Origin of the sequence: Thiomonas intermedia, from assembly GCF_002028405.1 — a bacterium.
GTDB lineage: Bacteria > Pseudomonadota > Gammaproteobacteria > Burkholderiales > Burkholderiaceae_C > Thiomonas > Thiomonas intermedia.
Genome location: NZ_CP020046.1, coordinates 2,998,039 through 3,054,746, shown reverse-complemented (window position 1 = coordinate 3,054,746; position 56,708 = coordinate 2,998,039). Strand labels below are relative to the sequence as shown.

The window sequence follows — 56,708 nt, the reverse complement described above, 5'->3', positions numbered from 1 at the left end:
GCCCGCCCTTTCTTTCCAATTCCCGTTCATGGCCGTTTTCACACCGCTCGATGAAGCAGAGGTCGACGCCTGGCTGGCACGCTTCGATCTGGGCACACGCACCGACCTGCAGGGTATCGCCAGCGGGATCGAAAATACCAACTACTTCCTGACGACCACGCAGGGACGGTTCGTGCTCACGCTGTTCGAGCGGCTGCGGCCCGGGCAGTTGCCGTTCTACCTCGGACTGATGCACCACCTCGCCGCGCATGGCATTCCCGTGCCCGACCCCATGCCCGACCGGACGGGGCAGACGCTGCATGCGCTCAAAGGCAAACCGGCCGCGCTGGTCACGCGACTGAAAGGCCGCAGCCAGTTGCAGCCTCAGCCGGCGCATTGCGCGCAGGTGGGCCACTGGCTGGCGCGCATGCATCTGGCCGCGCGCAACTACGCGGGCACGCAGCCCAATCTGCGCGGGCTCGCCTGGCAAAGCCGCACCATCCCCGAGATCCTGCCCTATCTCTCGGCGGATCAGCGCGACCTCATCAGTGCCGAGCTGGCGCACCAGACCGCCACGGCCGCCTCGGCCGCGTATGCCTCGCTGCCCCGCAGTGCCGTGCACGCCGATCTGTTCCGTGACAACGTGCTGTTCGAGGGCGACACCCTTTCCGGCGTGTTCGATTTCTACTTCGCCGGGGTCGACACCTGGCTGTTCGATCTGGCCGTGGCCCTCAACGACTGGTGCATTCATCTGGAGACCGGCGCGTTTGATGCCTCCCGCCGAGACGCGCTGATGCAAGCCTATCTGGCCGTGCGGCCCCTGAGCGACGCCGAGCGCAGCCTGCTGCCCGACGCCCTGCGCGCCGCCGCGCTGCGCTTCTGGACCTCGCGCCTGGCCGACTATCACCTGCCCCGCGACGCCCATCTGCTCACCCCTCACGATCCGACGCATTTCGAGCGTGTCCTGCGCCAGCGTCTCGTGTCCGACTGAAACCGGATCCTCAAGGCTGCCGATACCATGGCAGCTCATCCGACCTCCATCTCCTGCTCTTCTTTCTGCCATGCAACTGCGCACCGTGACTGCCCGCGAAGGCCTGCTTTGGGTAAAAAGCGGCTTTCGCCGCCTGGCCATGCAGCCCTGGGCCGCGCTGCTGATGATCGTGGCCTATATCGTCGTGACGGGTTTCATTTCGGCGCTTCCCTACATCGGCCTGGTGTTTCCCCTGCTCGTGGTGCAGTTCGGCACCCTCGGTTTTCTGCAGGCCAGCCGTCAGATGGCGCAGCAACAACCCGTCTGGCCGACGGTGCTGCTCACCGGGTTTCGCGCTGGCCCTGTGGCGCTGCGCCACATGGTGATTCTGGCGGTGCTCTACACCCTTGCCGTGCTGCTGGTGCTGGGGGTGGGGTCGCTGTTCGACGGAGGGGCCATGCTTCGCCTGCTGCTCCTGGGCGACAAACCACCTGCAAGCACGATTGCCGACGGAGGCCTGCGCATGGGGGCCATTGCGGCGACACTGGCTTATGTCCCGGTGTCGCTGGCCTTCTGGCTGGCCCCGCCGCTCGTGGTCTGGCATGGCATGCCGCCCGTCAAGGCGCTGTTCTACAGCTTTGTACTGTGCGTGCGCAACATCAAGGCCTTCGCGCTTTATGCGGTGCAGTGGCTGCTGCTGTTCCTCAGCCTGCCCACACTCATCGTGTTGGTCGCCAGCCTGCTGGGGGCCAGCGAGACGCTGGCGGCCACCTTGAGCATGCCCGTGGTCATCGCCCTGTTCCTGGCCTACATCCTGTCTTACTACGCCAGCTATGAATCGCTGGTCGGCGCCCAGGCGGCTGGGCCCGACGCCTGATCGCGCACGTCGGCATCTTCGGGCGGCGGGCTGCCGCTATCGTCTGGATTCGTTGCCCTGCATGCGGATCAGGGTATCAAGCACACGAAGATTTTCGGGCCGCAGTTGCCGCGCCACATCGACCCAGTCTTCCACCACCGCGGTCATCTCTTCGCGATCCAGAGGCATCATGCGGCGTTTGGCGCGTTGCAGAGCGTGGCGGGCGGGGCGGACCCTGGCATGCGACGCGATGAAGTCGCGTGTGAACCGCTCGCCCTCACCGCTTGGACAGACATGGTCGATGACGCCCATCTCGTGCAGCGCAGCCGCTGAATACACCTGCCCGCCCTGCATCATTTTCTCGGCCGCCGACAGCCCGATACGACGCGTCAACAGGCTCATCGCACCGGTGCAGGGAAAGAGCCCGAACAGCACCTCCGGCAGACCGAACTCGGCCCTCTCCTCGGCAATCACATAGTCGGAAGCCAGCGCCGTCTCGAACCCGCCTCCCAAGGCACGCCCCTGGACCAGGGCAATGGTGGTGGCACGCTGCGTCACGGCGCCAAACCAGCGGTACGTCATGTCCAGGCAACGCATGGAATAGGCGCGCAGCGCCGCGAAATCGCCTCGTTCGATGCACGACTGGAAGTAGCCGAGATCGCCGCCGACATTGAAATACGTCGGATGGTCCGATCGCAGCACGGCATAGTGAATCGGCAGCCCTTCGAGATCGTCTTCCTGCCAGACCCCCCCATTGCTTTCGTAGGCTGAAAACGCCTGCTCGAAAGCATCCAGCAGTTCGCGGGAGAAATTCAGCGGGCGATGTTCGCGGGCTCGCATGGTGATCCACATGCTGCTCTGCGACGCATCGAACTCCAGATCGACTCGACCGAGACTGCGTACGGGCATCGGGCCCGCACTGTCCGTGGCACGCTGCATTCTGCGCAGGGGAAGTGAGACGACAGAAGTATTCAAACGCATTGGGGCTCCGAATCTTGTCTGCAAAGCGGGAAAAACGGCCAGCCATCACCCGGCGAAGGTTCGATGACCCAAAACCCTCGCCTCACGCCACGACGCGCCGGAAGGTGAATCTCATGAACAAAACAGGTCGGCGCAGTCAACCTGGCATTCCGGACAACGGCGACACGCCTCGTGCACACCGCCCTCTCCGTGCCTGTGGCTGCTGCGACGCATCAAGGATAACGGAGGCCTGTTCGAAACTTGATGGAAATGCGAACTTTTTCTCATAAACGGCCTTTCAAAGCGGAAACCCGCCGCCATTCCCTGGCGCCGGTCCTTACGATCTTTTCACCTTCATCCGCCCCGGTGCGGCCGCCCGCCAGGGCGCGCGCCGGCGAGGACTGCGGCGGAGTCCGGTGAGATCCACGCCGTATCGCACGATGTCTGTTCAAACACACCCGCGGGAATCGAGAACCGCAGTACGCACAGTGAAAACGTCCTTCACGTTCGACTTCGGCAAAGCCCTCCAGAGTCAGGCGCAGCTTCGACTCTGGATGGTGACCGCACTCGTCCTGACGTTCTGCACCCTCGGCGCGCTCTACGGCTGGCTGAGCGCGCCGCAGATCGCAGTGGCGGTGCTGCATGTCGTGTACGCCCTGGTCGTTTACCGTATTCAGCGCAAAACCACGCAGATGTCCGAAGGCCTGCTTTTCACCACGGCCATCCTCGATGCCGCCTGGGTGTTCGGCTGGGTCATGGTCACAGGCCCCTTCGGCATTCTGTTCACGCCCCTGTTCAATTTCTCGACCATCGGCTACGGGATGCGCACCGGGAGTCGCAAAGTGTTGCGCGTGTCGCAGGGCGCTTCGTTCTTGTTCGCCTGTCTGGTGCCCGTGATGTCCCCCTACTGGGCTTCACACATGATCGGTTGGGGCTCGGCGATTTTGGCCGTCGTCATCGTCCCCTGGTATGCCGGCGAATTGACACGCCAGTTCAAGGCTGCCATCGAATTTGCGGAACAGGAAAGCCGTGCCAAGAGCGAGTTGCTGGCGCGGGTCAGCCACGAACTCCGCACGCCGCTGGGCGGGATTACCCACGCGGCCGAACTGCTGCGTGTCGAAGCCCCGTCGGTACGCAGCGCAGATCTGTCCAAGACCATTCTCAACCTCAGCGAACACCTGCTAGCCGACATCAACGACCTGCTCGACCAGAGCAAGCTGACCGCAGGCAAGATGGCGCTTTCCCCCGCGTCTCATGCGCTGGAAGGCATGCTGGAGATCGTGCGGGCCTCGATCGAAGCGCGTGCCCAGGCCAAGGGGCTCCTGTTTCAGGCCAGCATCGATCCGCGGCTTGCCTCTCAGGTTCTGGTCGACGAGCGTTGGCTGTCGCGCGTGCTGATCAATCTGGCGGGCAATGCCGTCAAGTTCACCGAGGTCGGCAGTGTCAGCCTGAATCTCATTCTGCTGTCGGAAACCCAGACCGAGTACGTCATACGGTTCGGTGTGCACGATACGGGAATCGGGATTTCTGCCACGGATCAGGCGAAGATTTTCAGCCCCTTCGTCCAGGCCGAGGACGGAAAACGCCATGCCTCGGAAGGAACAGGTCTGGGCCTGGCCATCAGCCAGGAGGCTGTCCGACTGATGGGCGGAGCCCTCCGCGTGGCGAGCACCCCGGGGAGCGGAAGCCACTTCTGGTTCGATCTCCACCTCGAAAAAGCAAGCAGCGCCCCCGCGCTCACGCCCTCTGCCGCACCGCTCGCGCCCCAGTCGATCGAGTCTGCGCCCGTCGCCACGGGCAGACGCATTCTGCTCGCGGACGACAACGCGACCAATCTGTTCCTGCTGAAGGAGTTGCTGCAACAGGACGGCCATTCGGTTGTCACCTCGACGAGCGGAGCCGGCGCCCTGGCAACCCTGTCGCACGGCGACCGCTTCGACCTGCTTCTGCTCGATTACAACCTGGGCGACATGGATGGAACCCAGGTGCTGCAGATCTATCGCATGGGGTGCGCCCAGCCCGCGCCTGCCTTCTTCCTCACCGCGGACGCCACCCTGGTGACGGAACGCAAGCTGTCGGAAACCGGAGCACGGGGTGTGCTCACCAAGCCGATCCGTATTGCCGATCTTCGGCGGGCGATTTCGAGCGAAACGCCGCCCGCCGCACGCCAGGCAGAGTCCGAAGCCCAGGCTCGCGCAACGCCTCCGAGTTCCTCGCGACACGCCGAGGACGGCGTCAACACCGGAAAACATCTTCGTGCCGTTTCGGTGATGTATATCGACCCGACCGTGATCCAGAAGCTGCAATCACTCGGACGCTCCAAGAACTTTCTGGTCGAGATGCTCAGTCGCGCCAAGGCCGACATCAGCCGCTCGACAGAGGCCATTACCGCCGCGCTGCAACACCAGGATGCCGGCGCCGCGCGCGACGCCGCGCATGCCTTGAAAGGCGTCTGTCTGGAGATTGGTGCCCTGCGCCTGGCCAATGTCGGCCTCGCGATCATGCGGGGCGACGACGCGCAACTTGAATCTCAGTCGGCCAGGATGCGGGCCGACCTGCGGACCGAGGCGGCGAACACCCTGGCCGCGATCGACCGCATTCTGACCGAGCAAACCCAGATCGCCGCGAGCTTCTGAACCGCCGCGCGCGGCCGAAGCCCGCCCCATTCAAACACCGGAGACTGGTTTTCAGTCTTGGTCAGATCGATCAGGGCCGCCCCAGAACCAGCGCAACATTCGTCCCCCCGAAGCCTGCGGACAGCGTGAGCGCATGTCGCACCTCACGGCCCATGAGGGTCTGCTGCAGATGATGGAGCCCCTCGCACTCAGGATCGAGGTCGTCGAGGTGGGCCGTGCCGGGGAGAAAGCCGTGCTCGATAGCCAGCATGCAGACCAGCGCCTCCATGGCACTGGCTGCACCGAGCAGATGCCCATGCAAGGCCTTGGTGCCACTGATGGGAACCGTCATGGCGGCGTCGCCCAAGACCTCTTTCATGGCCGAGACCTCGACCGGATCGCCACCGCGCGTGGCTGTGGCATGCGCATTGATGTAGTCGAGTTCCGCCGGTGCGAGGCCGGCCTTGCGCAGGGCCGCGCGCATGGCCCCAATCTGCCCACGCGCATGCGGTGAGCCAATGTGATAGGCATCCGAGGCCACGCCCCACCCCTCGATCACCGCGTGGATGCGCGCGCCGCGACGTTGCGCATGCTCGCGCGACTCCAGTACGAAGAACACGCTGCCTTCCCCCAGAACCAGCCCCGTGCGCGCGGTGGAAAAGGGTTTGCAGCTGCGCGACGGATCGTCCTCATCCACCGCGGCCAAGGCGCGCAGACCGTCCCAGGCCCAGAGAAACCCGGGCTCCAGGGTAGCCTCCGCCCCGCCGACCAAGGCGATGTCGAGTTCGCCGCACTGAAGATGGCGACAAGCATCTGCGATGGCATTGCCCGATGACGAACAGGCCGAGGTGTGACTTGCCGTCGGACCCGTGACTTGCTGGCGGATCGAGATCTGTGCCGTGGGTGCATTGGCCATGACGTTCATGATGACGTAGGGCCGCGCACTCGGTTTGCGCTCGACGTAGAACTGGCGGGCCGCCTCCCACTCGGTGGCCCCCCCTCCCCTCACCGTGCCGTAGAACACCCCGGCCCGCTCGCCATAGGCTGCAAAATGCTCGACACCAGCGTCCTTCGACGCGTTTTCCGCCGCGACGATCGCGAGCTGGGTGGTTCGATCCAGAAAGGGTCGTTCGATGCGTGTGAAGCGCTCGCTGAAATCCTCCAGCACCCGCCCGACCGCGAAGCGTTTGTCGAGCATGGGCGATTCGAACAAACCAATACCCGAACGCAGATTCTGCAGACTTTCAACAACCGCCGACGGGGAATTTCCGATCGGAGAGATAACCCCGACGCCGGTTATCACAATATCCGTCATTTCAGACGCTTTCGACATTGCGCAGCACCATTTGGGCGACGTCCTGCAAAGTCGGCGCCCTGGGGAGTGACACATCGTTAAATTTATGTCCAACCGCGTCCTCGAGACCTATGATGACGTCAAGCATGGCCATCGAATCCAGACCCGCATCGGCAATGGGTGCGTCAGAGGGCACTTTCGAAAGATCCATATCGAAGGTCGAAAGAACGATTTCCTTGATCTTTTCAATAACGTCGTGTTCGGTCCGCAAGGTAGTCATGGCAGAAATCAGAATTGAGTAGTCACGAAGAATGATGGAATCCAACTGGGAAAAAACACCGCAGATCCTGATCGTTGATGATCAGCAAGCGAATTGCCTTTTGCTGGCTGAAATCATGGCGGGCGTTTGCCCAGGCGCCGACGTCAAGACGTTTTCCAACCCTCTTGATGCATTGCAGCATGCCTCGGTCTGCGATGTTGATCTTCTGATTACAGATTATCACATGCGCGAACTCGACGGCATCTCACTCATTCGCCGAATTCGTGCACTGCAGCATCTGCATGACTCTCCGATCATCTGCGTCACCTCGTCGGACGATATCGACGTGCGGTACGCCGCACTCGACGCCGGGGCCAACGATTATTTGAGCCGTCCCCTGGATTATCGTGAATGTGCAGCGCGCTGCCGTAATCTGCTGAATATGCGGCGGCTCCAATTGGCGATGCGTTCCTATTCGCAAAATCTATCCAAGAAAATCTATAAAATCACCATAGAACTCGAAACAAAAAACATGGAAACCCTGTTTCGACTGGCGAAAGTCGCAGAGCAGAGGGATACGGACACGGGTGCGCATTTACAACGTATCGGAAAATTTTCAGCCTATTTGGCGCGTCAATTAGGCTGTGACGAGAATTTCTGCAACATCATCGAACTCGCCGCCCCCTTGCACGACCTTGGCAAAGTCGCCATTCCCGACAGCATCCTTCTGGCCAAACGCCCATTGACGCCTGAGGAATGGGCCATCATGAAGACGCACACCACGATCGGCCATGCCATGCTGGCCGGCAGTGACTCGATGCCCATGCAATTGGCGGCCGACATCGCGCGATCACACCATGAGCGATACGACGGTTCGGGCTATCCCGATGGCCTTGCGGGCGAACAGATTCCGCTGGCCGCGCGCATTCTTGCGGTAGCCGATGTCTACGATGCGCTGACGTCCAAACGTCCCTACAAAGAGGCTTGGCCTCACGACAGGGCGCGGGCGTATCTGACGGAGCAGGCGGGAAGGCACCTCGATCCCAAGCTGGTTGCCGTGTTCCTCGCGTCGCCCGAAGACATCTTGCAGATCTCCGGTATTCGGCTTCAATGATCCGCGCAGGCGCGAATCCTGAGCGAGCTTATCTGGTGTTGCACGCCGAGCATCCACTGCTGCATCGATGCCGGCGCGAACTGACCCGGATAGTTCCCATACAGCGCCAGAACCGCCCACACTTCGCCCGCTGAATTCATCAGGGGAATGGCCGCACTGCAGCGGATGTCCAGGCCGAGGGCGAGCGTACGGGCATAGCTGTCCGCCTCGTCCACCGACCAGACATCGACCCGGGCCAAGCGGCGCGTTCGCCATGCCGAGACGCTTGCACCGTCAGGCTGCCGCCGCTCGGTCTCGCCACCGGCCGCGCCCAAGGCATCGAAGAACCGGGCGAACGCATCAGGCTGATGTGCGCTGGCCGTTCGCTCCAGTCCAAGCGTCGCATCGGCGCGCACGGCATACCAGGCGACACCCGCAACGCCGGGCAATCCGGCCATCGCATCCAGGCGTTCCTGCAACGCGTCATTCCATCGCTCGTCCCGCGCCAGGAGTGGCATGGCCAACACGTCCAGATAGGACTGAGCGACGGCGTCTGATGCCGCGAACTGGGCCTGCAGTGCATCGTCGAGGCGGGCCTCCACCAGGGAAAGCAGGGGATGACGACGTATCAGAGGCCATCCCACGAGATCCAGATGTTGATCAATCAGCGTGCGATACCGGACCGAAGCCCTCGCCAACAAGGCGGGCGAAACACCGCTCAGGCTATGCACCTCACCGATTTGCCATGCGCGCTGAACCAGTGCTTCGCGCGAAGCCTGGGGGTCGATCAGCATGGCCAGATAGGCGCTTTGGTGCTGTTTCAGGTGGGCCCATTGCGGCGCATCCAGCCCAGCCAGCAAGGCTCTTGAACGGGGGTCCGCTTCGAGTTCGGCATAGAACGCCTCGATGAAGTGCGGATTCGCTCGGCCCAGGAGTTCCACGGCATCGGCGAGAATACCTTTGGCGCTGTCGCCATAGGGATCCGTCGTCTGCGTCTGGGCTGGTTCCGCGGCGCTGGACTGCACGCCCAGTTGCCACCAGGATGTTCGCGTGGCCTTGCGCAACTTGAGCTGATACATGGCCGCATCTGCCGCACGCAGCAGCAGATCGGGCTCCGAGCCGTCCTGGGGGTAGCGGGACACCCCCATCGTCATGCCGATGACGGCGGTCTGATGCGCGGAGACAAACACGGGCTCCGTCATCACCGTCTCCAGACGACCGAAGACCGTGGATAACTGATCGACCGCCTCGCGCGGGTCGACCTCTTCGATCAGAATGGCGAATTCGTCGCCTCCCAAGCGCGCGATCAGCTCGGTCTCCCGCAGGGCATGCCGCCAGCGACGCGTGACTTCGCGCAACAGTCGATCCCCGGCTTCGTGGCCATGGGTGTCGTTGACCTCTTTGAATCCGTCGAGATCGATATAGCCCACGGCCACCTCGGTGCCCCGCCTGCGGGCACGAGCAATCGCCTCCTGCAGGCGCTGGTGAAACGCGGTGCGATTGGGCAGGCCGGTGAGCGCGTCGTGCAATGACTGACGCTTGGCCTGGGCATGCAGCAGCGAGAGTTCCCGGAACGAGGCGTGAATCCGGCGCGCCGCCAGTCCAAGGAACACAAAGTAGAGCAAGGAAAGAATGCCGACGGTCTGCAGCGTCGCATCCGACGACCCGAGCAGCCGGACGCTCAAACTGACGGCCGGGGGCCCCATGAACAGCAAGGCCGAAGGGGCGTCGGAAGATTGCTGCGCCACGCCCGCCCCGCACACCGCGGCGATCACCGTGGCCACGAGCAGTTCATCGAATGGCGTGACCGGCGAAAGCAGCACCGGCAGCGCCGCCCACGACAGTCCGAGCACGAGGACGCCCAGGCGCAACCGAATCAGCCAATGCGCCGCGTGCTCCGTGAAGGCAAGATCGCGGCGTGCGGCGATCCACAGCGCCACGCGCAGGCCGTGCGCCATCACCATCCAGGCAAACCAGAGCCACAGACTCATCGTGCCCGCGCCTGCCGGATGAATCAACCAGACCATCACGCCCGCAGGAACGACCCCGCCGGCGAATCCAACGGGAATGGTCTTGAGCACGGCGCGCGCCTGATCGGCGGACACCTCGCCCGCCGGATTCAATCCGGCCGAAAGCCTTCCCTGCGAAGAGAAATCTGGGTAGCCCGGCGCCTGTTCGTTCTGCGTCTCTGGTGTGCTCATGGCCAATGCCGTTGGCGAGTGCCTAGTGAAAAAGCGTCTGCACCCTCATGGCTGCGAATCGGTGCGTCGATCAGACGGCAGAAAGCCATCACTTCAGGGAAGTTCTTCTATCGCAGGATTATCCTGCGAACCGACCTCACCCCGTGTACGCGCACAGCCTGTCCTGGCCTCCTGCCCACGTATGCTGGAACCCCTGTTGAGAATCGGCACGTTGAAGAATGAAGCCGCCCCCTGGGTTTCGTGAGGTTGAGCGCAGAGGTCACTAGGCCCGGCGTTGCCCATGAGTCTTCAGCCTTCGCCATTCACGATCAATCATCCCCAACAAGAGCTAACGACATGGGCAAGACTGTCTTGGTACTCGGCGCCGGCATGGTGGGCACCTGCACCGCCCTGCACCTGCAGCAGCGGGGCGTTGATGTCACGTTGATCGATCGCCGCGGGCCCGGCGAAGAGACCTCCTACGGCAATGCCGGCCTCATCCAGCGTGAGGCCGTCGAGCCCTATGCCTTCCCCCGCGAGCTGAACTTCGTGCTGCGGGCCGCCCTGGGACGCGGCGCCGAGGTGCATTGGCACGCGCGGGGCCTGCGCCACATGGCGATTCCCCTGATCCAATACTTCCACCAATCGCGCCCCGCCGCGCATGCCCATGCCACCCAGAGTTACAGCCGCCTGATCGCTTACGCCCTCGAAGAGCATGCACCACTGATTGCTGCTGCGCAGGCCGAGCAACTGGTCCAGCGCGATGGGTTCCGCTTCGTCTTCCGCACACCGCGCGCATTCGCTCGGGCCGTGGAACGCGCACAGCGTCTGCAAGACCAGTTCGGCGTGCGATTTACTGCCGAGGACAAAGCAGCGCTGTCTCGCTCCGAGCCGACATTGCGCCAGGAACTGGCCGGTGCGGTGCACTGGCTCGATCCGTGGGCTGTCCAAGACCCCGGAGCGCTGGTGCAGCGTTACGCGGCGCTGTTCGCTGCGCGTGGCGGTCGCCTCCTGCGTGGCGATGCAAAGACATTGCGGGCGAGTGGCGCGGGATGGTCGATTCAGGGCGAAGGCGGCCACATTGAAGCCGAGCAGGCCGTGATCGCCCTTGGGCCGTGGTCGCAACAGTGCCTCCGTGATCTGGGCTATCGCTACCCCCTGTTCATCAAGCGCGGCTACCACCAGCACTATCCCCAATCCCTAGGATTGCGCCAGCCCCTGCTCGACGCCGAACGCGGCTACGTGCTCGCGCCCATGCGCCTCGGGCTGAGGTTGACCACCGGTGCCGAGTTCGCCCCCATCGATGCGCCACCAACGCCGATACAGCTCCGCAAAACCGAAGCCATGGCGAGCGAACTGCTCGACCTCGGTCCTCCCCGCCCTGATCCGGCCTGGGTCGGGTCGCGTCCATGCACAGCCGACATGCTGCCCGTCATCGGCCCCGCGCCTCGCCACCCCGGACTGTGGCTCAACTTCGGCCATGCCCATCAGGGTTTCACCCTTGGCCCTATCAGCGGGCGACTGCTGGCCGAGATGATTTGCGGCGAGACGCCACGGGTCGACCCCTCGCCCTATCTGCCGCAACGGTGGCCAGGGTGAACATGCCCGGCACGGCCGCGCCTACTGGGCCGAACTAGGGGGAAACCTCGCCGTCGACATAGAACCAGTCGCCGTTTTCTCGCACAAATCGGCTCGACTCCTGCATGCGATGCGCCCGACCACCCACCTTGTAGCGCGCCACGAACTCCACAACGGCTCGATCCTCACCGTGCAAGTCGTGACGCTTGATCGAAAGCCCGATCCATCTGGGCCTGGGCTCCGTCCCGAGTTCCAGACTGTCGGGCCGCGTCGACACATGCCAGGTCGCCAGCACGTAATCTCCATACCCCAATGCATACGCCACATAGCGGGAGCGCATCAATGCTTCAGCCGTGGGTGCGGCTTCCAGGCCAGCGAGAAGATGTCCGCAGCAGTTATCCAGCGACCTGCCGCTCCCACAGGGGCAGTGGCTCATCGGGTCAAGCGGCTTCATAGTCTGAGCCCATAAAAAAGCCCAAGTGAATCAGTCACTTGGGCTATGTTTTGGCGGAAAGGGAGTCTGTCTAGCCTTTGTTCCGCCTCGTTCCGAGAAGTTCATTTTCTCTTTTATTTTCAATAACTTGTATCACATCCGCGTTTCCCCATGTTTCCCAAAGGGGGTGACAGTGCCGCTGTTTTTGATGACAATTTTGTGGACATTCGAACTCGGCGGAGACTGTGATGACCAAGGGACAACTGACGGCGCAGGAGGTGCGCAAGCTCTCCAGGGTGGACGGTCTGCACCGGGTTGCGACTGGGTTGTATCTGCGCGTGCGCGGCGGGTCGAGTCTGTGGACGTTCCGCTCGATGGTCAATGGCCGGGCGAGCGAATATTCACTCGGTGGGCTGGGGGACCTGACGCTGGCTGATGCGGTGGCCCGAGCAGCGGAGTTGCGCGCCAAGGTCAAACGGGGTGAGCCGGTGGCGGTGCGCGTGAAGGCGGCTCCCGCGGGTGACATCAAGGTCGAGACGTTTGAATCGGTGGCCCTGCAGTTGTGGGAGTCGATGAAGCCGGGGTGGAAGAATCCCAAGCATGGGGATCAGTGGATCAACACGCTGCGCACCTATGCGTTTCCGCAGTTCGGCCGCCAGCCGGTGGGAGAGGTGGGCACCGATGCGGTGCTGGCCGCACTGTCGCCGATCTGGCAGACCAAGCATGAGACGGCCACGCGGCTGCGGCAACGCATCGAAGCCGTGCTGTCGGCGGCCAAGGCGCGGGGCTTGCGCACGGGGGAGAATCCGGCGGCGTGGCGGGGCCATCTGGACGCGTTGTTGCCGAGGATCAGCAAGAAGCGCCGGGTGAAGCATTTCGAGGCGATGGACTGGCGGGGGGTGCCCGCCTTCCTGGCGGCGTTGCGGCAGCGCTCCAGCATGAGTGCCTGGGCGTTGCAGTTCACCCTCCTGACGGCGATGCGCACGGGCACGGTGATTGGGACGCGCTGGGAGGAGATCGACCTGGCACGGGCGTTGTGGGTCATTCCGGCCGCGCGCATGAAGACGCAGGTGGAGCACCGGGTGCCGCTATCGCAGCAAGCCGTGGCCTTACTGTCCGCCTTGCCCCGTCAGGAGGGCTCGGATGCGGTGTTCTGGGGAGCCCGCAAGCCGACGATCAGCAATATGGCGATGCTGGAGTTGTTGCGCGGCATGCGCCCGGGACTGACGGTGCATGGCTTCCGGTCGAGCTTCAGCGATTGGGCGGCGGAGAGCACGCACTTTCCGCAGCAGGTGATTGAGATGGCGCTGGCGCATGCCATCGGCAATGCGGTGGAGGCGGCGTACCGCCGCGGGGATCTGTTCGACAAGCGCCGGGCGTTGATGCAGGCGTGGGGGGACTACTTGGAAGGGTCGGCGGATGCCGGAGAGGCCGCCGCGTTGGACGGACGGGACGCTGCAAGCTGACGGCGGCCAGGCCGGCGGACTGCCGACTGCGATGCCCGGTTGCGCAGATCGAGCGAGGGGCGCGTATTCGGCCAAAGCAGCCATTAGCGGACGATCACCGCAAAGTCAGCAACGCAGCCCAGATCGGTCCTTCACCCCAATCAGCAACTCAGGTGTGCAGGGAAAATATCCGCTGCATCGAGGACCAGCTCATTGGCTTCCTGCGTGAGGCCCATGCTGGATTGCCGGTCAAGTTTCTGTGCCGCAATCATGGTTTCTGTGCGCCAAGCGACGATACATTGAAGGTCAAGATTGGCGGCACGAAGGTGTGGGACGCGCAGCGGCGCAAGGGGTTGGAGGCGGAGAACACCAAGCTCAAGAAGCTGCTGTCGAACTCGGTACTCGAGATCGACGCCATGCGGAAGGTGTTCAAAGGAAACTGAGAACCGTAGCGACGCCGCGTACGGCTATCCAAGGCCAAGCATGCATCGACGATTGCCCGATTGTTTGCGCCATGACACGTTGCCTGCGCAATTACATTGCGCGCGAAGCCGAGGCTGTCGCGTCCAAGAAGCGAGTGTTCCTTCGCGCGTCGCACGACATGCACTTGCGCTCCGGCGCGAAGGGAAACTTGGCGCCGGAGCTAATACATGTCAATGGTCGTTGACCGCGCCTACCTGTGTCTGGAAGCGCGGACTGCGCGGATCGACATACCTGTCGAGCCAGCCCGGGGCCTTCGCAAAAGCGGTTTGCATTGGCCGCTCAGAACACATGGCGCATGCCAACGGAAAATCCGTCCGCGTTCGTCCCTAGGAGGCCAGTGTCTGTGTTTGACGCATCGTGTACGCCATAGAAGGATTGTGCTCCATTGGAGATGCGGCTCACATCGGTGTAAATGGAGGTCTGCTTAGACAGTCTGTAGATATAACCCACTGCGTACATGTGCGCGTCGCTGTTCGCCACATTCGTGTCTTTGGCGTCGGAGTAAGAGGCAGCAATGGTGCCAGGCCCAACTGGCACGGAAACCCCGAGCATCCAAAATCGAGTGTCGAGACCCGCGGTGCTGGTCGACACTGGCTCAAACAGCGCAGCCGGCAAATTACTACGGAACGTCTGAAACATTCCGCCGAGCTTGAAATGGCCGAAGTCGTAAGAGCCGAAGGCTTGGACAACCTTCACAGCCTCCACAGAACCGACGGGCAGAGCAGCGCTGGCTTGGGTTGCACTCACCAATTGGTTGTGCCGTAGATAGGCGGCACCAACCATCAGCGGGCCGCTCGCATAACGAACGCTTAGGTTATAGAGTTGATTGGCCGACGTCGACCCAGGTTGTGCGCCAAAGCCGTAGACGGCATTGGCGGTAACGCCGTGCAGATTGGGCGTGGTGTATTCAACCAGTTGCGATGCGCGCAGGAAATTAAAAGCCGATGCCGCACGGTTCAGGTTGGTGATGGCGCCGGTGGTGCCATTGTGGAAGGGGTCGACCGCCCCAGCGTTAAGGTAAACAGGCAGGAGAAACCGGCCCGCCGCAATGCGGCCGAAGTCACCTTGCAGACCTAGCATGGAGGTTCGCCCCATGAAGCTGCCGCCGGTACAGTATGGGTTGCTCGCCGAGCTAGCGCCGGCGGAGCAAAAACCTGTGGCGATGTCGAAGAAGGAGGAAAGCCCTCCGCCCAGATCTTCACGCCCTTTTATGCCGACCTGGCTGGGGAAGTCAGTGCCGCTGGCCATTTTGGTTACGCTGCCCCCTTTTACGCCTGTGGCACGCGTGATCGCGACGTCAATGTTGCCGTACAACTGCACGGACGATTGCGCGCTGGCCGGCGCATATGCGGCGGCGCATGCAGCCGCGACGGCAGCGCTACGCAGCGCGGTCTTAAGGACTTTTGAAACGATCGGGCGAGCCAATGTGGTGGGATAGTTTTTCATGGGTGGTGTGATGGGGACTGTGAGAAACCGAAAGCGAAGCGCTTCAGCGCATGTCGCCGACGAGAAAATGCTCTACAACCGGGAGGCAAGCGCCTCACGGTGAAATGTCTTCAAGCTGGCGATCTGTTGTCTCGACCATCCGTGTCGCGGCAACAAAGCCCACGAGAGTGGTCACGGCAAACATGAGGAAAATCGCAGCGATACCTCGCCGGGGAAGCACGAACCCGACGATTGCGGGAGCCGTCGCTGAGGCAAGTCGCAGCCAAGACGTTGCCAACCCCGTTCCCATCGCACGCATGCGCGTCGGATAGATCTCCGGCGTATAGAGATACAAGAGCACGGTGGTGGTCCCCATGACGGCATAGGCACTCGAAGCCAGCACCACGACTGACCACGGGGTTTGCGCGCCAATCACGGCGAGCGCCGCGAGGAGTGCGCCGCTGATTAGGAAGCTCGCCATTGCCCAGCGGCGCCGGCCAATCCGATCGACGAGCAGTGCGCATACAACGACCGCGCAGGCGCTCAACACATTGGTCAAGGAGGCCAGATGGAGTGATTCCTTCAATGGCAGGTGATAGATCGTCCGGTAAAACGTCGGCAACCAATTGTTGATCCCGTTCGCCACAAAGTAGGCAGCGGCCCAGAGGACCCATACGGTCAATGTTCGTGCGCGGTAAAGCGGTGAGAAGAGTTCACGCCAAGATGCCTTCCTCTGCCCGCTCAATTCCGCGGTGAGGTTTGCAATACGCACTTCGATCTCATCCCTGTGCACTTGCGTGTCCAGAGTTCGGGTCGAGGTGCTGGCTTCAATCTTTTCGATTACCCCTTCTGCCGCCTTAAATTGCCCTTTGGCAATCAGCCATCGCGGAGATTCGGGCAACCGCACCATGAGGAAAAGAATCACCAGTCCAGGGATTCCACCTGCGATGAAGATTGATTCCCACCCCAGCCGAGGCACGATAAATGCGCCGATTTGCGCGGCTGCCAGTAGCCCCAGCGGAAAGATGAGTTCGTACAAGATGAAGAACCTGCCCCGCCCCTTTGCGCACGACAACTCGTTGATGTAAGCCGCTGCAATGGGGACCTCACCCCCCAGTCCAATGCCTTGGACGAAGCGAACGGCCATCAGTGCGGCCGCACTTCCCGTGAACGCACAAGCAATGCTCATGACCGACGCGATGCCGACGGTCGTCGTAATGCTGGGCACGCGCCCAATCCGCTCGGCGAGCCAACCGAAGAAGATCGCGCCAATCACTTGGCCCGCATAGCCGGCCGCAATCAGCAGGCCGATTTTCCCGGGCGTCAGGTGCCACAATCTGACCAGAACGGGCAATGCGAACGCTAGCGACAATGCGTCGAATGCATCAAAGAAAGTGGCACTTCCCATGATGACCCGCGCCTTGGTGTGCCATCGAGTGAATGGCACGTTCTCTATTCTGAACAGCAACTGCGCCGCTTTCGACGAATCTGGCCGTCCGCCGAGTATTCCAATGTGTTCAGCTTTCACGGTGTCTCCTGTTGTCTATTTATTGGGGTCGCATCGCGGTCCGGGGAAACCCCGGCCGCGAATCCGCCCTGCAGCCGCCGTCAACGGCGGCGTTTACGCTGCTACCGTGGTCTGCACATTGGCCCGCCCGACTTTTCCGATCGGGCCAAGGCCCGCCGCGCGCATCGCGTCGATAATTGCCTGATCCGCACCGGGCTCTAGCGGCAACAAAGGGGAGCGAATCGCTGCATGCTCGAGGACACCTCGGGCGACAAGGGCATGCTTGAGTGCCACGGTGCCTTCCATGTGCGAACCACGGTGATAAACGTTGCGAGTGACCGGCAGCAGGCGATCGTGGATTGCGCGCGCCTTGGCGTAGTCCTTGGACTTGCCTGCTGCGATGAGCTCGATCAGGGGCTCGGGAGCAATGCCACCGTAACCGACCAGTGCACCATCCACATCAAACATTGTGTGCAGCAGATATTCGTCGTGGCAGGTCAGAATCTGCAATTCCGGGCGCTCTTTGCGGATCACTGGAATTTCCGTGTCCCAACGGCGCATATTCCGCACACCATTCTTCATCGCGAACACACCCGGCTGGGCGGCGATTTCCAGTTGCGTCTCAAGGTTGTAAGTTGCCTTGGTGGCGTCTGGGTACTGGAAGAGGATAAGTGGCAGACCGCTCTCTTCGTAGATCGCACGGTAGCGATCCTGCGGAGCGCCCTTTTGGTAGCCGAATCTCAGCCAACCATGGGAGGGGTACACAAGTCCCGCAGCAGCGCCCGCCTTCATAGCCCGCTTGGCTTCTGCGGCCGCGACCGTCGTGCCTTCCAGCGTGATGCCGGCGATGACCGGGATCTTGCCATCGACGGACTTGATAAAGCTTTCTATGACGGCGAGCTGCTCGTCTGGTGAAAGGAAAGTCCCTTCGCCAGCGTGGCCGAGAACGACCAATCCCTTGACTCCATCGATCGCGCCTAACCATGAGCCAAGCCTCTGGATTGCTGCGTGATCGACAGCGCCGTCGCGGTCGAAGGGAGTAACAGGTGCGGGCACCAACCCGCGGAGATCAAGCGTTTTCATGTCATGTCCTAGAAAGAGTTGTGGCAATTCTGGATTGAGGCATGACCGAGAGTGATTTAGCTCCTCCAAGATTCACCCTCAAGCCCAGATGCATCCAATTTAGGCGCGTCGCGCTATGCATGAAAGACGCATTGGCGTATTTCAGATATTCTTCCTGTGCAACTCTCAGTCCCGGGAAAATACTGTGAACTATGCGGCATGGAAACTATTCATTGATGCGGCCGAATTGGGCAGTCTCAGTAAGGCGGCGATGGCTTATGGCAAGAGCCAGCCGCAGATCAGTCGCCAGATTGCCGAGCTTGAGCGCGAATGCGGCGCTAGGCTGTTTCAGCGAAACGGCAGGGGTGTTGCGCTAACCGAGGCGGGACAACGGATCGCCCCAAAGGTGCGTGCCTGGCTTGCAAGCACCGAGCAGTTGGCTAACGACCTACAAGCAACGGCTGGCAAGCCCGTCGGGACGGTGCGAATCGGAATCCTTCCGTCTGCCGCGCGTCCATTGGTGAGCACGCTGTATTACCGCCTTCAGCAGCGGTATCCGCTAGTTCAACTCTCCGTTCGTGAGGGCCAAGGCGCCCAACTTGAGACTTGGTTGGAAAACGGCAATGTTGATCTGGCCATCTTGTATCGGCACAGTCCCGTGCCCAAGAACGGCGACGTTTATTTGGCAGAGACCTCTACATACTTGGTCGGAGCACAAGGCGATCCGCTGCTGGCAAAGCCAACCGTCCATTTCGCCGCGCTAAACAATCTTCCCCTCGTCACGTTTTGTCGCCCCAATAGTTGGCGCGATCGATTGGACCAGTTAAGTGCACAGCATGGCATTTCGTTGAACATCGAAGCCGAGGCCGATTCGCTGAGCTTACAAATGCACATCGTCGCCAATGGCGGCATCTACGGCATTTTGGGCCCCTATGCGATCGACAGCGCTCCGCAAGAATGCAAACTCAAGGCTTCAAGATTAGTTGGCCCGGAAATTCCGCGATATGTTGCTCTGGCGATGTCGCGGTTAGGGGAGTTGACGCTGGCTTGCAAAGCGGTCATGCGTCTGACTGAGGAAATCGCGCACTCGGACCCGACGTTGTCGAACTCGCGCAGGTAATGACTGCGACTAGGACCCGATACGAAAACGAGCGGACTGAGTTGTCGTTGATGTCGTATTGAGGCATTTAAGGGCAATGTGCCGACTGGTGTGGGCCCCGATGCCGATTTGAGCCACATGCCAACCGGCGAGATTGAACCGTGGCAAATGAGCTGCGCGCGGCGTCAGACTCAAATTTCGACGCGTTCCAAACGGCTCACCGCAAACCCAGCGAATGGCTCAAATCGGCATCGGCGCCCACATCCGACTGAGAGCCTAACAGCAGTCCGCTCCTGCCAATGTCAGCAACCGACCGCATTGCTGACATTGCGATGAACCAACCCAAATCGCGGCAAAGGCCGAGATCCCGACCGTGGATCGAATCCCCCTACCCCGCCAACTACACCGATCGCACCAGAGCGCAACGGGTGGAGCCGTGCCGCTGCGTCGCACCCGCAAGAAACAGCCCTTTCTTTGGGGCCATTTCTCTAAACGACCCATTCTTTGGGTCCATTCTTTCGGACATGGACCATTGTTTTGGGTCGCGTCCCTTCCCGACGTGCCGTGCAGTCGAGGGTGGGAAGGGTTCGCTTCCTCTGCACCACACCTCAATCGGTGTCCGCAGTCGGTGATTGCCACATGCTCGCCCCGCGTTGTTCCACCAGCCCGATCGGCTCCCCGACAGCCGCTTGCTGAGCCGCGCTTCGGACCTCCTTCCCGCCCCGCTCGCTGCCAGGTTTGGGCGCCAGTTGCTTCTCCGCCTGCGCGATCAACCGCGAGAGCGTCGCCGACAGGGGCGCGTCGATTTCGATCTGCAATCCGGCTTGTTTGGCCGTCTGTTCCAGCGCGGTCAGGCGCTCGGCCAGGTCAGGGTCACATTGGAAGCTCAACTTCACCGGCTGTGTTGCACGGGGTTTGAGAATGCTGGGGCCTCGGGTTGTCATGGGGTTCTCCTGTTCCTTGGGGGCGTTGATCAAGCGGGCTGTTCATCGCTGCCCGCGGTGGATGACGGAGGTGCGCCGTCCGGTGTGTGCGCCCTATCGGACGCAGAGGTCTTTGTCGGTCCTGGCCGCGCCTCCAGCACCGGCGCGATGTCGCTGCTCTCAGCCTGCTGTTGATGCCACTCGGCGATGTCCTTGAATGCTGCAGGCGGATGCCACAAGCGAGTGTCGGCGGTCGGGGCGATCTCTCTGACCCGCTCGGCTTGTTGCTGGTGCTGGGCATCGGTGCGGGCCTGGATGTCGCGGTCGGCCTCGTTGTCGCAGGCGATCACGATCCGTTGGGCCTGACGCAGTAACGCATGAATGGCCGGCTGGTGAAGGAAACTGCGCACCCCGGCTCCGCCGCTGACCAGCACGGTCGGCGGAGTCTTGCCGCGGCTGCGCGCTGCGTCCTGCACGGCCAGCGCATCGACTCCGCCTTCCACAATCCAGACTGCGCTCGGGTTGCCCGGCAGGATCGGACAGAACGCCTTCACCGATCCGCGCAGATCACGTTTGACCGGTTTGGCATCGTCCTGGATGTGCCGCACGGTGGCACTGCGCGGCCGCTGCTGGTCGTCATATCCGACGAACAGCACACCGCCGGGCACATAGCGCAACATGCCGGACTGCTCGGCATGCAGGATGGTTTGTGTGCTGATGCCGCGCTCGTTGAGGTAGGCCCTCCCGTCGGCTTGTTGAAACCGTGTTGCGGTCGGCAGTTTCAGCGGCTCCGCAGGCGCGGGAGACGGCGCAGGCGCTTGGGGTTGCAGGCGGGCCGCGCCACGGCTCAGTGCGAACACGGCATCGGGGAACGACGTGCCTGGCATGATGTCCTGCACCAGGGCGATGAGGTCACCGCCCTGCTGGCCTAGGTGGTCACACCACAGCCATGTGCCGTCCGACTGCTGGGTCAAGCGATAGATTTCATCGCCTGCCGAGTCGCGCACGCTGCGATGCCGGCCCTCGGTCTGAACCGTGAACCCTTGCCCTTGTAGGTAGTCGGTCGGATCGACTTGCCGGGCATCTCGCCGAGCGCTGGCATCGACTCGGGGGCTTACTGCTACGTCTGCTGCTGCGCGCCTCGCGGCACGGGCCTGTCGGAAACGTGCATCCCAAGGAGTGTGAGGACTGCGGCCAGCAGGGCTCCCAATAGGGTCAACGCGATCGCTCGCGGCAGGGTCAGCGGCGGGGCTTGACGGATCATTTGCTGCATCTGCCGCGCGGCCTGCGCGGTCTGTACCACTGCGGCCTTGGTGTGTTTGTGCAACGTCTGCGATGCGTTCATCTGCTGCTCGATCTTGGTCAGACTGTCGATCAGTGCCTGTTGGCTCGCCTGTTGTTGCGCCTGGATCGTCCGCAGTGCCTGAGCCTGGGTCTGGGCGATGTGCTGCGTCGCCTGCTGGGTCAGGATCTCGATCACCTCGCGCTGCGCTTGCAGCGTCTGCTCGATGTTCGGCAGCAGCGGTGCCAACTGCTCGACGATCGCCTGCGGCAAGTGGTGCAGGTCCTGTGCTGCGGCTTGCAGTTGCGCGGAGCTCGGCAAGTGCTTGATGGTCTCGAGTTTGGTCATAGTGCACGATGGTTTGGAGATGGGACCACTTGTAGGCATCGCCCAATTGGCTGGCTTTGAAGCCGATGCCGTCGATTGCGAAAGAGAAGCCATTGAGCCGGCCGGTGCTGGCAATGTTTGGGATGACAGTCACACCCTGCGCTTGCAAGCTCTGCACAAACTGCAGCACGGGCTGCGGGCCGGCGGCCAGGGTGGCGTCCAGGATGCGTTGCAACTGCACGCGCGGAGGGAGCGTCCCCACCCGCTGCGCGGCCTCGATCTCGCCTTTCTTTGGAGTGCGGCGGGCGGGTCGAACGAGGCTGCCGTCCTCCTTGTAAGGGGGACCGGGGGTGATGGTGAGGTGATGGATGCGCTCCAGGCGCTGGATGGTTCGGGTGCTCCGTAGGTTCTCGTTCTGCCCGAGGTACACGGTGCCGGAGGCACTGACGCGGCAGGCGACCAGGTGCACATGCTGGCCTTCGGCGTCGTCATGTAGAACGTAGACGCGCGGGTGATCCAGGGTGAATCCCATCCGGTTCATGTAGTCGTCGCACACAACGCGCCAGATCTCCGGCCTGATCTTGTCGCCCGCGGGCAGACGCAGACTGTTGTGCCACACCGGCTTGCCGATGTCGGGACGCAGGGCGCGTACGGCAGAGAACTCGCGGGTGAGTTGACGCACGTCGGCACCGGTCATGTTGCCGCCGATGAGCACTCCAGGGCTGTCTTTGTGGTCCTGGTCGCGACCGAAGACGTAGCGCAACACCCCACCGAATCCGGTGCCGCGTTTGATGCGTTGCATGCCTTTCATGCGGTGTCCTCAAGGTCGTTGCGCGCAGTGATCAAGGCGCTGCGCAGCTCCACCAGTGCTCCCCGGATGTCGGCCAGATCGGGGAGCATTGCTCCCGACAATCGAGCGGCGTTGACGGCTGCGGCAATCTGGTTCAAGTTGGCGCCGACCCGGGCCAACTGCTGCCACTGCTCCCGCGCAATGGGGTTGGGCGGGGCCGGGGGCAGGTGGTGCAACGCGGCGGCGCGCATCCATTCGCCGCGGGCCAGACGGCCGCGCTTGGCGTCGAGCAGCGCGAGCTCAGCAGGGTTGAGGCGCACGCTGACGCAGTGCGACCGAAGGTCTGACGCGGGCAGCGGTTCGGGGCCGTGCCGACGACGGCGAGCGATCAGCGAGCGAGGGTGTTGGGGCATGGCGAGCGCAGCGAGACGTGTGCAGTTCCCCCAACAGAGCGCAGCGACGGCGGGGGCAAGGGCAACCCAAGCGAAGCGCGGGTTAGCCCTTGCTCCCAAGCCTGCTGAGCCACGCGGGCGCATAAACAGTCGGAGAGACGACGGGTGGAAGGACGCGGGTGCCAACGGGCACCCTTCGGGCAGGCAGGCGGGGGCGGAAACGGCAGGGCCAACACCCCCACACCACCCGGCCGTTCGCTGCGCTCGCGCCCGACCCCGCCCTTCGGGCGCGGTGGTCGGCCAGCGGGGGAAGGGGGCTGGGGACAGCAGGCGCGCGGGTCCCCGCTGGCGCGGTGCACCCCTGGGGGGGTCGGCCCGCTGCGCGGGCCGGGGGGGCGGTGGCGGCGCGATGCGCAGTGGCTGCACGGCGCGGGCGGGTGGCTGGCCCAACATCGCTCAGCGCCGAGCCGGACGGTCGGTGCTGGAGACGCCGACTTGCATGAAGGCGGTGATCTCGACGCTGCTGAAACGCAACGACCGGCCGATGTGTATCGGGTGCAGGTGGCCAGCGCGGCAGAGGCGGTGCAGGGTGGTACGGGAAAGCTGGGTGAGATCCTGTACGGCGCGGACGGTGAGCAGGCTGTCGTGTTGGGGTTGTGTCATCTGAGACTCCTCGGGGGATTGAGGAGGAGTGTCAGATCAGCCTCATTTACATGCAAACGGGGCTGGCGTTGACGGATTGGGGTGCATCAACGTCTGATTGGCAGTCGAAATGGGGGATTTCCTGCAAAAGGCGCGTGGCAGGGACTGGCGCGGCGAGAGCATGATCTTTGGCTATCCATCGAAAGACATCATTCGTCTATATCTATGGACAGAGCGCTGGGGGGCTTTTCCGCAGGATGAGGTGTCCTTCCGTCGGGTGCGGGCCGGCGGGCGTCATCCAGGTGTTCGGACGGGGAATGGCCCGAACGCGCATCGCCCGTCTTTGATGACAGTTTTGATGACACGCGGCCCCTGAAAAGAAAAATCCCAAGTCAAATCAATGACTTGGGATTGTGTTTTGGCGGAAAGGGAGGGATTCGAACCCTCGGTAGGCTTGCGCCTACGCCTGATTTCGAGTCAGGTACATTCGACCACTCTGCCACCTTTCCTGGGGTTTAGTTTGTGGTGATCGCAAAAAACGAAAGAGTATATCAGGCGCCTGGCAGCAGGCAGGACTGCCCGCCGACATAGGGTCGAAGCACTTCGGGGACGTCGATGCCGCCGTCTGCACGCTGGTAGTTTTCGAGAATGGCCACAAGCGTGCGGCCCACGGCCAGGCCGGAACCGTTGAGCGTGTGGGCCAGTTCCGTTTTTCCATTGTCTGCGCGGTAACGTGCTTGCATGCGACGCGCCTGGAAGGCTTCCATGTTGGAGCAGGACGAGATCTCGCGATAGGTGTTCTGCGCCGGGAGCCACACCTCGATGTCGTGGGTGCGCGCACTGCCGAATCCCATGTCTCCCGTGCAGAGCACGATCGTTCGATGGGGCAATTGCAGTCGCTGCAAAATGCTTTCGGCATGGGCCGTGAGCTTGTCCAGGGCTGCGGCCGATTCTTCCGCGCGCGTCACCCAGACGAGCTCGACTTTGTCGAACTGGTGCTGGCGAATGAGGCCGCGCACATCTCGGCCGCCCGAGCCTGCCTCTGAGCGAAAGCACGGTGTATGGGCAACGTAGCGCAGCGGCAATTGCGACGCATCGACGATCTGGTCCCGCACCAGATTGGTCAACGGCACTTCGGCCGTGGGAATGAGGTAGTGACTCTCGCCCTCACCATGCTTCACGGGGAACAGGTCTTCCTCGAATTTGGGGAGTTGGCCGGTACCGCGCAGCGCCTGCGCCGAGACGACATAAGGGACATAGGTCTCGGTGTAGCCATGTTCGGTCGTGTGGACATCGAGCATGAATTGAGCCAGCGCGCGGTGCAGTCGGGCGATCTGCCCGCGGAGCACGGCAAATCGCGAACCGGAGATCCGCGCTGCAGCTTCGAAGTCGAGGCCGAGGGCGGCACCCACGTCGACATGGTCACGGACCGGAAAATCAAAGGCACGCGGCGCGCCCCATCGGCGCAATTCGACGTTCTGGGTTTCGTCGCGACCAACGGGCACGTCGGCTGCGGGCAGATTGGGGACGGCCATGAGTAGTTCGAGCAATTCGCCCTGGAGCGCGTCCAGTCGACTCGCGTCGGTCTCCAGCGTGATCTTGATCTGGCCGACCTCGTCCATGACGGCGGTGACATCCCCCCCTTTCGCCTTGGCCTGGCCGATCTGCTTGGACAATTGGTTGCGCCGGGCCTGCAGATCTTCGGTGCGCTTTTGCAGGGTCTTGCGCTCGGATTCGAGCGTTTCGAATCGGGCAACGTCGAGGTAAGGCTGGGGCGACGTCCGGGTTTCGAGCCGCGCGACGACATTCGACAGATCTTTACGCAATAGGGTGATGTCAAGCATGATGTCCGGGGGATCAAGAATAGGGAGGCCACCGGGTTGCGATGGCCGGGCAAGCTGGGGTCAGGTCTCGGCCTTGACCAGAAGTCCACGTGGCAAAGGAAATTGCACCGACTCGGTCACGCCGTCGAGTTGGCGAACAGCCACCGCGCCGAATCCCTTGAGTCTGGCAATGACCTGTTCGACCAGGGCTTCCGGGGCCGATGCGCCCGCGGTCAGGCCGATCTGGCGAGCACCCTGCAGCCATTCTGCCCGCACGTCGTCGGCGCTATCGACCATGTAGGCGGGCCTGCCCATGCGCAGGGCGACCTCGCGCAGCCGGTTGGAATTTGAGCTGGTGGGGCTGCCCACCACGATGACGACATCGACCTGCGGCGAGAGCACCTTGACGGCGTCCTGCCGGTTCTGCGTGGCGTAACAGATGTCTTGTTTTTTCGGTTCACGCACCTGGGGAAACCGCGCACGCAAGGTGGCCACGATCTCGGCCGCGTCATCCACGGAGAGCGTCGTCTGCGTGACATAGGCCAGAGGCGCGCCAGAGGCGATGGCCAGCCGCCCCACGTCATCGACGGTCTGCACCAGATGGATGCCATCGGCCTGCCCCATCGTGCCTTCGACTTCGGGATGGCCAGCATGCCCAATCATCACAATCTCCAGCCCCTCGCGCCGCATCTTGGCCACTTCGACATGCACCTTGGTCACCAGCGGGCAAGTGGCATCGAACACCTGCAGCCCCAGCGCCTGGGCCTGCGCACGAACCGCCTGGGAGACCCCATGGGCGGAGAACACGACCGTGCCCCCTTGAGGAACATCCTCCAGGGCCTCGACAAAGACCGCCCCCTTGGTTTTCAGGTCATTGACCACATAGGTGTTGTGCACGATTTCATGGCGCACGTAGATGGGCGCGCCAAAACGCGTCAAGGCGTGTTCGACGATGTCGATGGCCCGGTCCACGCCGGCGCAGAATCCGCGTGGATTGGCCAGCAAAACCTCGGGAACGGCAACTGAATCGGTGTGATGCGACATAGATGGCTCTCGCGGCCTCAAAGCACGGCCAGGATCTGGACCTCGAAGGTCGTGGGGCAATCCGCCAGGGGATGGTTGAAATCGAGCAGCACCGCATCGCCCTCGACATCGATCTCGCGCACCAGTGCGGTCAGCAGACCCACTTCGCCATCGGCACGGATGGGCAGGCGAAGGCGCATCACATCTCCAAGCTGCGGCTCAGGACCGGGATACTCCCGCGCACGATCCACGCCCTCGCTGGACACCCAGCGCAACAAGCCCGGAATGCGCGCACCGAAGGCTGCGCCTGGAGGCAGATCGAACGTGCGGTGCGCGTCCTCGTCGAGCCCGACGAGCAGGGCTTCGAGCGCTGGGCTGAGTTGCCCCTGACCGAGTGTCAAGGTAGCGGGCGTGCCGCCAAAGGTGTTGACCGCATCCACACCGCCTGGGTCACTGAGGCGGTAATGCAGCGTGAGATAGGAATCGGGTTGAACGCAGGGCACGATGATGGGCGGGCAGGCAAAATAGCGCGCTGACGCGACGTAAACCCGCATTTTAGGTGGAACCCCGAATGGCCACGCGTATCGCCGATCTCCCTGCTGACGCCCGCCCCCGCGAAAAATTGCTGGCTCGCGGCCCGCATGCCCTCGCGGATGCTGAACTGGTCGCCATCGTGCTGCGAACCGGGGTGCGCGGACAAAGCGCGATCGATCTTGCCGCCGCCCTGCTCGATCGCTTCGGCGGCCTTCACGGCCTGCTCAGCGCGCCCGCCGATCAGCTGCGCAAGGTCAAGGGTCTGGGGGCCGCCAAGTATGCCGAAATCGCCGCCGTCCTGGAGTTGGCCCGGCGTACGTTGAGTGAGCAGATGGCCCAGCAACCGCTGCTCGACTCACCGGCTGCCGTGAGAGACTACCTGCGGCTCTGGCTGGGCTCTCAGCCCATGGAGATCTTTGCCGCGCTGTTTCTCGACAGTCAGCACCAACTGATCGCCGCCGAGGAACTCTCCCGCGGCACGCTGGCCTACACCAGCGTCTATCCCCGCGAAGTCGTGAAAGCCGCTTTGCGCAGGAACGCGGGCGCGCTGATCCTGGCGCACAACCACCCCAGCGGCGTGGCCGAGCCGTCTGCGGCGGACCGCACGTTGACGCAAACCCTGAAATCCGCGCTGGCCCTGGTCGACGTGCGTGTGCTCGATCATATGGTGGTCACCCGACACACCGTGGTCTCGTTTGCTGAACGGGGCCTGTTGTGAAAGCCGCCCGCCCCGCATCGGGCGCGCAGGGCCTGGACTCGTTGAGGGACTTGCGCAAACGGCTGCGCGAACCGCATCAGCCGCAAGCGCCGGCCCCACCATCGGCCTCGACCGCCGTAGTGGCACGACCAGAAGCCGTGCCCACTCCCGCGGACCGCGCGATGTTCCGTTCGGCCGCCGCTGGGGCGCGGCCCCTGGCCCAACCTACGCCCCCCTTGCCGCCTGGTTTGCTGCCGCGCCCGCCTCGCGCCATTCCCCGCCAATCGCTGCTTGACGAACAGGCCGTTCTCACCGAAGCCATGTCCGACGAGCTCGACCTGGATCACCTGCTGGAAACCGATGACACGCTGTCGTGGCGTCGTTCAGGCGTCGGCTCGGACACCTTGCGCAAGCTGCGGCGCGGTCACTGGACCATTCAGAGTGAAATCGATCTGCACGGCCTGCGGCGTGACGAGGCGCGCGAGGCGCTGGGGCGTTTCTTGCGATCAGCCTTGCAGCGCGAATGGCGCTGCGTACGGGTGATTCACGGCAAAGGCTTGAGTTCGCCGCTGCGTGAACCCGTCCTCAAACACAAAGTGCGAAGCTGGCTGATGCAACGCGATGAGGTCATGGCCTATGTGCAGGCCCGCCCCAGCGATGGCGGCGCCGGGGCGCTTGTGCTGTTGCTGCGCTCGGCACGCCGCACCGAGCGCGGCTGACCGTCACCGACAGAACAGTAAGGCAGAAGCGCCCTCAGGCATGCACCACATTGCCAGCGGGCATGTTGTCGGATTCGGCCTTGTTGCGCATCCAGTCCGCGGTGCCGGCGAAGGCCTCGTGCAGTTTGCGGCGCAGCGCCAAGTCGAGCACCACGTCGTTCAGGGTCTGCACCATGCAGGCCATCCAGTCGTCTCGTTCCTTGGTGCCGATGGCGTACGGAAAATGCCGCATGCGCAGCCGAGGATGGCCAAAACGCGCCGAATACAGATCGGGCCCGCCCAGCCAGCCGCTGAGGAAGAGGTAGAGCTTGTCGCGCGTTTGCTCGGAGTGCGTGGGATGCATGGCGCGCAGATCGGCGAATCTGGGTTCAAGCTCCATCAGGTCGTAAAAGTGATCGACCAGCCTGCGCACCCCTTCTTCGCCGCCAAGACGTTGAAAAGGTGTATCGGCCAGTTTTTCAGATGCGGCGGAATCGGGCGTGATGACGATGGTTTCTGACATGGGAACAGGCGACCTCTGGCGGCGGAATCAGGAAAAACAGCCGCGATTATGAGAGATGCGCCTCGGCAAAACTTGCCCCAAATCAATCTGCGATGGAATTGGGCTTCTCAGCTTCACGGCTCTCTCAGCTCAACGCGCGCAGGCTCTGCCCAGGCGCTCTGCGCAACACATCGCGCAGGCTCCACCAACCCGCCAACATCGCCAATAGCGCGGCGGCCAGCATGGCCGCGGGCCACAGCAACCAAGGCGGCTGCCACGGGAAACGAAACACCCAATGCGCCAGTGCCGCACTGATGCCCGCAGCCCCTGCCGCGCCCAACAAACCTGCGAGGGCTCCCACCCACACCATCTCGACCAAGGCCATGCGCCGCAGCAGCTGTGACGAGGCCCCCAGCGCACGCCACACCGCCATCTCCCGTACCCGATCCTGCCGCGACAGCGCCAGCGAGGCGGCAAGGACGGCCAAACCGGCCGCCAGGGCAAACAGAAAGAGGAACTGGACGGCGGTGATGACCTGCTCGATCAGATGGCGCAAATGCGCCAGCAAACTGCCCACATCAACGACGGTGAGGTTGGGGAACTGCCGTACCAACTGATCATCCATGCGTTGCGCATCGCCGGGCGCGCGGTAGGCCGCAAGGTAAGTCACCGGTTGGTCTTTGAGCATGGACTGCGGCAGAAGCACGAAGAAATTGGCGTGCATCGAACTCCAATCCACATGCCGCACGCTGGTGATGGGCGCTGTCACCCGCTGCCCGGCAATATCGAACGTCAGACTGTCTCCGAGCTTGAACCCCAGGGTCGTCGCAATGCCCTGCTCCACCGACAAGCCCTTGGCGTGAGGCCCAGCCGTGTCGAGCCAGTTACCGGCGACCAGCGTGTTGGCCTTGGGCAGGATGGTGCTGGACGAGAGGTTGAACTCCCGATCCACCAGTTCGCGTGCGCGCGTGTTGCCGTAGTCGCGTCCGAACACGGGGCGGCCATTGATGGCCACCAGGCGGCCGCGCAACATCGGATACCAATCCTCCTGCGCCACGCCATCACGACGCAAAGCCGCCCGAAAAGAGGGCGCCTGCTCCGGCTGGATGTTGATGACAAAACGATCGGGCGCATTCGGTGGAATGGACGCTCGCCAGGCATCGATCAGACTCGTACGCATCAACACCAGCAACATCAGCGCGAGCAGGCCGAGGCTCAAGGCGGTGATCTGGATCACCGCCCCCCACGGTCTCGTCGACAACTGCCGAGCTGCCATGTGCAATAGCCCCCCCGTCGTCTGAGCCGAAGTACCGCGGCCGCGAACCCAACGCTTCAGGCCCCGCAACATCAGCCAGGCCACGACAGCAAAGCCTGTGGTCAGTCCGATAAAACCCCCGGCTGCAATGAGACCCAGGCGCAGATCCCCGGCCTGCAACCACAACAAAACGCCAAAAGCCGCAACGCCCGCCAACACCGTGATCGCCGGTGCGGACTGCAGACGCCCCAGATCGCGACGCAGCACCGCCATGGGTGCCACGCGCGCCAGCTGCAAAATCGATGGCAGCCCGAACGCCAACAGCAACACCATGCCGGTCCCTGCAGCAAAGAGTGCCGGAGTCCAGCCCGGCGCAGGCAATTCGCGCACCTGGACTGCAATCAGCCCATGCAGCAGGCCAATCATCGCGGTCTGCGCCAGAAGCCCCAGCAGAACGCCCATGACGACGGCGAAACCACCCAACCAGAGAAACTCACCCGCATGACGGCGTAACAAGACGCCCTGGCGCATGCCTAGCGCCTTGAGGACCGCACAGGACTGCAGACGCCGGCGGGCAAAATCCCGAGCAGACTGAGCCACCGCCACAGCAGCCATCAGCGCCGTGATCAGCGCGACCAGATGCAGAAAATCGGAGGCTCGCTTAAGCGTCTGCTCCTGGGCCGGGCCGCTGTCCGCCACCGTTTCCACGCGCATGCCGCGGGCCTTCGTCAGCCTGATCCGTGACTCGGCCCAGCCGCCGAAAGCCGAAGCCGCCTGAGCAGACCCAGATACCGCGAGTCGATAAGTCACCCGACTGGCCGGCTGGATGAGGCCGGTCGATGGCAGGTCAAGCTGATTCATCATCACTCGCGGCGCAAAATTGATGAAACCCGCCCCCGTATCGGGCTCCCGCACCAGTACGTCTGAGATGCGGAGACGGGCATTGCCCAACTGCAACAGATCGCCAACCTTGAGCCCTAGCGCACCGAGCACGCCGGCATTCACCCAGACCGTCCCCGCCGTGGGCGGCCCCGCGCGGGACATTTCAGGCGCCTGCAATCCTTGTCGCAGCACGACCTGTGCGATCAGCGGGTAATGCGAGCCAACGGCCTTGACCGATACCAGACGGGTGCGATCACCGGTCACGTCCAGCGCCATGCTCGGAAAGACCGCCGTCTGCATGTGTCGCAGGCCCCGCGCCTCGGCCTGCCGCAAATAGAGAGGATCGAGCGGATGGTCACTCACGATCACCACATCACCACCGATCAACTGCGCCGCATCGCGAACCAATGCTCCATGCAGCCGCTGTGCCACGAAGCCCACCGCTGACAACGCCGCGACGGCCAGAACCAGCGAGAACATCAAGAGACGCAGTTCGCCGCTGCGCCAATCACGCCAAAACTGCCGCAAGGAGTCCATAGGAAAGATGGGAAAAACGCGAAGGCCGATAGGGTGAACGAAGCCGCATTGTCCCTGTCGCGCGAGATCTCCGCAGAGGGATGGATTTGCACACGCGCATCCACCCCCGCAGCGAAACGCCAGACAACAAAAAAGCCCTTGAACATCAAGGGCTTTGACCTACAGAATGTGTTGGCGGAGTGACAGCATTCAATCTGTCACTTCTTTCGGCAAACCCAGGTCGCGCCAGCGCGCCCCGCCAGGGAAAGTGCGGCGCAGACAGACGAGCTATCTGAATCAGCAAAACTGCTGACGACCGCACAGCTACAGCCAGCGGCGGACTTTGGCCTCATACCGGGTGAAGTCCGCACCGAACTTCGCGCGAAGTGCACGCTCCTCCGGAATGATCTGCAGCACCGTGATGTAAAGGACAAAAGCGATTGGAAAGGGCAGTGCCCACCAAGCGCGCAGAAACAGCGCCCAACTCAGCAGCAAGCCCGCGAGCCCCAGGTACATTGGGTTCCGCGCGTAGCGATAGATGCCACCGGTAACCAAGGTCGAGGCGGCTGCCGGATTCGTCGGATCGATCGTCGTCGCCGACCGCCTGAAGCCCAGCACGCCCGCACCAGCCACCCCAATGGCAAGGATGGCCAGCAAGGTTGGCAAGGCCCAGCGCTCTGGTTGGGGCAGAACAAACAGCGGCGACCACCGCGCAGCACCCCACATCAAGAGGGCCGTTGCCACCATCACCAGCGGCGGTGGCACGCGCGCTTCAAGCCTATCGATCATGCTGGGAACACGTTGAAGTCTTATTGCGTCTGAGTCACCGGCGCCGGTGACTCGCCCGTTCTCATGATGCCCGCCGTGCATGAACCGACATCGCCACACGCACACGGCCCTCGCGCAAGTTGCGCGCGAGGTTCGCGAGCATCATCTGCATGCGTGGGCCCATCACCGCCGCCAAAGTCGGCCCTTGGGTCGCGGCGGGCTGGCTAAACCCGCTCAATGCAAGCGCAGTGACGTCTTCCCACTGAAGCAGATCGAAGCCCGCCCGGTCCAGTGCTGCTGAAGTCTCGGCATGCGTCAGCAAGTGGCTGGCGTCAGGATCCGAGGCCCACGGAACAGGGAACTCGATGGCGGGCTTGTGGTCTGCCCACACCACGTCGTAGCAAGCCAGACGACCGCCGGGCTTCAGCACACGATGGAACTCGGCGTAAGCCCGCTCACGGTCTAGCACGTTCATCAGTACATGTTGCGTCCACACCAGGTCGAATCGACCGTCTTCCATGGGCAGATCGCAGACATCCCCGACGACGTACTTCAGCAAACCTGCCGCCTCGCTGCGCAGGGCCAGACGGTGTGCAAGCTCGACAAAGGCAGGCGTCAGGTCAACGCCCACCACCTGGCAGCCATGGGTTTCAGCCAGATAGCGCGAAGGCCCGCCCAAGCCAGAGCCAGCATCCATCACCTGCGTCTGGGGCGTTGGCGCCAGACAACGAGCAAGTTCGGCAGTGGCCACCAGGCCACCGATGTGGAATTGATCCAGAGCCGCAAGTTGTGCCCCCGAGAATGCTCCCCCGTCCAACTCATCGAGCAGGCGACCGATGCGCTGGACCAACGCTGCGGCGCCGTCGGCAGGCTGGTAGTGCGCGATCACGAGGTCTCGAATAGCGGCGCTCATGGAACTCCTCCGGACTTTGGCGCCGGTCGGGCGGCGACCTCAGGCGTTGTGGACGGTGCCGAGGACGCAGGCCGTGGCATCAAGAGATGCCGAATGCTCAGCACGTGCAACAAGGCAGCCAACGGTGCAAAGAACCCCGCGATGAAGGTGTAGGGGAAGGTGCCGATCGCCAGATTGGGCAGTTCCGAGTGGATCAAGTTCAGCGGGCCCGGCGCCGTCAGTGCTGACCGAGCAACGATGTTCGCCAACGACAGCAGACCCAGCGCGTTCCATCCAAGCGCCAGGCGGCGGCCGAAAGGCCCGCGTCCGGCGATCCAGGCGGCGAACGGTGCGGTGAGCCCAATGAAGATGTCGATATTCCCGCCCTCGTAGGTCATGAGCCGGGGCACGAGGCTCTCGACCCACAGCCGGTGCAGGCCTAGTTCCACCGCCACCCGAAAGACCTGCGCGCCCATCAGCAGACCCAAAGGCAGGATGGCAGCGACTTTCCCACCGCGCGCAGAACGCACCCCGAACATGGCGATGAACAGAACGGCGGGCACCACCACGAAGAAGATACCGGGCGGGCGCAGCGTAGGGTCGGCAACAATGCCGGTCGAGCTCAACGCACCGACATAGAGGAGCCACAGCGGCAGGCCTACTGTGACGACCAAGCCTGCTGACGACGGCAGATATCGACGCGCCGTCATCACGACCGCGCCGGCCATCAGCAGGGTGCCCATGATGAAGAACGCGGCCATCATGGCTGCCCGACGAAACTCACACGGGCCATCTCGCGCCAGGCCAGCAGATGTGGGCCGGTGGGCCTGAATCGCTTGCCAGCTTGGTCCCCGGGCTGCTTCAACAGCGCCACCACGACGCGGGCGATGCCTTCGTCGGCCACGGGGGCGCTGGCGCTGTCACCAGTCAGCACCGGATAGAAGTACAGCAGTGACGCGCAATCGAACACCCGAAGGACGTTGTCGGCGAACATGCCCGGGTTGACGATGAGGTTTGGACGGCTCACGATGGCTTCCTTCAAGAACTGCAGGTCATCGATGGGCACGACGCTCTGCGTTTAGATGATGTCTGACATCTAGATGATGATGGGTAAAATCTAAATTGTCAATATTGTGTGTGAAGGTGCATGTTCATGAGAGTCACTCGGCAGGAGATGGATGCCAGCCATGACCGCATCCTGGATGGCGCAGCGCGCCTGTTTCGGGAACGCGGCCTACGCGACACCAGCGTGGCAGATGCGATGAAGGCGGCCGGCATGACGCACGGCGGCTTCTACCGGCACTTCTCGAACAAAGACGACCTGGTGGTCGAGTCCCTGCGTGTGGCCTTCGACGAATTCGCAAGGCCACTGGAGTTGCGGCCGGACACCGAACCCCCCAGTCAGGTGGCTGCCGATTTCAAGACGCTCTACCTGTCCGACGAGCATGTGGCCAACCCCGGTCTAGGCTGCCCGATGCCCGCGCTGGGCAGCGACTTGGCAAGAGAGTCCGAGCAGATCAAGACGGAATTTTCAGCCGGGTTGCGCCGGGTGATCGATGCACTGGCAAGGTGTAAGGACGGCTCCGAACCGCAACGGCGGGCCGCGGCAGCGCGTGAAGTGGCCATGCTCGTCGGCGCTGTGGTTCTCGCGCGTGCCAGCAAGGGCGAGGTCTCGCGTTTGCTACTGGACGCCTGCCGCAATGAGTGACGGCCGCCGCCTACCCAACGGCTGCTTTCTCATGCACAGTTTGTCGGTGTGCGAACCGCTGTGGGTCACCCTGGCCGACTGTGTGGCTCTGCGTGCGCCGCTCGGTGGAGGTCAGGAGATTGACCCGCGACCAGATCGACGAAGACGGGGTCCTCTGGCGAGCAAGAAGCGGCTAGGCGGAGAAGATCGGACCGATCGAGTGGAGCCCGGAACTGCGCGCGACAATTGACGAGGCGCTTGCCGTCAAACGGCAGACCTTCCACTGTTGCCACTCTTGCCCGGTTGATAGGAGAGTGTGCGCAAGGAGGCCCAGCGTCGCGGCCTGGCTTTCACCCGGTTTGCCTGCAGGACTGCCGCCCCAAGGGCGTCAGCGACAAGTGCAACACGGCGACGGCGACGTGATCGACGCCCCGCTGCACAGCAACGAACGCATGGTGGGGCAGGTCTATGATCGCCGCCGGGTGCGGGTGGCCAAGCCCGTGCGATGAAGCTCATATTCCAAAGTTTGGAATATGAAATGAAAAACGGGCTAGCAAAAACTCGCTAACCCGTTGATTTATTGGCGGAGTGGACGTCCCCCAACCCACCGTCCACATCAATCCACTGCTGTTGAAATAACACGTTATTTTTCAATCACTTGTCAACTCTCTTCGTCCACTGAGATCCGCTGCAGATTCCCCGAATCCATGCTTCTGGGTAAGATTCTGAGTCAGATCTGACTGCTCGGCGGAGGATGCATGGCAACGACTTTGGGCAAGCTGACGGCCCGCCAGGTGCAGACCCTGGGCGAGGGGTTTCATTCTGATGGGGGCAATCTGTATTTGCGGGTGAAGGGCAATACCCGGGCCTGGGTGTTTCGCATCAAGGATCGGGGTCGCGTGCGGGAGATCGGCCTGGGCGGCGTGTCGGTCCGGGGCTTGAAGGACGCGCGGTTGCTAGCCGAAGCGATGCGCAAACTGGCCGCCGACGGCATTGATCCGGCATCGGCCCTGAAGGCGCGAGCAGTCCCTGCCGCCAAGAGCTTCGAAGTCTGTGCCCAGGAGTTGATTGCCCACAAGGAGGCAGGTTGGCGTAACCCCAAGCATGCGCAACAGTGGGCGAACACCTTACGGGACTATGTGTATCCCAGTATCGGGCGGAAGGCACCGAGCGAGGTGACGGTGGACGATGTGGAAGCCATTCTGCGTCCGATCTGGACCACCAAGACGGAAACAGCCACGCGGGTCCGGCAACGGATCGAAGCGGTGTTGGACTATGCGGCGGTCAAGGGTCTGTGCGACAGCGGGCGCAACCCAGCGCGGTGGAAAGGCTTGTTGGACAAGGTGTTTTCCGCGCCGCGCAAGGTCACTCCGCAAGAGCATCATGCGGCGGCGGGCTTCACGGATGTGCCGCGCATCATGGCGGCTCTCGCATCCAAGACCCATGTATCGGTGATGGTGCTGCGGTTCACGATTTTGACGGCCTGCCGGTCGATGGAGGTACGCGGGGCGACCTGGGCGGAGATGGATCTGCAGGAGAAGATGTGGGTCATTCCGGCGCAGCGGATGAAGGCGAGCAAGGAGCACCGTGTGCCGTTGTCCGATGCGGCCGTGGAGATCTTGCACTGCATGGTGCAGCTCCAGCAGGCCGATCAGCCGCTGGTGTTTCCAGGTGCGCGGGGCGGGCTTTTGAGCGACGTGGCGGTCAACAAAACGCTTCATGCCGTGGCACCAGGGGTCACGGTGCATGGCTTTCGGAGTGCGTTCCGGACGTGGTGTGAGGAAGAAACGAGCTATCCGCGCAGCGTGACGGAGGCCGCCCTCGCGCATGTGAATGCGGACAAGGTGGAGGCGGCGTATCAACGGTCGGATCTGTATGCCAAGCGCAAGAGGCTGATGCAGGACTGGGCGGACTTTTGTCGCTCGGGCGCAACTTGACGGATGCGTCGCGTTGCGGTGCGGTTGGCAGGCACCTTCAACGGGACTGGCGACATGGGCGGAAACGGACGGATTGCAGGACTCCGCCACGTACATCGATCGCTTGCATGTAAAGCGGATGTGCGAAGAATGAGAGGCGGTTTCTTCAAACACATCTCCTTGATGCACAGGACCGCCATGCCTTCCACATCCACGAACACTCCCCTGCCAATCGACCCGCTGCTCGGCCTGCAACAGATCATTGGCAGCGCTGACCGCCCGGGGCTCATCGCCATCAGCCGCAGTAGCTTTTATGAATTGGTCCAGAGCGGCATCATCCCGAGACCGATCAAGATTGGGACTCGAAGTCTTTGGCGCCACTCGGATATTCAGCGGGCAATTGAGCGACTGTCGGGCTCACGGGCGGATGCGTCCTGATCCGCAGCATGCCGTTTTCCCGAACAACCAAGCACAAGCGTCGATCTCGGTGGCCGGTTGTCGGCCTGAGCGGCCTCTCGCTCGATTCGGCTTAGAGGCCGGTCACGGCCCCGTTGCTGCCGTTGCGCTTTGAAAAAAGCTGTCGTCCAACGTGGAGTTGGGGCGCCGGCGCGGCTTTTCGCGCAGGTCGCCTCGAACGCAGGGTTAGCGTAGTAATCGTGCTGGGGCCACAAATCGCCCGAAAGTCACTCAAAAACTTCATTGTTAATTAACTACTTAGCGTGAGTGACTTGAGAGGGGCCAACGGTTTCACGGAGCACCGTCCTTGAGCTTCTGCCGAATGACATTGTGCGTTTGCTCAACGTGCTCGTAGAACGGGCCCAGCTTATCTTCGCCGTGTTCAAGCCGCTTCAGAACCTCCACAGGAAGGGCTTTGTCGATCCACCTATTCCAGACCTCGACAAACTCAAGAAGGTCGCCATAGAACGCTCGTGTTTCCGGCTCGGCCAGCCAATAACATTCACGGAAGAGTTCCACCATCTTTCGGTAAGCCGGCAATAGCTCTTCGTGAAGTTTGTTATTGTCATACTCAATGATGCGCGTGAATTCAGGGCCTCGCTCGTTGGTGATGCGAAGGCGGGCTTCAATGCTCAGGTTCTCAGATTCTTTGCAAAGTTGCACCCACGCAGCATTCGCCTCGTTTTGCACGCGCGAACGAAAGGCACCATGCGTTTTGATCTCGTTTCGGAGGCCAAGCATAGGCGAATAGAACGTACTCAGTTGCTTCTCCAGAAACGCTAGCTTGTGTTGCTTCCGCTCTCGCCCCGAGGTCAGCAATGCACCGATCACGACGCCAGCGAGTGCCGAAATGGCAGGAATGGCGATGGACGCAACCCATCGCACCAACTCGAACGATTGCTCAGGAGCGGGTAGGCACATGTTGGCCCCTAACGTGGAAGTCACCGGCGCTGCGCGCCTTTATCGCACAGCGTCCGGTGGGCCGCAGGGTTATGCCTCTGCGCGTCGTTCAATGTGGATTGCCTCGGCTTCATACGACGAAAAACGGTGTACCGTTTCAACATGGATTGTGCGCCCTGACATAACTACAAACTCAATTTCGCCGCCTATGCCTACCCTCTCGGCTATCGGCTGGAGGCAATCTTGGCGCTGCTGCTCCAAGATGATGTCAATGAGAAATTCGGGGAAGCGAATGTCGTCGTTTGGCGTAACCGAGACAACGGGCTTGTACCCAAGAGCATACTGAAGCCTGTCGGAACGAAAGCTGTGTTCTGAGCGATAGGCGTAGCCGGCATACCGTTGTTCTCTGGTTGAGTAGCCGAAGTGGTAGATCGTGGCAGTAAGTCCGCTCAAACCGCCTTCGGCACTGACCGATGCGCGAAAAACTCTCGGAGCTTCTTCATTCAGGTCGTCAATCGTCGCTCCGCGGAGATTGGACTGAAGATGCTGAAACCAGCCATTGATGAAACCCGCGTGACCTGTGCCCGCGACAACCAAATCGGACTCTGAAAAAGACAAGAACTTGCGTTGAAAAGCCATGGGCATTCTGTCGTCTGCACCGACTACTAGGGTGTCCATGGCTATACAAACTTGCTCAGGCTGGAGGGCGAAGACGAGGGCAGTCATTGGGGCAACTTAAGAGACATAACGTTGGAAATCAGCGGCCCGCTTTAGCGGATCCGCTGGATTGACTTGTTATGCCTACGATTGGCTGCAGAGTAATACTGTCGTAGATATACGAAGCGATTAATGAACCAATGACGCCTAGCAGAATGGCAAAAACGCTTGAAATCGCCAGTGCAACCAAAGGCTTGGCCTTTACGAAATCGAGCGCACGATAGTAAAGATGCTTACGAATTTTGCGTATTTCACTCTGTACAGTCTTTATCGTTTGATTTGAAACACGTTCGTTCCGGAGGCGCTCCTCGCACTCTGCGCAAACAACGGGTTTATTGCACGATTCGACTAGATCCGACTTGATGCCATTCATGTCGAACAGGCATCCGCGTGTTTCGTCGTGAGTGAAGCTTGGCGCTTCGTCGAAGCCAGGAATTTTATTTTCTGAACGTCTGTAAAGTAGGCTATACGCGTATAGAACACGAAGGATGGCGTTTTCTAATGGGATGTTCTCCCAAGCAAGGAAATCCTTGATTTGGCTAAACGTAAAAACAATCTGATTATCGCCAAGCCATCTTGAGTACCAGTTGTCTTCAATTGGAACATTGACGATTGCTATTAGAAAGTCTGCGTCAGCGTGTGCTGGAAGCTGGGCCTTCAGTAGTGCGTCGGAAAAAACCCAGCCGTCACTATCCGAATCACAGCGTAACGCGAAGTTTTCAATATCACCAGCCAACTCAAAAACCTCGGACTTCCATGCGGAAACTCGGATGAGGTCTAGGTGTAGTGGTAAATGACCGACGGTTACGAGCTTTATTTTTGCTTTGTACATGTACTCAAAGGCTCAATAGGCATAACGTAAAATTTGTATCCCGCAGATCATGCCGGGTAAGCTGGGTGGTGCGCAATATCTTTGTCACACGAATCCCCAGAAAACGTATGTGCTTGCCAGCTCGTGCCTCGCCTGCATGCAAAGATAAAAAGCCATGAAACCCGGTGCCCCATCGTGTCACGCCACAAGTCCTGGCATCGAGAGTAGGAGCGCAACCCGTACCGGCACGATAGCTTTCAGATCGAAGGCGCCGTATCGATCATTGGCTAGATTGTGAACAAGGATACCTGCGTTCGGTGTGACCGGTTCGGAGGCTGAGGCCGGAAGTCTGCACCCGGTCGAAGGAGCCGGTGCGATGGCGCTGAAAGGCGCTATCCCCGAGGCCGACGTTGCCGGTGGCTGCTGACCACACCATTGCCGTCGTCGCCACTGGCAGCGCCCAGCGTCCGGTCAGGCCGAGATCCAGCCTCTGGCCGCTGCGCCCGGAGTTCAGCGCGCTGACGAGGATGCCTCATAGGAGCTGCGCCCCCTCTTCCTGCTTCTGGGATACCCGCCCCCTCCCCGGCGGCCTATTTTTTGGTCCACTCCTTGGAAATGGACCTTTTCTTTGGTCCGTTTCCAGGAAATGGACCATTCCTTTGGGCTGTTTCCGGGAAATGGACCATTCTTTTGGTCCGTTTGAAGAAACGGACCATTTAAATGGTCCGTTCTTTCGGAAATGGACCAATGCAATGGTCCATTTCCATGGGCCGCCCTACCCATTCCCCTCCGTCTCGGCTGGCCAGTCTCACGCCCGCACGCACGATGCATCTCCGGCACCGCGGCGCTGGAAGATGCAGCGCCACCGGGCGCGCATCCTCCTGCCAGCCCTACGGCGCTTGCGCCCCTCCTCCATGCCCCCGCGCCGCCAGGCGCGGCCGCGATGCGAGGGGTGACTTGTTGAGATCGCGCACGTCGCCGCCTGTCTCGCGTCGGCTGAGTCGCTGCATCGTTCCAGCGGCCGCGGGACGCGTCTCACTGCGGCATGCGACGGTCCCGCGCGACCGATGTCCCGCAGAGCGAGCTGGCCGGGGCGTTTAACCTACTAGCACCCCCTTGCGGGGGTGCAGTAGGCGAAGGGAGGAACCTCCCTTTCGAAACCCTTCCAGTGACGTCGCCGTCGCTCGGGTCGCGCCGCGTCGACCGCCCGCGCGCCCCAGGCGGCCATCTTGTCGCAGGCCCGTCCATCCGCTGACCGACCGCTCCGCGCACCGTGAGGCCGACACCGACTGTGTCCTTCGCAAGCCAAGTGCGACTAGAGATCGACCGACATACTTCGAAGACGACCATTCGGCCTCCCGCCATCGATCGGCCTGAACGGACTCTCGCCCAATTCGGCCCGGCGGCTGGTCACGACCCAAAGCGGGCCGATACATCTGAAGATTGGTCGCCAGATACCGGACTTTCATACCGTCCAGCATGTCTGAGTAACCTTCTTCAAGGTCACGCTTGGCGGCTGAATAGTCAATTTCGGCCTTGCCCTGTAAACTATATAAAGGTACAGACAAATGGCGCCTTGTGGACTTGCTCGATAAAACCCGCAATCAACACTTCCTGCCTCAGACAGAGCAGCGGTTGAACGCCATCAATCCATTAGTGGACAGGGACAAGCAGCGAATCTACGAGTTTGAAATCCTGAGTAATACAGCGGGTGCGATGCGTTTAGGTACGGCGCACAGCCGCCCGATTTCCACCAATCTGTCGATGCTCGATCTCTTCAGCTTCGACGTGGACAGGAATCGGCCGCTGAGGCAGAACTTCGAGAGACTGTTCCACCGGTACGAAGCCGAGGTGGAGAAGAATACCGAGAGCCTACTGACCAAGCTCGCGACTGGTGACTATGGCGTCAGCGACGAAGTGGAGAACATCTACGCGGCTAAGCTCATGAACTTTGCCCGGAACCCCTATTCGGTGGTGAAAATCCTGAACACGTTCGGTGAGCTGGCTAACTACACACCGCAGGATCCTGCGGTGCGCGAGCTATTCAACAAGGTTTTAAACGGCCGGCGTAAGCACGAAAAATACCTATGCAAAGAGCTCAAGATCACGAACGCGCAGTACAGCCGCTGGCTGCGGATGCTTTTCAACATGCTCGTGGAGTTGAAGCCGGGATTCCCGTCGCTATTTGATGAAACCGTGCGAAACGTGTTCACATCAAAGCAGTTCGCGTTAGCTGTTCTCGTGTGCACCTACAGCACACCGAGGTGTCTGCTATCTGATCGTGCAATGACCACAAATACCGACAGCGAGCGAGCGAACGGTTTTGACTTCAACCTAAATTCCCGTGCGTTCATTCGGTACATCGTGATGGATCGCACTCCGCACACCATACCTGCATGGATGCCGCCAGGAGCGATCGACATGTTCATGAACTCCAATCTTCCGATCACTTTGCGTCGCGAGCACGATCACGAAGACTTGCTGCGCAGCTTCAATATGAATGTGGTCGCGCAATCGCACAGTCGCGTGTTTTGCGCGACTGACAAAGAGCTCGTGTTCTAAAAATATCGCCTCGCGCTGGAAGCCACACACTCCATGTGGTGGAGATGAGTCTCATCCTGCTGTCTTTGCCCATTCCAGTCGCTCGCGAATGGCTGTAACTGGCCGAGACCTGCGCTTGATTCGTTAGCCCCGGAAGACCGCTTGGGCCGTGTCCAGCCCACAACATCACGCGCGGCGGCACCCCCTACCCCCCATCGGCGGCGATTTACCGCATGGCCTGTTGACCCCGCCGCCGGTACTCCGCATACTTCGCCGCTCTTCCAAGTAAACACGATGACCTCCGCCTTTCGCTTCTCCGACGCTCTGAGCGCGGTCGTGCGCGTTCAGCACATAGCGCTGCGCGTCCATTTCGGGGTTGCCAGCGCATGATCTGACCTTCCAGGACGTCTCTGTCCCCTGCCTGCCAGCCCCGCTTCACGCGGGGCTTTGTTCATCGGTGCCCCGCGCTTGTCTCAGTCCTCGGGAGCCCGCATGAACACCAACAGCATCACGCCGTTTGAATTTGAAGAGCCCGGATACCGACTTTGGGGTGGCAAGGGGTATCGCCTCTTCATCCCCACGACGGTTCACGAAGAACGCCTCGCAAAGGTGGAGACGGCATCGTCGGCGAACGAAGCCGTCCCGTCTCATGCGCCCGCAACGCCGTCCAAGTCGTCTGGCGAGGAGGAACCGGATTTCTCCCACAAGTGGAGACACCAGCGGGAGGTTGGACAACAGCCTCTGTATCTCGACACCGATCTCCGGCGCACCTGGGACCGGCTCAACGGCACGTCGCCGGATCGGGAGATCGCCAAGCGGGATCGCCACCTGGTCAACACCTTGCTCCGTGTCGGTCCCTGGCGCAGTGGGTTGCTGAAGGACGATGTAGAGCGGAGCTTGGAAGACCTGACGCACGAGATGGCCCATTTCCGTGGACCCATCGAGGATCTGCGCGATGCGGCGACTCTGGCGCTGCGCAGTGGACGCCCCTTGGTTGCGCCACCTCTTCTGTTGTTGGGTCCACCCGGTATCGGCAAAACGCATTTCACGCGGATGATCGCCGAGAGCATGGGACTCCCGACCTTCCGTTTGTCGCTCGACGCGTCCAATGGACCGAGTGCGTTGTCCGGGTCGTCGCGTTACTGGAGCAATACGCGGACTGGGCTGGTCTTTCATGCGCTGGCGCAGGGCAAACACATGAGTCCGGTCATCCTGTTGGACGAACTCGACAAAGCCCCACGTGATGATCGGCTTGATCCCCTGCGTTCACTGCATGGTCTGCTCGAACCCGTGACGGCACGCACCTTTGAAGATGAATCGTTTCCCCTGCCGATTGACGCCCGGTACATCGTGTGGATTGCGACTGCGAACGATATCGACCGCGTGGAACCGAGTCTGCTGTCCCGCTTTGTGATTCACCGCATCGAGGAACCCGACCAGGATCAACGCTTTCGGACGGCACGCACGTTGTTCCAACAGCTCTTCGCGGACATGGGGCCGGCCGTCGAGTTGGACGTTGCCAAGACCGCGATCGAGAAGGTGGCGCAGGCCAATCCCCGGCAACAGCGCGTACTTGTACGGCGAGCGGTGGCGCGTGCGTTGCGCGCCCATCGGGAGTGCCTGCAGCCGGAGGATGTGCCGGAGACGGAGACAAGCGCTGCGCCGCGTCGAGTCGGCTTTCTGCGGTGAGCCATCTAGAAGCGATGCCTGCCGCCCTGATAGCGGGCATGCTACGAACACCCGCTAAAGTGCAGTGCGCGTGGGGATGCACACTCAAAGCGAGCACCAATCACACCGTCGATGCCGTCAGCAAGTTCCCGCGCTCCGGGATCGGAATTCTCCTGCACCGATTGTGCGTGGGTTTGACGGCCGCACCTGGCACGCCGACACCGACGGCCCCCTACGCCGGAAAGTCCGCCTGATGCGTCCGGCAATACTGCAAACCCCCAAAGCGTCCTGGATTGTTCCAACAAAACTTGCCTTCCGGGAAACTGAGCTTGGCTCCGCAGGTGGCGCAAATCAGGCGTTTCTTGGGCTCGGCTCCATCGCTTTGCGGGCTGTCGTCTTGCACGTGCTGATTCTTGGCGCGTGCTGGCGGCGTATTGACTATCTGCCGCTCTGTCGGGAGAAACCCGCGTGCCGCAGCCTCACGCGGCCGCATGAACTCCGGAAGATCTAGGAGGTCCCGGGGCCGGTGTTGGCGCTTGAGCATGCGCCCCCACTCCGCGATTGTTTCAAGGCTGCGGAGGTTGAGTGCCAAGGCCAGGGTTGCGCCAACGCCTAGCTTCTTTTCGACGAAAGCGTCGCGCCAACTGCCGAACTGATCGGCCTTGATGACGTCGCCGGTATCGAATGCCTTCGGGTCAGGTCGGGTGATGATGCCCTTTGGGTGGATCAGCACCGCGTGTTTGATCATCGGCTTTTCTTGCGTGCGACCGGAGATTCCGAGACGATCAAGCACCCGTAACAAGATGGCCTCGTGCCGTTTGCTCTGCTCGATGGGTGAGGGGATGCCGTAGCGTTGTCCCCTGCCATAGTCGACGGTGAACTCGCCATGGTCGTTGATCAGAATGTTGCCACGATAGTTCTTGGTTTCGAGCAAGTAGAAGATGAAGGCTCGACCAATGATGAGATGATCGATCTGCGCGACTTGCCCGTCGTCGACCAGGCGTAGGTCGTGCAGGATCACATGGTTCTGGCTATTGATGAAATTGCGGTCGATGTAATGCGCCGCGTCGTTCTCGCCGTCGATGCCGTTGCGCACGGCCCAGTATTCATCCTTGAGCCATTGTCTTTGCTTGGCGTCCAGCAGTGGCGACGCCTGGAGGTCTTCAAGGAGACGGAGACGTTTGGTCTTGTCGTCGGCTGACTTGATCAGCATGAGAAGTCTCGGGGAATGAAGGGATCGAAGAAGTCTATCTGTTGCTCTTGGCCGTCAACGCTTGCGACCTTCGCATCGGGGGTACACGGCTTCATTGCGCCGATTAACTTCGTGAACATCCATCCCCAGGCCGCTGCGCTACCGCCTATATCGCACGGTATCGGACGTCGCTGCATACCCCCTCGCGTTCGCGTCGCTTCCGCCGTGTGATCGGCTGCTAGCGGCATGGTGCCGCCGGTGTCGCCCGCACGCCACGCTCTGCCCGGCTCGCCGGACGGCAGCGGACGGCGGTGGAGACTTATCGCAAGGCCGTGCGTTGTGCGAGTTCCCGCTAGCGCGTTTGGCCTCTACACCGATCTCTTTCACCACCCCGAAGGAGATCGGACGATGAGTTCCATCGAAGCCCAAGAAGAACGCATGGCGCGCATGTCCGTGCGCCTCCAGGCCGTGCCGCAGTCCCGCCTGGCCTTTGTCGCAAAACATAATCTGCGGATTGGCCGCCCACCCCAATACGTCGATCCAGAGCGCAGCCATTTGAATCGGGTGTTGTTCGGCCCTGCCTCCGGTGATTTCAAGGCCGCCGCCCACGCTTGCGCCGAGCGGTATCGGCAGCGCGTCAGTCAGAAGTTGCAGCCCAAGCAGGCCGTTCTGGCCGAGGGGATCATCACCTTCTCGCGCGCGGCGCAACATCTGATCGCGCAGAACCTGGAGCAGGCGCACGCGTGCGCACTGCATCTGGTGCAGGCGATCGTGCGGGATCATGGGCACGGCACTGAGTTGGTCTCGGTCGTGTATCACGGCGACGAGTCGGCCCCGCATTACCACTTCACGCTGGGCGGAACGGGCGCGGATGGCCTGAGCGTGCTGCAACGCCTTCGCCGCCGCGAAGGCGTCCACATCCAGGATCTGGCGGGGCAGGCGTTCGCGTCCATGGGCATCCGCCGAGGGATTCCCGTGATCGATCGCATCCAGCGCGGTGACGATCGCAGCAAGACCGTCCACCGCAGCGTGCGGCAGTTGCATCAGGACTTGCCGCGCGAGATCGCGCGGGTCCAGCAGCAATTGGATGCGGAAACGGCACGACTTGCCGCGCTACAGGACAAGGCGCGGAAGACCCGATCCCGCCTGGAGAAGGCCAAAGCAGATCTAGACACGCTGCAGGCTCAGGCCGACGCGGATACCGCGAAGGTCGCCAAGCTGCAGGAGCGCGTCAAGGACTACAGCGCACGCTATGCGAAGCAGATGCAAGAGATCCAGGCGATCGCGCCGACGCCGGTGGACGTTCCCGTTGTCACCGGGACGGAGAAGGGACTGCTGGGAAGCCGGCCGACCGTCGCGGAACAGCGCTTCTACGCTCCAGGCGATGTTGAACGGTTCACACAGCATCTCAATCGCACCCTGCTGAGGGAGAAAGACCTGAGGCGGGAGGCGGAGCAGCAGCGCGACCTGGCCCAACACGAGGTGGAACGGCTCCGCTCAATCCTCTCACCATATCCGCAGTTGGGCTGGCGGTTGCAGTCGCGGCGGGGTGGCGTCGTGGGGGCCGAACAGGGATGCCTGATTCATCGGGATCAACACTTTGTCTATGCGGTTGAGCCGAAGACCGGGAACTTGCTCGAAGGGCCGCTGCCGCGTGGGCTGGAACTGGAACTGGAACACGGCATGGTGCTGGAATTCAGCAGAGACCGGGTGCGTCCGCCGGATCAGGCCACCATCGCGACCTGGAACTTGGAGCAGGTGATTGCAGCGATCGAGGAACGTCTGCTGGAGAAGATGCCCAGCGACCTGGATGCGCTGAAGGCACAACTGCAAAAGGAACAGGCCGAGCGCGCGAAGCACATGCCGTTGGAGGAATTCGGATCGGATCTGGATCCGACGCAAGAAGGCACGGTGCCGGCGCCGAATTCGGAACCGATCAATCCAAGACTGGACGTAGAGGGGTTCAGGCCCGCGTAACGGTTGATCGAGGCAGCGGATCATGCAGACCCGTTCGGCGGCATTCAGAACAGCATCCGGCAGCCATTGGGGAGGCGATCGACGTCCACAAGCAACCACCTCAGTCCATCGGTGTCGGCTGCATCAACGAATCAGATCCCGAGTCAGATCCAGCAAGTCATAAATGAAAAATCCCAAGTCAAATCAATGACTTGGGATTGTGTTTTGGCGGAGTGGACGGGACTCGAACCCGCGACCCCCGGCGTGACAGGCCGGTATTCTAACCAACTGAACTACCACTCCATGCAGACCCTTTGTTAGGAATCTGGCGTCCCCTACGAGATTCGAACTCGTGTTATCGCCGTGAAAGGGCGGTGTCCTAGGCCTCTAGACGAAGGGGACTAAACCTTCAATTTTGTTGCTTGGTGGAGGTAAGCGGGATCGAACCGCTGACCTCTTGCATGCCATGCAAGCGCTCTCCCAGCTGAGCTATACCCCCGAAAGCAAACCAACATTCTATACTGAAATTTTTTAGTGGCGCAAGCCTTTTTTGCGATCTTGCTGAGTCGATCTTCAGTGCCGTGCGCCCTCCGAGAGCTTCGCCTCAGGCGAGGCCACGGGCACGCCTGGCTCCTTTGAGCCGCCCTCATCTTCGAGCGCGAGGGGAACGCGCTCAAGCGCCAGATCCAGGACCTGATCGATCCATTTCACAGGGATGATGGTGAGGTTGGATTTCACGTTCTCGGGCATCTCCTGAAGGTCCTTGACGTTCTCCTCGGGTATCAGCACCGTCTTGATGCCGCCACGCAAAGCCGCAAGAAGCTTTTCCTTCAGCCCGCCGATACCAAGAACCTCACCCCGCAGCGTAATTTCGCCCGTCATGGCGACCTCCGCCTTGACGGGAATCCCCGTCATCGCGGAGACGATCGCGGTCGTCATGGCAATGCCCGCACTCGGACCATCCTTGGGCGTCGCACCTTCGGGGACGTGAATGTGAAGGTCACGCTTCTCGAACAGTTCGTCCTTGATGCCCAACCGACGGGCGCGAACGCGCACTACGGTGCGTGCCGCCTCGACCGACTCCTTCATCACATCGCCCAGGGATCCAGTACGCAGGATGGCGCCTTTGCCAGGCATGGCGGTCGCTTCGATGGTCAGCAAGTCGCCGCCCACCTCGGTCCAGGCCAGGCCAACGACCTGCCCGACCTGGCTTTGCTTTTCGGCAATGCCAAAGTTGAAGCGCCTCACCCCAAGGAAGTCATGAAGATTGTCTTCGGTGACCACAACTTGATCGGCGTAGGTCTTCAATAGACGCCCCTTGACGGCCTTGCGGCAAATGCGCGAGATCTCACGCTCCAGCGAACGCACCCCGGCCTCTCGCGTGTAATAGCGAATGAGGCCTCGGATGGCGCTTTCGGTGACGTCGAGTTCGTCGGCCTTCACCCCGTTGTTCTTCATCTGCTTGGGCAACAGATAACGCTGGGCGATGCTGACTTTTTCGTCCTCGGTGTAACCCGCCAGCCGGATCACTTCCATGCGATCGAGCAGGGCCGGGGGAATGTTGAGCGAATTCGAGGTCGCGACAAACATCACGTCGGACAGGTCGAAATCGACCTCGACGTAGTGATCGCTGAACGTGTGATTCTGTTCGGGATCGAGCACCTCGAGCAAGGCCGACGAAGGATCACCCCGGAAATCCATGCCGAGCTTGTCCACCTCATCAAGGAGGAACAAAGGGTTGCGCACCGCCACCTTGTTCAGACTCTGGAGAATCTTGCCGGGCATCGCGCCAATATAGGTGCGACGATGGCCCCGAATCTCGGCCTCGTCCCGCACCCCGCCCAAGGCCATGCGCACAAACTTGCGCCCCGTGGCGCGGGCGATGGATTGACCGAGCGAAGTCTTGCCGACCCCCGGGGGGCCGACTAGGCAGAGGATAGGCGCCTTGACCTTGTCCACGCGTTGCTGAACCGCGAGGTACTCAAGGATGCGCTCCTTGACCTTGTCAAGCCCGTAGTGATCTTCTTCGAGCACTTCTTCGGCAAAGGCGAGATCGTGGCGCACCTTGCTTTTCTTGGCCCAGGGCAAGCTGACCAGAACGTCGAGATAGTTGCGCACCACGGTCGCCTCGGCCGACATCGGAGACATCAGCTTGAGTTTCTTGAGCTCGCCTTCGGCCTTCTTCTTGGCGTCCTTGGGCATGCGTGCAGCCTTGATCTTCTTCTCGATCTCTTCGATGTCGGCGCCATCCTCGCCCTCGCCCAGTTCTTTCTGGATGGCTTTGACCTGCTCGTTCAGGTAGTACTCGCGCTGGCTCTTCTCCATCTGCCGCCGCACGCGGCCGCGGATGCGCTTCTCGACCTGCAGAATGCCCACCTCACGCTCGAGCTGCTCGAGCAGATTCTCCAGACGGGCATGCACATCGTGCAGATCCAGAACCGATTGCTTCTGCTCGAGCTTGAGCGGAAGATGAGCGGCAATCGTGTCGGCCAGGCGGCCTGGATCATCGATGCCGGAAATCGACGTGAGAATCTCCGGCGGAATTTTCTTGTTCAGTTTGACGTACTGATCGAACTGCGCCACGACCGCGCGCCGCATGGCCTCGGATTCCGCACTCGACTCCGAACTGGAGGCGATAGGAACCGCCTCACAGGCGAAGAACTCGCCGTTGTCTCGGATATTCAGCGCATTGGCCCGCTGCGCGCCTTCGACCAACACCTTGACGGTGCCGTCCGGCAGTTTGAGCATTTGCAGAATGCTCGACAGGCAACCCACCTCGAAGAGATCATCAGGCTTGGGCTCGTCCTTGGCCGCCGCTTTCTGAGCGACCAGCATGATCTGCTTCCCGCTTTCCATGGCGGATTCCAGCGCCTTGATCGACTTGGGCCGCCCCACAAACAAGGGAATCACCATGTGGGGGAAAACGACCACATCGCGCAAAGGCAGCAAAGGCAGCGCGGTCAGGTCGGTGTTTTGCTCAGGGGTATCGGACATGTAGGTCACCCGAAAAGAAGTTGGTGGGCAGATGGGGACGCGGGCCGGATTTGCAAGCGGGCGTCAGGGCGACATCCCGCTTGCCGTCCTCAAGTTCCCGACGCCTTGGCGGCGTCTTCGTAGATGAGCAGCGGCTTGGCGCCTGCCGAAATCACGTTCTCGTCCACGACGACACTCGCCACGCCTTTGGCATTGGGCAGATCGAACATCAGATCGAGCAGAGCCTGCTCGACAATCGATCGCAGGCCGCGTGCGCCGGTCTTGCGTTCAAGCGCCCTGCGCGCAATCGCGTCGAGGGCTGCCGGGCGAAATTCCAGCTTGATCCCGTCCATCTCGAACAGCTTCTGGTATTGCTTGACCAGCGAATTCTTCGGCGCGGTGAGAATCTCGATCAACGCAGCCTCATCAAGCTCTTCCAGCGCAGCCACAACGGGTAGGCGCCCTACCAATTCGGGAATCAGACCGAACTTGACGAGATCTTCCGGCTGGGCCTGAAGGAAGGTTTCGGACACGCTGCGTTCGGACTGGGTTTTGACCGTGGCCGAGAAACCGATACCCGACTTCTCGGACCGGTTGCGAATCACCTTCTCCAGGCCGTCGAAAGCACCCCCACAGATGAACAGGATATTGGTCGTGTCGACCTGAATGAAATCCTGATTCGGGTGCTTGCGCCCCCCTTGCGGCGGCACCGAGGCCATCGTGCCCTCAATCAGCTTGAGCAAAGCCTGCTGCACGCCTTCGCCCGAGACGTCGCGGGTGATGCTGGGGTTGTCCGACTTTCGGGAGATCTTGTCGATCTCGTCGATGTAGACGATCCCGCGCTGCGCGCGCTCGATCTCGTAGTTGCAGTTCTGCAGCAGCTTCTGAATGATGTTCTCGACGTCCTCGCCCACATAGCCAGCTTCGGTCAGCGTCGTGGCATCGGCAATGACGAAGGGCACGTTGAGCAGGCGCGCCAGCGTCTGCGCCAGCAAGGTCTTGCCCGAGCCCGTGGGGCCGACCAGCAGGATGTTGCTCTTGGCCAGCTCGACGTCGCTGGTCTGCCCGACATGCTTGAGTCGCTTGTAATGGTTGTACACCGCGACGGCCAGAATGCGCTTGGCCGCCTCCTGACCGATCACATACTGGTCCAGGATGGTCTTGATCTCCGACGGCGTGGGCAGATCGGCGTTGGCCACCTTGCCGTGGGAATCTGCCGCGGTGACTTCATCGCGGATGATTTCATTGCACAGATCGATGCACTCGTCGCAGATGAACACCGACGGACCCGCGATGAGCTTCTTGACCTCGTGCTGGCTCTTTCCGCAGAACGAGCAGTACAGGGTTTTTTCACCCGAAGACGATTTTTTCTCAGCCATGAGCGTGTGGATTCACTATCGGGGTCAGGAGCGTTTGGCAATCACTTCGTCGATCAGCCCATAGTCCTTGGCCTGGTCTGCGGACATGAAAAAGTCGCGATCCGTATCGGTCGCAATTTTTTCGAGAGCTTGCCCGGTTCGCTCGGCCAGAATGCCATTGAGCCGTTCGCGCAAATACAGAATCTCCCGGGCCTGGATCTCGATGTCAGAGGCTTGCCCCTGCGCGCCACCCAGCGGCTGGTGAATCATGATGCGCGAATTCGGCAGCGAGTAGCGCTTGCCCTTCGCCCCCGCCGCCATCAGGAACGCGCCCATGCTTGCTGCAATGCCGGTACACAGCGTCGAGACATCGGGCTTGATGAACTGCATGGTGTCGAAGATCGCCATGCCCGCGGACACCGAGCCGCCGGGGGAGTTGATGTAGAGCGAAATGTCTTTGTCGGGGTTTTCCGACTCGAGAAACAGCAGTTGGGCCACGACCAGATTGGCCATCTGATCGTTGATCGGGCCCACCAGAAAAATCACCCGCTCGCGCAGCAGGCGTGAATAAATATCGTAGGCGCGCTCACCGCGGCCGCTTTGCTCGATGACCATGGGCACCAGGCCCAGGTTTTGAATGTCAGTAGCGCTCATGGAAGGGAGAAACGTGAAGGTGGAGACAGAGTAGCACGCACTTTGGCCAGCGGAGGCAAGCCCACCGGATTTCCGCACCGGGATTGCGGTGGACACAACAGACCGTCCAAAACAAAAGCCGCTGTGCGACCCGGCGCACAGCGGCTTTCTGTTTGCGGGGGGACGATCAGTTCCGGCCCATCAGCTCATCGAAACCGAGCGCCTTGTCGGTGGTCTGAGCCTGCGCAAAGACGAAGTCCGTCACGTTGTTTTCCATGACGATGGCCTCGGCTTGCGCCATGCGTTCCTGATCGGCGTAGTACCAGCGCACCAGATCCTGCGGCTGCTCGTAGCTGGCGGCAAGCTCCTCCACGTAGGTGCGAACCTGCTCCGGCTTGGCCTGCAGATCGTGTTGCTTGACCAGTTCCGAGACGATCAGGCCCAGGCGGACACGGCGCTCCGCCTGCTCCTTGAACAGCTCGGGCGGCAGCGGGGCCTTGTCGGCGTCCTTCATGCCGCGCTCGGCCAGGTCCTGGCGGGCGCTGGCCATCAGCTCGCCCATCTCGTTTTCCACCAGCGCGCTGGGCAGTTCGACCGCCACGGCCTTTTGCAGCAGATCCATCACCGCAAGCTTGTTGCGCTGAGTCAGACGCGATTTGACTTCGCGACCGAGGTTATTGCGGATGTCGTCTCGCAGACGCTGCACTTCGCCGTCCGCCACGCCCAGCGCCTTCGCAAAGTCTGCATCGACTTGCGGCAGCAGCGGCCACTCGACCTGGGTGACCTTGAGCGTGAACTGGGCGGTCTTCCCTGCGACCGCGCGCCCCTGGTAATCCTCAGGAAAGTGCAACTCGAAAATCTTGCTCTGCCCGGCTTGCAGCCCCTTGGTGGCGGCCTCGAACTCGGGCAGCATGCGGCCTTCGCCTTGAACGAAGGTGAATCCTTCGGCCTTGCCGCCTTCGAAGGCGGTGCCGTCGATGCGGCCTTCGAAATCGACCGTGACACGGTCACCCTCCTGGACTTCCAGCCCTTCGGAGGTCTGTCCATCCGCAGCGGCCTGACCGCGCACGACGAATTCGGTGCGCTGTTTGCGCAGCACGTCGAGCGTCTTGTCGATGGCGGCCTCGTCCACCGAAGCCGTCACGCGCTCGATGGCCTGGGACGAAAGATCGGGAATCTGCACGTCGGGATAGACCTCGAACACGGCATCAAACGCCATCACATCCGCCTCGACGCCTTCGGTCTTGGGCGTGAATTGGGGCGAACCGGCCACGCGCAGGCGCGCCGTGGTGGCGACGTCGTAGAAGGCATTGCCGATCTTGTCCTGCAGAACCTCCATCTCCACCGACGGCGCATAACGCTGCGTCACCATGGCCATGGGGACCTTGCCCGGACGGAAGCCCGGCAGACGCAAGGTCCGGCTCAGGCTCTTCAGGCGGGAGTTGATTTCGTTCTGCACGGCGGCCTTGGGAACGGTCACGGTCACACGGCGCTGCAGTTTGTCCAGGGTTTCGACAGTCATGGGAAAGTCCAGTATTCAAAAAGGGATCAATTGCCGCCAAGCCTGAGCTTGCCGGTTGGTGCGAGGGGGGGGACTCGAACCCCCACGCCCGTGAAGGCGTCAGGACCTAAACCTGGTGCGTCTACCAATTTCGCCACCCTCGCCAGGTGATCTGATGCCCAAAACCGCTGGTCACGCACGGCGACGACGGTTGTCGCGGCCACAGCGTTTTTTGGGCAATCGGCTATTCTAGCCGCCCGGCCTCGCCCCCTCGATGCCGCGACGCACATGCCCCTGTCCCGCCCCTCCGAATCCATCATCGGGCCGCCTCCCGGCTCATCGGCGTATTACTCCCTGCAGCGCTGCCCTGCCGAATCGCGCGAAGGGCTCAAACATCTCCTGGACGTGCATGTGCAGGTGCGCAGCATCGTGACTACGGTCAGCGATGCCGCAGTCGCCCAGGCCAAGCTGGCCTGGTGGCGCAGCCAGATCGAGGCCCTCGAACAGGGTCGTCAGGCCGATCATCCGAGCCTGCGCGCTCTTGCCCCCCATCTGCGTACACGAGGCCTGCAGCCCAGCGCGTTGTTGGGTGTGATCGAAAGCGTGGCCATCGATCTGCGGCAAAACCGCTGGATGGACCGCGCCGCCCTCCTGCACTACTGCCGCGCGGGCAGCGGGCAAACCTTGCGCTGCGCCGCAGGCTTGCTGGACCTGACTTCCCCTGCGGCGATGGACGCCGCCGAGGAACTGGGCTGTGGGCTGCGTCTGGCCAGCGCCATTCGGCACATCGGACGCGATGTCGCGCTAGGCCGTGTGTATCTGCCACTCGATGCGCTGCAACAGCATGGCGTCACGACAGCGCAATTGCAGCAGCGCGCCATCACCCCGCCCATCCGTGCACTGCTGCAAAGCGAGGCCAGCCTCGCCCAGACGACCTTGAAGGCGGCCCGGGAAGGGCTGGCGCCCTTCCCCATCACCCAGGCCGCTCCCCTGATCGCACTGGCTGCGCTCTACGCGGCGCTGCTGCGCGAAATCGAACGGGCCGACTATGCGGTGCTGCATCAGCGCATCAGTCTGACGCCTCTGCGCAAGCTCTGGATCAGCCGAAGCTGCACCTGGCGCCGCGGCGCCTGAGGTCTTTCAGGCCCGCTCCAGTTCGGCGCGAAGGGCGCGGTATTCGTCCAGGGCCTCCGGATTGGCCAGCGCGGAGACGTTCTTCACCGGGTCGCCATGGATCAGATTGCGCACCGCGATTTCCACGATCTTGTTGCTCTTGGTCCGCGGAATGTCGTGCACCTGCACGATCCGGGTGGGAACGTGGCGCGGTGTGGTGTTGTTGCGGATCTGCCGCTTGATCGCGTCGATCAGTGCGTCGTCGAGCATCACCCCGTCGCGCAGACGCACGAAGAGCACGACTCGCACATCGCCGTAAGTCCCGGGCGGCCAGTTCTGCCCGATGACGATGGACTCCAGCACCGCTTCGATCCGCTCGACCTGACGGTAGATCTCCGCCGTGCCGATGCGCACGCCGCCCGGATTCAGCGTGGCATCCGAACGGCCAAAAATGATGTAGCCGCCGTGCGCCGTGCGCTCGATGTAGTCGCCGTGCCACCACACGTTCGGAAACTGCGCGAAGTAGGCGTCGTGATACTTCTGCGCGCCCAGTTCCAGGCTGCCGTCCACCAGAAAGCCCAGGGGCATGGAGGGGAAGGGCTTGACACAGACCAGCTCGCCCTTTTGCCCATCGGGCAAGGGTTTGCCATCGTCGTCCGCCACGATCACGGCCATGCCCAGGGCGCAGGCCTGGATCTCGCCGCGCCAGACCGGGTTCATGGGGGAACCGGCGATGAAGCAGGCCACCAGATCGGTTCCGCCTGAAAGCGAGCTGAGGCAGAGGTCGGATTTCACTTTGCCGTAGACGTAGTCGAAACCTTCGGGTGCCAGCGGCGAGCCGGTCGACATCAGCGTGCGCAGGGCGCTGAGCCAATGAGTCTGCATCGGCGCGATACCGGACTTGCCCAGCGCCTCGATGAATTTGGCCGACGTGCCCAGATGCGTGAAATCGACCGCATCGGCATAGTCGAACAGAATGGCGTTGTCGCGCAGACCGGGTGAGCCGTCATAAAGACAGACCGTGGCCCCCTGGCTGAGGGCCGACATCAGCCAGTTCCACATCATCCAGCCGCAGGTGGTGAAGAAAAACACGCGGTCTTCGGGGTGGATATCAACCTGAAGACGCAGTTCAGCCAGGTGCTTGAGCAGCACTCCGCCCGCGCGGTGCACGATGCATTTCGGCGCGCCCGTGGTGCCGCTGGAATACAGGATGTAGACGGGATGATCGAAGGGCTGCGGGGCGAACTGCACGGCCCGGGGCTGAAAGGCCTCGAGGGCCGATTCCCAGACCTGCGCGCCGACTATGCCCACGTCCAGTTGCTGTCCCTTCGCCTGAGCCACATAGGGCACGACGACGGTTGTCACCACGGAGGGCAGTTGCGGCACCAGCTCGGCCAGCTTGCCGAGGTTGGAAAACGTCTTGCCGTTGTAGAAGTACCCATCGCACGCAATGAGCACCTTGGGCTGGGTCTGGCCGAAGCGGTCGAGTACGCCCTGCACGCCGAAGTCGGGCGAAGCCGAGGTGAATGTCGCGCCGAGACTGGTGGCCGCCAGCATGGCGATCACGGTTTCGGGCATATTGGGCATATAGGCCGCGACCCGGTCGCCAGCCTGGACGCCCCAATGCGCCAGGGCTTGCTGCAGACGGGAGACTTCGGTGTGCAGCTCGCGCCAGCTCAGGCTGCGCTGCACCTGATCCTCACCCCAGAAATGCAGCGCCACGGCGTCGTCGTTTCGGCGCAGAAGATTCTGGGCAAAGTTGAGGCGGGCGTCGGGAAAGAACCGTGCACCGGGCATGCGCCCGGCATCGATGAGCACCCGCTCACCCTTGTGCTCGGCGATCACGCCCGAGGTCTCCCACACCGCGTCCCAGAACTGGGCCTGCTCCGCAACCGACCAATCGAGCATGTCCTGGTAGGTTTGCAATTGCAGACCATGGCGGTCATTCACCCAGTGACGGAAGGCCTCGACGTGGGAGGCCGCGATACGCTGAGGCGGCGGCGACCACAGCGGCTGATGTTGTTCAGTATCTGGCATGACGCAATCTCGAAGGGATGTCAGCTGTGCTTGGACGCTGCGTTCGGTGTGAGCAAGGCACGCAG

50 protein-coding genes, 5 tRNA genes and 1 pseudogene (1 of these 56 running past the window's edge) are annotated in these 56,708 nt (G+C 61.9%); 18 read left to right on the top strand and 38 right to left on the bottom strand.

What is annotated here, in order from left to right:
• Positions 1-28: 28 nt before the first annotated feature.
• Both BVH73_RS14260 and BVH73_RS14255 read left to right on the top strand, forming a co-directional pair.
• On the top strand, positions 29-970 hold the full coding sequence (locus BVH73_RS14260; protein ID WP_079419742.1) for a homoserine kinase: 942 nt from the start codon (positions 29-31) through the stop codon (positions 968-970).
• A 70-nt stretch (positions 971-1,040) separates the two neighbouring features.
• On the top strand, positions 1,041-1,826 hold the full coding sequence (locus tag BVH73_RS14255; RefSeq protein ID WP_079419740.1) for a BPSS1780 family membrane protein: 786 nt from the start codon (positions 1,041-1,043) through the stop codon (positions 1,824-1,826).
• A gap of 36 nt (positions 1,827-1,862) precedes the next feature.
• On the opposite strand, the gene BVH73_RS14250 is transcribed toward BVH73_RS14255, so the two are convergent.
• Complete coding sequence (locus BVH73_RS14250) at positions 1,863-2,744, bottom strand: crotonase/enoyl-CoA hydratase family protein (RefSeq protein WP_169836783.1); 882 nt, start codon at positions 2,742-2,744, stop codon at positions 1,863-1,865.
• Positions 2,745-3,253: 509 nt separating this feature from the next.
• On the opposite strand from BVH73_RS14250, the gene BVH73_RS14245 reads away from it, so the two are divergent.
• Positions 3,254-5,401, top strand: coding sequence for an ATP-binding protein (locus tag BVH73_RS14245; RefSeq protein WP_169836782.1), 2,148 nt, complete (start codon positions 3,254-3,256; stop codon positions 5,399-5,401).
• 70 nt (positions 5,402-5,471) lie between these two features.
• Here BVH73_RS14245 and BVH73_RS14240 read toward each other — a convergent pair whose 3' ends face one another.
• Positions 5,472-6,695 carry a beta-ketoacyl-[acyl-carrier-protein] synthase family protein gene (locus BVH73_RS14240; RefSeq protein WP_169836781.1) on the bottom strand — a complete coding sequence of 408 codons (1,224 nt, stop codon included), beginning with the start codon at positions 6,693-6,695 and terminating at the stop codon, positions 5,472-5,474.
• Between the two features lies 1 nt (position 6,696).
• Positions 6,697-6,954, bottom strand: a complete 258-nt coding sequence (locus tag BVH73_RS14235; RefSeq protein ID WP_079419732.1) for an acyl carrier protein — start codon at positions 6,952-6,954, stop codon at positions 6,697-6,699.
• A gap of 31 nt (positions 6,955-6,985) precedes the next feature.
• Between BVH73_RS14235 and BVH73_RS14230 the strand changes: the two genes are divergently transcribed.
• Positions 6,986-8,047, top strand: coding sequence for an HD domain-containing phosphohydrolase (locus BVH73_RS14230; protein WP_079419730.1), 1,062 nt, complete (start codon positions 6,986-6,988; stop codon positions 8,045-8,047).
• On the opposite strand, the gene BVH73_RS14225 is transcribed toward BVH73_RS14230, so the two are convergent.
• Positions 8,041-10,227 (bottom strand): diguanylate cyclase domain-containing protein, encoded by a 2,187-nt coding sequence (locus BVH73_RS14225; protein ID WP_079419728.1) that lies wholly within the window; start codon positions 10,225-10,227, stop codon positions 8,041-8,043. The genes BVH73_RS14230 and BVH73_RS14225 overlap by 7 nt on opposite strands.
• A gap of 336 nt (positions 10,228-10,563) precedes the next feature.
• Between BVH73_RS14225 and BVH73_RS14220 the strand changes: the two genes are divergently transcribed.
• Positions 10,564-11,805 (top strand): NAD(P)/FAD-dependent oxidoreductase, encoded by a 1,242-nt coding sequence (locus BVH73_RS14220; protein WP_079419726.1) that lies wholly within the window; start codon positions 10,564-10,566, stop codon positions 11,803-11,805.
• 34 nt (positions 11,806-11,839) lie between these two features.
• Here BVH73_RS14220 and BVH73_RS14215 read toward each other — a convergent pair whose 3' ends face one another.
• On the bottom strand, positions 11,840-12,124 hold the full coding sequence (locus tag BVH73_RS14215; protein ID WP_425444125.1) for a YchJ family protein: 285 nt from the start codon (positions 12,122-12,124) through the stop codon (positions 11,840-11,842).
• A 341-nt stretch (positions 12,125-12,465) separates the two neighbouring features.
• Here BVH73_RS14215 and BVH73_RS14210 point away from each other — a divergent pair, with 341 nt between their 5' ends.
• Both BVH73_RS14210 and BVH73_RS14205 read left to right on the top strand, forming a co-directional pair.
• Positions 12,466-13,683, top strand: a complete 1,218-nt coding sequence (locus BVH73_RS14210) for a tyrosine-type recombinase/integrase (protein ID WP_079419722.1) — start codon at positions 12,466-12,468, stop codon at positions 13,681-13,683.
• 152 nt (positions 13,684-13,835) lie between these two features.
• The gene (locus BVH73_RS14205) at positions 13,836-14,105 is read left to right on the top strand and encodes a hypothetical protein (RefSeq protein WP_154048507.1); all 270 of its coding nucleotides are present in this window, start codon (positions 13,836-13,838) and stop codon (positions 14,103-14,105) included.
• Between the two features lie 319 nt (positions 14,106-14,424).
• On the opposite strand, the gene BVH73_RS14200 is transcribed toward BVH73_RS14205, so the two are convergent.
• The 3 genes from BVH73_RS14200 to BVH73_RS14190 all read right to left on the bottom strand — a co-directional run bounded on the left by BVH73_RS14200 (position 14,425) and on the right by BVH73_RS14190 (position 18,160).
• Positions 14,425-15,591, bottom strand: a complete 1,167-nt coding sequence (locus BVH73_RS14200; RefSeq protein WP_079419720.1) for a porin — start codon at positions 15,589-15,591, stop codon at positions 14,425-14,427.
• Between the two features lie 94 nt (positions 15,592-15,685).
• The gene (locus BVH73_RS14195) at positions 15,686-17,098 is read right to left on the bottom strand and encodes an MFS transporter (protein ID WP_245800354.1); all 1,413 of its coding nucleotides are present in this window, start codon (positions 17,096-17,098) and stop codon (positions 15,686-15,688) included.
• 93 nt (positions 17,099-17,191) lie between these two features.
• Positions 17,192-18,160 (bottom strand): dihydrodipicolinate synthase family protein, encoded by a 969-nt coding sequence (locus BVH73_RS14190; protein ID WP_079419718.1) that lies wholly within the window; start codon positions 18,158-18,160, stop codon positions 17,192-17,194.
• A 115-nt stretch (positions 18,161-18,275) separates the two neighbouring features.
• On the opposite strand from BVH73_RS14190, the gene BVH73_RS14185 reads away from it, so the two are divergent.
• Entirely contained in the window at positions 18,276-19,259 is a 984-nt protein-coding gene (locus tag BVH73_RS14185; RefSeq protein WP_245800353.1) for a LysR family transcriptional regulator, read from the top strand.
• 587 nt (positions 19,260-19,846) lie between these two features.
• On the opposite strand, the gene BVH73_RS14180 is transcribed toward BVH73_RS14185, so the two are convergent.
• The 3 genes from BVH73_RS14180 to BVH73_RS15945 form a co-directional block, all read right to left on the bottom strand.
• Complete coding sequence (locus tag BVH73_RS14180) at positions 19,847-20,182, bottom strand: hypothetical protein (RefSeq protein WP_154048506.1); 336 nt, start codon at positions 20,180-20,182, stop codon at positions 19,847-19,849.
• Positions 20,183-20,211: 29 nt separating this feature from the next.
• Complete coding sequence (locus BVH73_RS15950) at positions 20,212-21,168, bottom strand: toprim domain-containing protein (protein ID WP_079419714.1); 957 nt, start codon at positions 21,166-21,168, stop codon at positions 20,212-20,214.
• Between the two features lie 113 nt (positions 21,169-21,281).
• Entirely contained in the window at positions 21,282-21,791 is a 510-nt protein-coding gene (locus tag BVH73_RS15945) for a hypothetical protein (RefSeq protein WP_079419712.1), read from the bottom strand.
• 19 nt (positions 21,792-21,810) lie between these two features.
• Here BVH73_RS15945 and BVH73_RS15940 point away from each other — a divergent pair, with 19 nt between their 5' ends.
• Positions 21,811-22,176, top strand: a complete 366-nt coding sequence (locus tag BVH73_RS15940) for a hypothetical protein (protein ID WP_169836780.1) — start codon at positions 21,811-21,813, stop codon at positions 22,174-22,176.
• A gap of 12 nt (positions 22,177-22,188) precedes the next feature.
• On the opposite strand, the pseudogene BVH73_RS16175 reads toward BVH73_RS15940, so the two are convergent.
• The 7 genes and pseudogenes from BVH73_RS16175 to BVH73_RS14135 form a co-directional block, all read right to left on the bottom strand.
• Positions 22,189-22,467 (bottom strand): annotated as a pseudogene (locus BVH73_RS16175) (relaxase/mobilization nuclease domain-containing protein); the annotation flags it as partial.
• Positions 22,468-22,577: 110 nt separating this feature from the next.
• Positions 22,578-22,973 carry a plasmid mobilization protein gene (locus BVH73_RS14160; protein WP_079419708.1) on the bottom strand — a complete coding sequence of 132 codons (396 nt, stop codon included), beginning with the start codon at positions 22,971-22,973 and terminating at the stop codon, positions 22,578-22,580.
• 435 nt (positions 22,974-23,408) lie between these two features.
• Positions 23,409-23,615, bottom strand: a complete 207-nt coding sequence (locus BVH73_RS14155) for a helix-turn-helix domain-containing protein (RefSeq protein WP_079419706.1) — start codon at positions 23,613-23,615, stop codon at positions 23,409-23,411.
• 398 nt (positions 23,616-24,013) lie between these two features.
• Positions 24,014-24,103, bottom strand: a tRNA-Ser gene (locus BVH73_RS14150).
• A gap of 42 nt (positions 24,104-24,145) precedes the next feature.
• Positions 24,146-25,438: a serine--tRNA ligase gene (gene serS, locus BVH73_RS14145; protein ID WP_079419704.1), complete on the bottom strand. Its 1,293-nt coding sequence runs from the start codon at positions 25,436-25,438 to the stop codon at positions 24,146-24,148.
• Between the two features lie 60 nt (positions 25,439-25,498).
• On the bottom strand, positions 25,499-26,461 hold the full coding sequence (gene ispH / locus BVH73_RS14140; protein ID WP_079419702.1) for a 4-hydroxy-3-methylbut-2-enyl diphosphate reductase: 963 nt from the start codon (positions 26,459-26,461) through the stop codon (positions 25,499-25,501).
• A 17-nt stretch (positions 26,462-26,478) separates the two neighbouring features.
• Positions 26,479-26,943 (bottom strand): FKBP-type peptidyl-prolyl cis-trans isomerase, encoded by a 465-nt coding sequence (locus BVH73_RS14135; protein ID WP_245800352.1) that lies wholly within the window; start codon positions 26,941-26,943, stop codon positions 26,479-26,481.
• Positions 26,944-27,011: 68 nt separating this feature from the next.
• On the opposite strand from BVH73_RS14135, the gene radC reads away from it, so the two are divergent.
• Together radC and BVH73_RS14125 are read left to right on the top strand one after the other, a co-directional pair.
• Complete coding sequence (gene radC, locus BVH73_RS14130) at positions 27,012-27,692, top strand: RadC family protein (RefSeq protein WP_079419698.1); 681 nt, start codon at positions 27,012-27,014, stop codon at positions 27,690-27,692.
• A 161-nt stretch (positions 27,693-27,853) separates the two neighbouring features.
• On the top strand, positions 27,854-28,390 hold the full coding sequence (locus BVH73_RS14125) for a Smr/MutS family protein (RefSeq protein WP_179947953.1): 537 nt from the start codon (positions 27,854-27,856) through the stop codon (positions 28,388-28,390).
• Between the two features lie 34 nt (positions 28,391-28,424).
• On the opposite strand, the gene BVH73_RS14120 is transcribed toward BVH73_RS14125, so the two are convergent.
• The 6 genes from BVH73_RS14120 to BVH73_RS14095 form a co-directional block, all read right to left on the bottom strand.
• Entirely contained in the window at positions 28,425-28,892 is a 468-nt protein-coding gene (locus BVH73_RS14120; protein WP_079419694.1) for a group II truncated hemoglobin, read from the bottom strand.
• Between the two features lie 124 nt (positions 28,893-29,016).
• Positions 29,017-31,488 carry an ABC transporter permease gene (locus BVH73_RS14115; protein ID WP_425444124.1) on the bottom strand — a complete coding sequence of 824 codons (2,472 nt, stop codon included), beginning with the start codon at positions 31,486-31,488 and terminating at the stop codon, positions 29,017-29,019.
• A gap of 360 nt (positions 31,489-31,848) precedes the next feature.
• Positions 31,849-32,313 carry a methyltransferase family protein gene (locus BVH73_RS14110; RefSeq protein ID WP_079419690.1) on the bottom strand — a complete coding sequence of 155 codons (465 nt, stop codon included), beginning with the start codon at positions 32,311-32,313 and terminating at the stop codon, positions 31,849-31,851.
• A gap of 61 nt (positions 32,314-32,374) precedes the next feature.
• Positions 32,375-33,205, bottom strand: coding sequence for a class I SAM-dependent methyltransferase (locus BVH73_RS14105; protein ID WP_079419688.1), 831 nt, complete (start codon positions 33,203-33,205; stop codon positions 32,375-32,377).
• A complete protein-coding gene (locus BVH73_RS14100) occupies positions 33,202-33,948 on the bottom strand; it encodes a hypothetical protein (RefSeq protein WP_154048504.1) in 747 nt (248 codons plus the stop codon). The genes BVH73_RS14105 and BVH73_RS14100 overlap by 4 nt, the downstream gene beginning before the upstream one ends.
• Positions 33,945-34,250 (bottom strand): SDR family oxidoreductase, encoded by a 306-nt coding sequence (locus BVH73_RS14095; protein WP_079419686.1) that lies wholly within the window; start codon positions 34,248-34,250, stop codon positions 33,945-33,947. Before BVH73_RS14095 ends, BVH73_RS14100 begins: the two co-directional genes overlap by 4 nt.
• 87 nt (positions 34,251-34,337) lie before the next feature.
• On the opposite strand from BVH73_RS14095, the gene BVH73_RS14090 reads away from it, so the two are divergent.
• The 3 genes from BVH73_RS14090 (at position 34,338) to BVH73_RS16170 (ending at position 37,225) form a co-directional block, all read left to right on the top strand.
• Positions 34,338-34,892 carry a TetR/AcrR family transcriptional regulator gene (locus BVH73_RS14090; protein ID WP_169836779.1) on the top strand — a complete coding sequence of 185 codons (555 nt, stop codon included), beginning with the start codon at positions 34,338-34,340 and terminating at the stop codon, positions 34,890-34,892.
• Between the two features lie 749 nt (positions 34,893-35,641).
• Entirely contained in the window at positions 35,642-36,808 is a 1,167-nt protein-coding gene (locus BVH73_RS14085) for a tyrosine-type recombinase/integrase (protein ID WP_218919035.1), read from the top strand.
• A gap of 3 nt (positions 36,809-36,811) precedes the next feature.
• A complete protein-coding gene (locus tag BVH73_RS16170) occupies positions 36,812-37,225 on the top strand; it encodes a helix-turn-helix transcriptional regulator (RefSeq protein ID WP_425444123.1) in 414 nt (137 codons plus the stop codon).
• 309 nt (positions 37,226-37,534) lie between these two features.
• Here BVH73_RS16170 and BVH73_RS14075 read toward each other — a convergent pair whose 3' ends face one another.
• The 3 genes from BVH73_RS14075 to BVH73_RS14065 form a co-directional block, all read right to left on the bottom strand.
• Positions 37,535-38,164, bottom strand: a complete 630-nt coding sequence (locus BVH73_RS14075; RefSeq protein WP_079419678.1) for a hypothetical protein — start codon at positions 38,162-38,164, stop codon at positions 37,535-37,537.
• A gap of 69 nt (positions 38,165-38,233) precedes the next feature.
• Entirely contained in the window at positions 38,234-38,869 is a 636-nt protein-coding gene (locus tag BVH73_RS14070) for a hypothetical protein (protein ID WP_079419676.1), read from the bottom strand.
• Positions 38,870-38,900: 31 nt separating this feature from the next.
• The gene (locus BVH73_RS14065; protein ID WP_179947952.1) at positions 38,901-39,692 is read right to left on the bottom strand and encodes a hypothetical protein; all 792 of its coding nucleotides are present in this window, start codon (positions 39,690-39,692) and stop codon (positions 38,901-38,903) included.
• A 1,557-nt stretch (positions 39,693-41,249) separates the two neighbouring features.
• On the opposite strand from BVH73_RS14065, the gene BVH73_RS14060 reads away from it, so the two are divergent.
• Together BVH73_RS14060 and BVH73_RS14055 are read left to right on the top strand one after the other, a co-directional pair.
• Positions 41,250-42,233: a hypothetical protein gene (locus BVH73_RS14060; protein ID WP_079419674.1), complete on the top strand. Its 984-nt coding sequence runs from the start codon at positions 41,250-41,252 to the stop codon at positions 42,231-42,233.
• A 471-nt stretch (positions 42,234-42,704) separates the two neighbouring features.
• On the top strand, positions 42,705-43,901 hold the full coding sequence (locus tag BVH73_RS14055) for an AAA family ATPase (protein ID WP_079419672.1): 1,197 nt from the start codon (positions 42,705-42,707) through the stop codon (positions 43,899-43,901).
• A gap of 211 nt (positions 43,902-44,112) precedes the next feature.
• Here BVH73_RS14055 and BVH73_RS14050 read toward each other — a convergent pair whose 3' ends face one another.
• Positions 44,113-45,093, bottom strand: a complete 981-nt coding sequence (locus tag BVH73_RS14050; protein WP_079419670.1) for a nuclease-related domain-containing protein — start codon at positions 45,091-45,093, stop codon at positions 44,113-44,115.
• 387 nt (positions 45,094-45,480) lie between these two features.
• Here BVH73_RS14050 and BVH73_RS14045 point away from each other — a divergent pair, with 387 nt between their 5' ends.
• The gene (locus BVH73_RS14045; RefSeq protein ID WP_079419668.1) at positions 45,481-47,049 is read left to right on the top strand and encodes a plasmid recombination protein; all 1,569 of its coding nucleotides are present in this window, start codon (positions 45,481-45,483) and stop codon (positions 47,047-47,049) included.
• A 205-nt stretch (positions 47,050-47,254) separates the two neighbouring features.
• Here the strand turns inward: BVH73_RS14045 and BVH73_RS14040 are convergent.
• The 8 genes from BVH73_RS14040 to BVH73_RS14005 all read right to left on the bottom strand — a co-directional run bounded on the left by BVH73_RS14040 (position 47,255) and on the right by BVH73_RS14005 (position 53,657).
• Positions 47,255-47,331 (bottom strand) — tRNA-Asp (locus tag BVH73_RS14040).
• A gap of 23 nt (positions 47,332-47,354) precedes the next feature.
• Positions 47,355-47,430, bottom strand: a tRNA-Glu gene (locus tag BVH73_RS14035).
• Positions 47,431-47,451: 21 nt separating this feature from the next.
• Positions 47,452-47,527, bottom strand: a tRNA-Ala gene (locus BVH73_RS14030).
• 74 nt (positions 47,528-47,601) lie between these two features.
• Positions 47,602-50,022, bottom strand: coding sequence for an endopeptidase La (gene lon / locus BVH73_RS14025; RefSeq protein WP_079419666.1), 2,421 nt, complete (start codon positions 50,020-50,022; stop codon positions 47,602-47,604).
• An 89-nt stretch (positions 50,023-50,111) separates the two neighbouring features.
• Positions 50,112-51,380 carry an ATP-dependent Clp protease ATP-binding subunit ClpX gene (clpX, locus tag BVH73_RS14020; RefSeq protein ID WP_079419664.1) on the bottom strand — a complete coding sequence of 423 codons (1,269 nt, stop codon included), beginning with the start codon at positions 51,378-51,380 and terminating at the stop codon, positions 50,112-50,114.
• Positions 51,381-51,404: 24 nt separating this feature from the next.
• Entirely contained in the window at positions 51,405-52,013 is a 609-nt protein-coding gene (clpP, locus tag BVH73_RS14015) for an ATP-dependent Clp endopeptidase proteolytic subunit ClpP (protein WP_079419662.1), read from the bottom strand.
• Between the two features lie 166 nt (positions 52,014-52,179).
• On the bottom strand, positions 52,180-53,514 hold the full coding sequence (gene tig / locus BVH73_RS14010; RefSeq protein ID WP_079419660.1) for a trigger factor: 1,335 nt from the start codon (positions 53,512-53,514) through the stop codon (positions 52,180-52,182).
• 56 nt (positions 53,515-53,570) lie between these two features.
• Positions 53,571-53,657 (bottom strand) — tRNA-Leu (locus tag BVH73_RS14005).
• Positions 53,658-53,781: 124 nt separating this feature from the next.
• Here BVH73_RS14005 and BVH73_RS14000 point away from each other — a divergent pair.
• Positions 53,782-54,627: a squalene/phytoene synthase family protein gene (locus BVH73_RS14000; protein ID WP_079419658.1), complete on the top strand. Its 846-nt coding sequence runs from the start codon at positions 53,782-53,784 to the stop codon at positions 54,625-54,627.
• 6 nt (positions 54,628-54,633) lie between these two features.
• Here the strand turns inward: BVH73_RS14000 and BVH73_RS13995 are convergent, their stop codons facing one another.
• On the bottom strand, positions 54,634-56,643 hold the full coding sequence (locus BVH73_RS13995) for an acetoacetate--CoA ligase (protein ID WP_079419656.1): 2,010 nt from the start codon (positions 56,641-56,643) through the stop codon (positions 54,634-54,636).
• Positions 56,644-56,663: 20 nt separating this feature from the next.
• Positions 56,664-56,708, bottom strand: partial view of an acyl-CoA thioesterase gene (locus BVH73_RS13990; protein WP_079419654.1) — the 3' portion only. Its footprint extends 399 nt past the window's final position; only the last 45 of its 444 coding nucleotides appear in the window; its start codon lies off the right edge, out of view; the stop codon is at positions 56,664-56,666.

Coding starts and splice junctions, on each gene's coding strand:
- BVH73_RS14260 (WP_079419742.1), top strand. CDS start 29: ATGGCCGTTTTCACACCGCTCGATGAAGCAGAGGTCGACGCCTGGCTG.
- BVH73_RS14255 (WP_079419740.1), top strand. CDS start 1,041: ATGCAACTGCGCACCGTGACTGCCCGCGAAGGCCTGCTTTGGGTAAAA.
- BVH73_RS14250 (WP_169836783.1), bottom strand. CDS start 2,744: ATGCAGCGTGCCACGGACAGTGCGGGCCCGATGCCCGTACGCAGTCTC.
- BVH73_RS14240 (WP_169836781.1), bottom strand. CDS start 6,695: ATGACGGATATTGTGATAACCGGCGTCGGGGTTATCTCTCCGATCGGA.
- BVH73_RS14235 (WP_079419732.1), bottom strand. CDS start 6,954: ATGACTACCTTGCGGACCGAACACGACGTTATTGAAAAGATCAAGGAA.
- BVH73_RS14230 (WP_079419730.1), top strand. CDS start 6,986: ATGATGGAATCCAACTGGGAAAAAACACCGCAGATCCTGATCGTTGAT.
- BVH73_RS14225 (WP_079419728.1), bottom strand. CDS start 10,227: ATGAGCACACCAGAGACGCAGAACGAACAGGCGCCGGGCTACCCAGAT.
- BVH73_RS14220 (WP_079419726.1), top strand. CDS start 10,564: ATGGGCAAGACTGTCTTGGTACTCGGCGCCGGCATGGTGGGCACCTGC.
- BVH73_RS14215 (WP_425444125.1), bottom strand. CDS start 12,124: ATGCGCTCCCGCTATGTGGCGTATGCATTGGGGTATGGAGATTACGTG.
- BVH73_RS14210 (WP_079419722.1), top strand. CDS start 12,466: ATGACCAAGGGACAACTGACGGCGCAGGAGGTGCGCAAGCTCTCCAGG.
- BVH73_RS14200 (WP_079419720.1), bottom strand. CDS start 15,591: ATGAAAAACTATCCCACCACATTGGCTCGCCCGATCGTTTCAAAAGTC.
- BVH73_RS14190 (WP_079419718.1), bottom strand. CDS start 18,160: ATGAAAACGCTTGATCTCCGCGGGTTGGTGCCCGCACCTGTTACTCCC.
- BVH73_RS14185 (WP_245800353.1), top strand. CDS start 18,276: ATGCATGAAAGACGCATTGGCGTATTTCAGATATTCTTCCTGTGCAAC.
- BVH73_RS14180 (WP_154048506.1), bottom strand. CDS start 20,182: ATGACAACCCGAGGCCCCAGCATTCTCAAACCCCGTGCAACACAGCCG.
- BVH73_RS15945 (WP_079419712.1), bottom strand. CDS start 21,791: ATGACCAAACTCGAGACCATCAAGCACTTGCCGAGCTCCGCGCAACTG.
- BVH73_RS15940 (WP_169836780.1), top strand. CDS start 21,811: ATGGGACCACTTGTAGGCATCGCCCAATTGGCTGGCTTTGAAGCCGAT.
- BVH73_RS14160 (WP_079419708.1), bottom strand. CDS start 22,973: ATGCCCCAACACCCTCGCTCGCTGATCGCTCGCCGTCGTCGGCACGGC.
- BVH73_RS14155 (WP_079419706.1), bottom strand. CDS start 23,615: ATGACACAACCCCAACACGACAGCCTGCTCACCGTCCGCGCCGTACAG.
- serS (WP_079419704.1), bottom strand. CDS start 25,438: ATGCTTGACATCACCCTATTGCGTAAAGATCTGTCGAATGTCGTCGCG.
- ispH (WP_079419702.1), bottom strand. CDS start 26,461: ATGTCGCATCACACCGATTCAGTTGCCGTTCCCGAGGTTTTGCTGGCC.
- radC (WP_079419698.1), top strand. CDS start 27,012: ATGGCCACGCGTATCGCCGATCTCCCTGCTGACGCCCGCCCCCGCGAA.
- BVH73_RS14125 (WP_179947953.1), top strand. CDS start 27,854: ATGTTCCGTTCGGCCGCCGCTGGGGCGCGGCCCCTGGCCCAACCTACG.
- BVH73_RS14120 (WP_079419694.1), bottom strand. CDS start 28,892: ATGTCAGAAACCATCGTCATCACGCCCGATTCCGCCGCATCTGAAAAA.
- BVH73_RS14115 (WP_425444124.1), bottom strand. CDS start 31,488: ATGTTCTCGCTGGTTCTGGCCGTCGCGGCGTTGTCAGCGGTGGGCTTC.
- BVH73_RS14110 (WP_079419690.1), bottom strand. CDS start 32,313: ATGATCGATAGGCTTGAAGCGCGCGTGCCACCGCCGCTGGTGATGGTG.
- BVH73_RS14105 (WP_079419688.1), bottom strand. CDS start 33,205: ATGAGCGCCGCTATTCGAGACCTCGTGATCGCGCACTACCAGCCTGCC.
- BVH73_RS14100 (WP_154048504.1), bottom strand. CDS start 33,948: ATGATGGCCGCGTTCTTCATCATGGGCACCCTGCTGATGGCCGGCGCG.
- BVH73_RS14090 (WP_169836779.1), top strand. CDS start 34,338: ATGAGAGTCACTCGGCAGGAGATGGATGCCAGCCATGACCGCATCCTG.
- BVH73_RS16170 (WP_425444123.1), top strand. CDS start 36,812: ATGCGTCGCGTTGCGGTGCGGTTGGCAGGCACCTTCAACGGGACTGGC.
- BVH73_RS14075 (WP_079419678.1), bottom strand. CDS start 38,164: ATGTGCCTACCCGCTCCTGAGCAATCGTTCGAGTTGGTGCGATGGGTT.
- BVH73_RS14070 (WP_079419676.1), bottom strand. CDS start 38,869: ATGACTGCCCTCGTCTTCGCCCTCCAGCCTGAGCAAGTTTGTATAGCC.
- BVH73_RS14065 (WP_179947952.1), bottom strand. CDS start 39,692: ATGTACAAAGCAAAAATAAAGCTCGTAACCGTCGGTCATTTACCACTA.
- BVH73_RS14055 (WP_079419672.1), top strand. CDS start 42,705: ATGAACACCAACAGCATCACGCCGTTTGAATTTGAAGAGCCCGGATAC.
- BVH73_RS14050 (WP_079419670.1), bottom strand. CDS start 45,093: ATGCTGATCAAGTCAGCCGACGACAAGACCAAACGTCTCCGTCTCCTT.
- BVH73_RS14045 (WP_079419668.1), top strand. CDS start 45,481: ATGAGTTCCATCGAAGCCCAAGAAGAACGCATGGCGCGCATGTCCGTG.
- lon (WP_079419666.1), bottom strand. CDS start 50,022: ATGTCCGATACCCCTGAGCAAAACACCGACCTGACCGCGCTGCCTTTG.
- clpX (WP_079419664.1), bottom strand. CDS start 51,380: ATGGCTGAGAAAAAATCGTCTTCGGGTGAAAAAACCCTGTACTGCTCG.
- clpP (WP_079419662.1), bottom strand. CDS start 52,013: ATGAGCGCTACTGACATTCAAAACCTGGGCCTGGTGCCCATGGTCATC.
- tig (WP_079419660.1), bottom strand. CDS start 53,514: ATGACTGTCGAAACCCTGGACAAACTGCAGCGCCGTGTGACCGTGACC.
- BVH73_RS14000 (WP_079419658.1), top strand. CDS start 53,782: ATGCCCCTGTCCCGCCCCTCCGAATCCATCATCGGGCCGCCTCCCGGC.
- BVH73_RS13995 (WP_079419656.1), bottom strand. CDS start 56,643: ATGCCAGATACTGAACAACATCAGCCGCTGTGGTCGCCGCCGCCTCAG.